The organism is Rhizobium sp. BK661, from assembly GCF_024808825.1.
In the GTDB taxonomy this organism is placed as follows: domain Bacteria; phylum Pseudomonadota; class Alphaproteobacteria; order Rhizobiales; family Rhizobiaceae; genus Rhizobium.
Genome location: NZ_JANTYT010000028.1, coordinates 1 through 57,671 on the forward strand (window position 1 = coordinate 1; position 57,671 = coordinate 57,671).

Genomic DNA, 57,671 nt, shown 5'->3' on the forward strand with positions numbered 1-57,671 from the left:
GCTCCGCACCGCAACCCGCCGCTACCGCCCCAAATACAGCAACCCAAAACCGCCGGAGCGAACTTAAAACTGGATAAAACTTGGGGGCAAGGTCACCGTACCCCTCCGCTGGTCGGCAGCCAGGGCGGCGCTGTCTTTCGGTCGCTCCGTCGCGGAGGGCTACAATGTCGTTGGATACGAGGCTTTTGGGTTCGAGGGTGCTGGCGGTGGCATGGCGGCTTTAGAGTAAGAGTGCGGGCCGTGTTTCCGTGACGGGTTGAGGGCTGGAGAAAGGTCTCCGGCGTCCGTCAGTGAAGCCTGAAGCCGACGCACCTAGCCCGATGATGCTGCTGGGCTGAATACCAGTAGACTAAAAATCTCGAAAAGAACCTGGGCGGCAGCGTGCGCCGTATTCGTCGTGCTGTCGTATTGCGGCGCTACCTCCACGACATCGGCGCCAACGAGATTCAGGCCCTTTAGTCCGCGCAATAGCTCCAAGGCCTCGCGGCTGGTGAGGCCACCGATTTCGGGCGTTCCTGTGCCAGGGGCAAAGGCAGGGTCGAGGCTATCGATATCGAAGGAGAGGTAGGCAGGGCCGTCACCGACGACTTGGCGGGCTTTCTCCACGATCGCCGGAATGCCCATCGCTGAGATTTTCTCGGCATGAATGACAGTCATGCCGGACTCGTAGGAGAACTCCCAGAGGTATTCGGCGGACCCACGGATGCCGATCTGAATAGTTCTAGTAGGATCGAGGACGCCATCTAGCACTGCGTTGCGCATCGGGCCACCATGGTGGAACTTCGTTTGGTCGAACGGACCCCCGGTGTCACAATGGGCGTCGATATGGATGAGGCCGACTGGTTCACTAGCGCCGACGGCCTTGAGGATCGGATGAGTGATCGAATGGTCGCCGCCGACGGAAACCGGAATGACACCTGACGCGATGACCTTGCCGATCATTGCCTCGATATCTTGATGGCATTGTTCCAGCCGGTAGCGGCTCTGGAATGGCACGTCGCCAATATCGGCGATGCGCAAGTCGTAAGCTGGGGCGCATTCCAGGACGTGATTATAAGGGCCGATACGCTCGACGGCGCGAACGGCCCTGGGCCCGAATCGCGAGCCAGGGCGGTTTGTGACCCCGAGGTCCATCGGCATGCCGATCGCGACCACCTGCAGGTCCCCAAAGTCGGGGGCAGCGAAATCTACCTCCCTGTAGGGAAGTGTTGCGAAGGTCGAGATCCCCGAATAAGGAGCCGCCCGTGTGCCGCCCTTGAAGATCTTATCCGCTACCCTTAGAAAGCGCGGATCGAAGAACTCGGTACTATCGGCAAACTTCCGGCGCAGATCTTCGAGATGCTTTTTCAACTCAACCATCGTTTGTCCCCTTCTTGCGCGTCCTGCTTCATAGGTTTGAAGCGCGTCGCGACCGATGACAACTTCTTTTGCTGTCGTCGGGGTTGAATCCACATCCGCTATCTCGACGTGCCGGGATTCCTGATCGCGCATTGGAAGAATTTGGGCTTGCGTGAGAAGCGGCGGGCTCGCAGATTGCGGCATCATCATGAGCAAAGGATTGGACGATGACCGGCAGTTTCTTTCAACCAGTTTCCGCTGCCGAGGTTCCGCGCTTTGCCGGGCATTCAACTTTCATGCGTCTGCCCGCCGTGCAGACGGCGACTGGACTTGATATCGCGCTTGTCGGCATTCCCTGGGACGGCGGAACGACGAATAGGGCGGGCGCTAGGCATGGGCCGCGGGAGGTTCGCAATCAGTCGAGCCTGATGCGGCGTGTACACCATGTTTCGGGCACCGAGCCATTCAGCATCGCGAATATTGCTGACGTCGGCGATCTTTCCGTCAACCCGATCGATCTTGTCGACGGCCTCGATCGTATAAAAAAGGGAATGGATACGATTGTCGCTGCCGGTGCCATTCCGCTGTCGGTCGGAGGCGACCATTTGACAACTCTGCCCGTACTCCGCGCCATTGTCAAAGATAGGCCGATCGGACTGGTTCATTTCGACGCACATTCAGATACCAACGATCGCTATTTTGGTGATAATCCCTACACGCACGGAACGCCATTCCGTCGAGCGATCGAAGAGGGCCTACTCGACCCGAAACGGATCGTCCAAATTGGAATTCGCGGCTCGATTTACGATCCGGGCGAGCACGACTGGGCGAGAGAGCAGGGCATCCGGATCATCTATATGGAAGAGTTTGTTGACCGCGGAGCGAAGGACGTGATGCGGGAGGCGCGAGATATTGCAGGGGGGCTGCCGACCTACGTTAGCTTTGACATCGACAGCATTGATCCATCGATGGCACCCGGAACCGGAACGCCGGAAGCAGGCGGCTTCACGACCCGCGAGGCGCAGCAAATGATCCGTCTGCTTTCAGATGTACAGATCGTGGGCGCCGACGTCGTGGAAGTCTCGCCGCCATTTGACCTTGCCGGCATGACGGCGCTTGCGGGCGCCACGATGATGTTCGAACTTCTCTGTGTAATTGCCAGACAGGTCGCGGATCGGCGCAACGGCGCAAGCGCCTGATCGCATGGCCTTCGTCAAGGGTGGATGAAGGCCTCGCCTGATAGCGGTCGTCTGCTCTTAGCGAGCGGCTCGTGCCTTCGCAAAGCGGTTTTCCGGCATGGAAAGTCCGAGGTTTTCCCGCAGCGTTTTGCCCTCATATTCTTCGCGGAAGAGGCCGCGGCTCCGCAATTTCGGCAGCACAAGCTTGACGAAATCGTCGAGGCTCGACGGCAGTGTCGGGAACATTAAAATGAAGCCATCCGCTGCACGGGTCTCGAACCACTCTTCCATGAAGTCGGCAATCTGTGCCGGTGTGCCAGTAATGCTGTTGCCGGTATGCTTCTCAGCGTAGTGACGCACCAACTCGCCAACCGTCCGGCCACTCTTCACGAATTCGGTAAGCTCTTCGAACAGCGCGCGCGATCCCTTGGGTTCCGTTGGCAATCGATCCAACGGGAACGGCCTGTCAAACGGGACACCGCGCAAGTCGGCCTCCAGGAACTCGGAAAGCATCAAGCGACCGACCTCGGGGTGCATCTTGTCGATGAGGTAGTTGACCTTGGCCTGGGCCTCGGCTTCCGTTTCGCCGACATTCAGGACAACGCCCGGCATAATCTTTAGATCATCAGGATTGCGTCCGTAGGCCGGCATACGTTGCTTGACGTTTGCGTAGAATGCACGGTTTCGCTCAATGTTCGAGGCGAGGCTAAAGACGATCTCGGCTGTACGCGCTGCCATGTCCATGCCAGCTTCCGAGCCGCCGGCCTGCGCAATGACCGGCCGGCCTTGTGGCGATCGGGCGATGTTCAGCGGTCCGCGGACCTGGAAGTGCTTGCCCTTGTGATTGAGCGTGTGGTGCTTTGTCTTGTCGTAGTAGACGCCGCTCTCGCGATCGAGCAGCAACGCTCCTTCCTCGAAGCTGTCCCAGAGACCAAAGACGACGTCCACGAACTCGTTGCCACGCTCATAACGCAGTGCATGTGGGTCAAGCCCCTCGCGGTTGAAATTGTAGCCCGTCTCGTCGTGGTCTGAAGTGACGACATTCCAGCACGCTCGCCCGTGGCTCAGATGGTCGATTGAGGCAAACAGTCGGGCGACGTTGTAGGGCTCGTAATAGCTGGTTGATACCGTGGCGACGAGGCCAAGCTTCTCTGTTGTCACCGACAGGGCGGACAGCAGCGACAAAGGCTCGAAACGGTTCATCTTCGTCGGAATGCGCGAGAGAGCATCGGGGTCGCCGACAGCAGCGGCAGGCGAGTCTGCCATGAACATGAAATCGAGCTTTGCTGCTTCCGACCGTCTGGCGACATCGAGCAGATGACTGAAATCGTTGGCGCCGTGAACATCGCTTGCCGGATGCAGCCATGAGGCCGGATGGAAGCCGAACGTGTAGACGAAGGTGCCCAGTTTCATCCTGTCAGAACGCGCCATGCCATTCTCCCGCGAGCTCATCTGTGATTGCTCAAGGTAACTCTACGCGACCTTTTTCATCAATATCGCAAGGCCTACTTCCGCTTTAGTTTTTTAAAGGGTCGTAGGTGCGGAGATTTGCGCCTGCCGCCGCGATATCGCAATAAGCCAATCGCGAAACTCCGAACCGTAAGGCTTTTGCAGTGCGCAACAGTCCCACGCGAGGAAGTAGCACTCGAGCAACGGCATCCTGAGATATCTCGCGGTGATAGGGACGGCCCCACTGCGTCACCTCCACTGTCTGTCCGCTCCGCTCCACAAGGGTGATGCCAAGAAAGCCCTCTACTTTGCGTATCTGCTGGTGATGGCGCCCGGAGCACGTTCAGTTCCATATGTGGACGGCTCCCACTTGCAAGTGATTTTTTGCAGATTTTTTGATCGGATCGCTTGCTTCCATATGTGCGGCCTTTGTGTGTGGTCGCACATGACCACTGGCCAAGATGGCTTCCGCAACGCATGTTCCTAACACGGCAACGGCCTTGATTGGCCATTGGAACTGACGGATTGTCACGCGTCTTGGATCGATCGATCGCACCATCTGCTCATCTCTTGCAAGTTCACTGCATCAGCTCAACACGGTCGCGATCTTTTCCCACGCACCGTGATGGCCAATCTCCTAAATTGCCTGCGTTTGTCGCTCTGTTCGCCGATACGTCTCGCCGCTTACCATGAGCTTCCAGGCGACACGGGCAATCTTGTTGGCCAGCGCGACCGCAACCAGCTTCGGTTTTTTCCGTTGGAGGAGTTCGATGAGCCATCGGGAAGCATGTTTGCTTCGACCTGCTCTGACGTGCTGAAGAAGAGCGGTCGCGCCGACCACCAATATGCTTCGTAGCATTTCATCGCCAGCACGTGTAATCACCCCCAATCTGACCTTGCCTGCGGTCGAATGGTCTTTGGGCGTGAGTCCTATCCAAGCGGCAAAATCGCGACCCGACTTGAACGTTCGGGGATCTGGGGTCTTCATCATCAAAAGCGATGCGCCGACCGGCCCAACACCCGGAATTTCGGCCAGGCGCCTGCTGCATTCATCGGAGCGATGCAACGCGGTCAGTTTTTCCTCGACGACTTTCGTTTCGGCAAGCAAGTCTCGATACTCAACGCCATGCATGGCAAAAAGCTCGCGGGCCAATTCAGGCAGGGATTGGTCGGCCGCGATCCGCTCCAGCAACGGTTCGATGCGGCACATGCCGGTGGCTGCGACGATGCCGAACTCCATGGCAAACCCGCGTATGGCATTGGCGGGCTGCGTTCGATTACGAATGAGTCTCTCTCGCAAACCGACCAGCATCAAAGCCGCCTGCTGGTCGGCGGTCTTCACCGGCACGAAGCGCATGGTGGGTCGGCTCATCGCCTCACACAAAGCCTCCGCGTCCGCCGCGTCGTTCTTGCCGCGTTTGACATAGGGCTTCGCCAGTTGAGGCGCTATCAATTTTACATCGTGGCCGAAGGAACCTAACAACCTCGCCCAATGATGAGAGCCACCGCAAGCTTCGAGTGCGACGGTGGTCGGTGGTGCCTTCTCGAAGAATTACACCATCTCCCTACGCGAAAGCTTCTTGCGAAGGACTGGTCGCTCGACTGCATTCACCCCATGCAATTGGAAAACGCTCTTTGACGTATCAATGCCAATTCTGATAATCTTTTCCGCGGACGGTCTCCCTCGATTGAGCTTTCAACGAACTCATTCTGGCACATTGCGATGCCGTTGGGAGCCGTCCACCCCAACACGGCACGGCAGCCCCCATCACGCTCCCGCAGCGCCCGACCGCTTCGAATGCTTGCAGACCTTTTAGCGGAATTCCACGGAATATCTGTTTTTCGCTCAATGTACCCTACCCAGTGGGGCTGTCGACATGACGAGGGTTTTTGGCTGGATGAAAGATTCCGGCAAATTGAAAGCGATCGCCGGGATGCGTGATTTCGACGTACGTCACCAGGCGATCATTCTGCCAGGTCTGACGAATGAGGTTCAAGCAGGGTTCGCCGCGATCGATTTCAAGAATGCGCGCCGTCGCAGCATCGGCCGGGACCGCCCGTATCACATGCTTTGCCTTAGACCATGGCACTTGGGAGAGGAGCCATTCTGCCGGAGGCGCAGCAGCAAAACTCTCGATTCTGGCGAGCGGCACCGTATCCAGCAGAATGATGCGACGCTCGACTGCCGTGGGCTTCCCATCAACGATATGCAGACATTGGATTCTGAGAACCTCGGCTCCCGATGTGCTGTCCAACTGTGCAGCCTCGACCGAGTCCAGGGTCTCGATCCTTCGCGCTAGGATCTTGTAGCGGTGCTCATAGCCTGCCAAGCTCGCCTCGGTCCCGATATCTTGGATATCCATGACCGTACGGTCGATCTGCGGCGAGGCGACGAATGATCCTGTTTTTCGCTTGCGGACGACAAGTCCACGGTCGACGAGCGCGGCCAGCGCTTTGCTCACCGTCATCCGCGAACAGCCGTAGTCATCGACAAGATCATGCTCTCTTGGGATCCGATGGCCCGGACGCCAATCCCCAGCCAGGATCTTCGCCTCGATATCGTTGAATATCCTAAGATAAATTGGCTCCAACACGCGACCTCATCACGCCGCCGGCAAACGATGCAAACGCCAAATTCGCGCCCACAAGCCGCCGGTCGGCATAAAAATTGCGTTCGTCGACTTTGACGTTGACACTCTAGGCTAGCGCATATCTATTTGTATAGTCAAAAGTGGATCAAAGAAGTCCGCATACGGAACTGAAATCGGGAACTCGAACGCATCCTGGGGGTGCGGAAACTGGAGAGATAGCAATCATGATCGCACGTTCACTGCTAAAGGGCCTCGTCGGCGCTGCCTTTTTGGTTGGGGCGACCCTGTCGGCGCAAGCCGCCGATACGCTCGCTGCCGTCAAGGCAGCCGGCACGCTGAAGGTCGGCACTGAAACCGCCTTTGCGCCGTTTGATTTTATCGATGCCGGCGAACATGCCGGCCTGAACGTTGATCTTTTTACCGAGATCGGCAAGGAGCTGGGTGTCAAGATTGAGTGGGTCGCGCTTCCTTGGGATGGCGTTTTCCCGGCCCTCGAAGCGGGCAAGTTCGACGTCGTGGCCGGTCCCGCAACGATCACTAAAAAGCGCATGGAGCGTTACCGCTTCACGCCGCCGATTGCCGAAGCGACCATCGCGATTCTGAAGAAGGCAGGCGACACGACCATCAGCAAGCCGGATGATATTGCCGGTAAGACGATTGGCGTCGGAAAGGCCACCTCGCAGCTCGATCAGCTGAAGGAATTCTCGGCAACGCTGTCTTCCAAGGTGGATGTTCGCGAATATCCGGCTTTCACTGAATCCTATGCGGATCTCGCAGCCGGCCGTATTGCCGGTGTCGCCAATTCGCTCCCGAACATCGCCTTCGTCGCCAAGCAGCGCGAGGGAACGTTTGAAGTCGTGTTGCCGCCTTTTGGTAAGAAGTCCTACTTCGGCTTCATTGGCCTCAAGGATGCTGATCATGCGACGCTGATGGACGCTATCGATGGGGCACTGCTGAAGATCAAGGCTGATGGTCGTATGGCAGAGCTGCAGAAGAAGTGGTTTGGTGCGACGTTCGATACGCCCGATGCAGTAAAAGACCCAGCATTCTAATAGCGGGCCGATCGTTGATTGCGTCGCACGAGCGCGCAATCAACGACGCCATCGTGCCTTCATGACAGCCAGGCGGGCAAAAGCCGGACATGTCCATCAAACTCTTTGAACTGCTTCTCTACGCGTCGATCTATACAGTGCTGATAAGCGTCGTCTCCATCTTGATTGGCTTCGCCATAGCGATCGTTCTTTCCGGCATGCTGCTGTCGAAGAAGGCCCTGTTCGTCGTTCCTGCACAAATCTTCATCAGCTTCTTCCGCGGTGTGCCGCTGCTTGTGCAATTGCTGCTGATCTACAACATGTTGCCTGCGATCGGACTGAACGTGCCGAGCATCGTTGCTGCGATCGTAGGTCTGTCGCTTTGCACGGCGGCCTACCAGGCGGAAAACATGCGCGGCGGATTCGCCAGCGTCCCGATCGGTCTCGTGGAATCCGCTGAAATGGTGGGACTGACGCCGGGTCAGATCTTCCGGCGCATCAAGGCACCTATCGCACTGAGGCTGACCTTTCCGGCGCTCGTCAACGAGGCAATCCTCATCCTCAAGGCGTCGTCGCTCGTTTCCGTCGTTGGCGTCATCGAACTGACCCGCATGGCGCAGGATCTCGCCGGCAGCACCTTCCTGCCGCTGCAGATATTTGCGGCCGCGGGCCTTATTTATCTCGTCATCAACTGGATCGTGGCGCTTGCTGGTGATCTTATCGAGCGCTCTCTTCCGGGAGTGCCGCGATGACGTTCGACATTAACGTCATCCTTGACCAGTTGCCGGCGATCACAAGTGGCGCCGGCGTCACGATTCTGATCTGGATCGTCGGGACGATCGCTGCCACAATCGTCGGATTTTTCGTCGCTGTCGGTCGGCAGTTCGGTGGCGCGATGCTCAACAAGGCGCTTGGCCTGATCATTGCCGTACTGCGCGGTACCCCGTTCCTTATCCAGATCTTCCTCGTCTATTATGGCGGTCCGTTCATTGGCCTGTCACTCGATCCTCTGCCAGCGGGTCTGATTGGCATCTCGATTTACGGCGCCGCCTACTACAGCGAGATCTTTCGATCAGGTTTCCTTGCCGTTCCCAAAGGTCATATCGAGGCGGGCCAGTGCGTGGGCTTAACCCAGGGGCAGATCATCCGGCGCATCCTGTTGCCCGAGATGACCATGCTCGTGCTGCCTCCGTCGTTAAACATGGCAGTCCTTCTGATGAAAGAAACGGCCGTTCTTTCGATTATCACCGTTCCAGAGCTGACGGCGACGCTGAGTGCGATTGGCGCACAGCAGTATGCCTTCGTCGAAGCTCTATCGGCGCTCGCACTCTTCTATTGGGTGCTCGTTGAGATCACCGGTCGACTTGGCCGTCTCGTAGAAACGAAACTCACCAGATTCAGGTTTTTCAACGCATGAGCCTCCCCGCGATCGCAGTCAAAAATCTCGTCAAGAAGTTTGGGGATACGACAGTCCTCCAGAATGTCGACCTCCAGATCCCGCACGGCCAGGTCTCCTGCCTGATCGGCCCCTCAGGCTCTGGCAAGAGCACGCTCCTTCGCTGCATGGCCTTTCTTGAAGAAGCAACGTCTGGAACCATCACAATCAATGGCGAGGTTCTCGGTTTCACCGAAAGTGCCACGGGGATACGGGAGCGCGTTCCACCTGCTGCCAACCGTGCAATTCGCGCTCAGATCGGCATGGTCTTTCAGCAGTTCAATCTCTGGCCACACATGACAGCGCTAGGAAACGTGAGCGAGGCGCTGAAGACCGTTCACAAGATGAGCCGTAAGGATGCTGAGGAGCGCGCCATGGCGCAGCTTGTGAAGGTCGGGCTTGAAAGCCGGGCGGGTCACTATCCATCGCAGCTTTCCGGTGGACAGCAACAGCGGGTGGCGATCGCCCGGGCGCTCGCCCTCAAGCCGAAGATCATGCTTTTCGACGAGCCGACGTCATCCCTGGACCCAGAGTTGACCGGCGAAGTGCTGAACGTCATGCGCGATCTCGCCGCCGAAGGCATGACAATGGTCGTCGTGTCGCACGAAATCGGCTTTGCGGCCACCGTCGGGCAACAGATCGCATTCCTCGACCATGGAAGAATCGTCTTTACGGGCCCTCCACAAGAGGTCTTCAGAAAGCCCAGAAATGCACGTCTTGAGCAGTTCCTCGACACCTATCTCGATCGTGGAGCGTCCATGTTGCTGTGAGGAGAGCGGTACCATCCGCCGCCATGGGAGAGGTCCTCATGCCGTGACAGGTTCTAGATCGACGACGGCCAAAAGTGGGCTGGTAAGAAAACGACGAAATCGGGTTTTACAGCTTCTGCGCGAGATCGGCGTCCTGTGCCGAGGCGGTGAATACTGGCTCGGGGCGGCCGCACTCGGCCCTTGATTGACATTGAAATCCATGTCCTTATCCAACCTCAGATCGGACGAGGATTTGCCGTGATGGCTTCGGGACGAGGCCAGCTGCTTCGCGACAGCAAGGCGTTGGTGCCGTCGCGGTCTCGTACCACGCGCTGGGTGCAATTGAAGATACTGGGATGGATATTTTGCGCAAGAATTCCACACGGGTCGGCCCCGGCTATCCGCAAGTTGTCGTGCTCGTCGGTGCGACGGGTGATCTCTCCCGGCGTAAATTGCTGCCGGGGTTGTTCCACCTTATCAAAGCTGGCTTCATCCCGGGCTGCCGGATCGTCGGCGTGTCGCTTGACGATATCGATGTCGATGGATTTCGAACCATTGCCCGCGAGTCGCTGGATAAGTTCTTGACCCGCAAGTTTACACAGGCCGAATGGGAGACTTTCGCAGCATCACTTGATTACGCACCGATCGGCGCTGGTGCCGGTGCGCTGAGGGAAGCGGTAAATAGGGCCGAGGAGGCAATGGGGCCGGAAACGCGGCGCGTGCATTACCTGTCGGTGCCGCCGAAAGCAGCGCTCCCGGCCGTGCAGCTTCTCGCCGAGGCTGGGCTGGTGGAGCGTTCCCGTATCATCATGGAAAAGCCGTTCGGAACGGACCTTGCCAGCGCTGTGGAACTAAACACCAAGCTGCACGAGGTGTTCGACGAGAAGCAGATCTTCCGTATTGACCACTTCCTCGGAAAGGAGCCGGCGCAAAACATCCTGGCGTTCCGCTTTGCCAACGGCCTGTTCGAGCCGATCTGGAACCGCAATTTCATCGACCATGTGCAGATCGATGTGCCGGAGACGTTAGGTCTTTCCACCCGCGCGGCATTCTACGAGACCACTGGCGCCTATCGCGACATGGTGGTGACCCACCTCTTTCAGATTCTAGCCTTCATGGCGATGGAGCCGCCTACAGCCCTCGAACCTGCGCCGATCTCCGAGGAGAAGAACAAGGTATTCCGCTCCATGCTGCCGATCGAGCCGCGCGACGTGGTGCGCGGCCAATATATTGGCTATCGCAACGAGCCGGGGGTCGATCCCGAGAGCGACACCGATACGTTCATCGCTCTCAAATGCGCAATCGACAATTGGCGCTGGGCCGGGGTGCCGTTCTTTTTGCGTACTGGCAAGCGTCTGGCTGAAGGGCAGCGCATCATCTCGATTGCCTTCCGCGAGCCCCCGAAATCGATGTTCCCCGCAGGTTCCGGCGTCGGCGCGCAGGGGCCGGATCACCTCACCTTCGACCTCGCCGACGCCTCTAAGGTCTCTCTTTCCTTCTACGGCAAGCGACCCGGACCTGGTTTCCGGCTCGACAAGCTCTCCCTGCAATTCGCCATGAGTGAAACAGGCCTGATCGGCGAAGTTCTGGAGGCATACGAGCGCCTGATCCTCGACGCTATGCGCGGCGACCACACGTTGTTTAATACCGCCGAGGGTATCGAACGGCTCTGGGAGGTCTCGCAGCCGCTACTGGACAATCCGCCGCCGGTGCGCCTTTACGATCAGGGCGGCTGGGGGCCGAAATCGATCCACCAGCTTATCGCACCGCATGCCTGGCGGCTGCCTTTCGAGCGGGCCTGGCGGGATTCGTCAAAGGTCGACTGATGCGCCTAGCCGCTATCAATAGCAATGCGAAACGCCGAATTGACAAGTCTCAGTCAGCCCTCAACCAATCCGCCCGTAACCTCATCGCAATGTCGCTTGGCGCGAAGACTTCATCTTCGCTCGCGATCGTAGCTCGCCGGGACCACAGCGGAGGCCAAACTTGAGCCTACCCTTCCGGGACCGCTTGAACCCGAGTTCAAGGACAAGCATCCAATACTCTTTCATTCCTGCTGCCCCACAACCGGCCTCGCAAACTTCGACGACACGACCAATGGGAGCCTTACAGACGGCCGGTCTTACCTCGGCTCTCATGTTCGATTCGGCCCAGCTATACCGCCTGGGCCGAGGATGATCGCCGGCGGCGCCCATATCCAGAACGCCACTCGGACCGGCCTGCAACGCCCACCCAGCGCCTATCGATGCACAGGGTGGTGACACAGCATCTTCAGTCCGATTGCTTTTGCATCCCAACCCAGACGCAAAGATCAGCTGCGAGGCTGAACCATCGCCAGGGCCACCGTCGATGCAGCTAGGACAGCGGTAAGGGTCAAGGGCCCAATAGCACCGTAGTGGTCGACAATGTAGCCGCCGAAAACCGCGCCGATGCTGATGGCGACCTGAAACGAGACGACCATCAGGCTCCCGGCCGCCTCCAAAGCGTCGGGTGCCCCGCGGGAAAGGTTGGTCGGTAGAACTACCGGCGCCATGCCGAAGGCGAAGCCCCAAAGCGCAACAAGGGTGTACGCAACACTGATATGAGCGCCCCACAACACCAAAGCGCATGCAGCAAACGCCATCAGCGCTGCCGTGACAGCAAGGGCCAGGCCGATACTGGCGTCTGCCATTCGGCCACCGGCGACATTGCCGATCACGGAGGCGACGCCGAATCCTAGCAGTGCCAGGGCGATCGATCGGGTTTCAAGGAGCGTCACTTGTTCAAGGAAGGGGCGCATGTAAACCGAGCCGGCAAAATGGCCGGTCATCAGCAAGAGGATAGCAAGCATTCCCAGTTGAATGCCACGCCGCCGTGTCAGCCGGAAAACATCGGCGAGACTGTTGCTCGTACTTGCAGGCAATGTTGGCAAAGTAAGTACCTGCAGCAGCATTGCAAGCGCGGCAAGCCCCGCTGTCATGGCCATGGCGCTGCGCCATCCCAGCCAGTCGCTGATCAAAGCACCTAGCGATGGTGCAGCGATTGTGGCGAGCGAGACGCCGAGAGTGACGATAGCCATGCCCCGGCCCGTCGCATTGGGGCCAACCAGCCTCGCCACGACGGCAACTGAAAGCGCCCAGAAACCGCTAAGCGCTACGCCCAACCCGGCACGGCCCAACAACAATAGCCAAAAGTCGGTCGCTAACGCTGCAAGGATATTGGATCCGATCGCCAATGCACTGAGACCGACCAGCACCGTCTTGCGGTTCAATCTGCCGATGAGAACATTGCTTAACAGGGCGGTGACAGCACCGACAGAAGCGGTAGCGGTGACGACCTGTCCGGCTGTCCCCTCGGTAATCCCGAGATCGTGCGCCATCGGCGTCAACAGGCCGGCCGGCAGGAACTCGGCCGATACGAGTGCAAAGCTAGTGGCCGCCATCGAAAGAACGGCAGCCCAGGTCGCCGCGTTCCACGTGGATGGCTCGGGGAAATCGACGCCAATTGCTGCCCCATCAAGCTGCGATGTTGTGTCCGTCATACATGTATCTCCTTAGTTAGGAGATGTCATAGACGACCTTCTCAGGATTATCTGTATCCTAAAATCCGAAATTCATGCTCGTTCGTCCGGAATTTGTGCGGTGCGCAACGCCGGGTGGGACTTTAGTGATACGTTTGAAGGCGGAACGAAGGATGCCTCGGACTCATGGTCTGACCGGGACGCAACCTCGGCAACCGACATCCCGCCTTGCCCAACCACTCGCGGGGAAGCTGCATACGTAACCCGGCGAGATAATGTGCCGCTCCTTCTCCCAAGATAGCGCTGAAGTGCTCGGCAAAGATCGAGCGCGTTTGCCCTGCCACGCCGGTGAGGCTTTCGATAGTGGCCAGTGGGATCAAGGTCTCTGAAGTTGCTGCTGAGAAAACGTGGATTATGGGAGTGGGGATCACGATTCTCGGTGCATTGTGCTACGCGGGTACTGCAGTCCTAAAAGCTATTCACGTTCTCATGTTGTTCGGTTGCAGCAAGGCGGTCAAGTATCGCCTTCCGCTGCGAGGGAACAAGATTTTGCTAGGCCATTGATAGGGGAAGCATTCTGCTGCCTTGTCAGAGATCGACCTTGGTCTGAGGGCCTCCGCGACCGAGTGCGACCTAAGTCCATTCCATCGGGGGACCTTCGAATGATGCAAGGTCACGAAACGTTCCTTATGCTCAAATCATCCTCCTTCCCGTAGGATGGGGTGTAGCCCGGATACTTGCGGACGGACCCCCGCAATATCCGGGCGCCTCGTTGGTGAGTAACCAACAGGTCGCGGCCTGATAGGACTTTGGACCTATGATATTGGGACTTTGGTCCGACTGGTTTTGATAGCTTAATGAGGTAACCTCTTGTTCGTCCCGATCGCTGATCTGCGGCAGGACAAGAAGGGAAGCTTCAGCCTCAATTCCCCAAATCGGCTTCCCTTCTCCCTTTAAGTTGGCGCAGACTTTGCCGGGCATTTGGGGTTCGACTATTCGGCCCACTTTCTTTCTACCTCTCTCTATAGCCGCGAGTCGCGGGCGCCGCGCGTGGGGAAATGCCTCTCTAAGGGCCTAGAGCGCTTCGAAACCAATACCGAGAACATGACGGAAATGCACGACACGGGGCACGAGATCGCGCGCGAAGCGCAAGAGGTCCCGGGTGATCGCCTGTGCATGACCATTAGACAACAAGAAGTGGTCGTAGTCGTCCGTGTGAAATAGCAACTTATCTTCACCAAGGCGAAAGCTCATCAGCGCGGACGCAGCATGTCGCGGTACCGGATGCCCGACCCGGGCCAGCGTGGTTCGCTTCGCGCAAATTCCCACTCCCCCACATTCGGTCTTACGACGCGCTTGAAGCGGTGTTCATCTCGCGGAGGTCAGTGATGAACTGCTGGGGTCTCAGCCAGATGCCGGGTATTTTGTAGCCCATGTGGCGGGCAATTTCTCCAGTCCAGGCGTTGCAGTTATTGAAAGTCGCTTCCCAGGTCTTGGACGAGGCCTGCTGCTTTCGGATGAAGGCCACGGCGTCGTTATATTCCTGCTGGGTCAAGAGCACTCGCCAGCTTGCGGAGCGGTATTGTTCTTCGAGATCGCCGTCTGTCCACCCAGTTGTGGCCGGTACCGGCACGAAATGGCCAAGCACGTAGTCGCTCGGATCATGAGAAGCCGGGGCAAGACCGGCGACCTCCGGATTGATCGGGTCTCCGTTCTCGTCCAGCTTGCCAAAGACCACATAGGTGTGGCCGTAGCTAAGCGCAAAGCGCGATCGAAATTCGATGTAATACTGGTTCGCTGCGATTTCCTTGGCTGGCGTGGTCGTTGCTGGCGAATTCCTGCTGGTCGACGTGAAACGCGGTTGTTGTGGCTTGTCTTTGGTTTGGCAGGACGCCAGTGCGCATGCCATCAGAACCACAAGCGACAGACGGCCTTTTCCAAGGTGCATCAAATACGCTCCATTTGCTGGCCCTGTCCCGCGGGCCTGATACAGCGATGAGCCACTCTTGCACGCCGTGGATGTGTAAACGGGGATTAAGCCTGGCGGTTGAAAGGGGAAAGGCCACATTGGCCTTTCCCGAATTTGAAGGCCAACTTACTTGTAAACAGCCTCTGCTGGCGGCGGGGCCTTACCTTTTCCTTTACCGATATCCGCGCAGGCACTCAGATTGGCAACGGCAAGCACTGCAATGGCAATCACTAGAATTCTGCTCATCAAGACGTCCCTCATTGGGTCAGGTTATTGAAGGCAACGAATCAGAGCTTAGTGACTAACCGGGCTTTGGCTAGGCGCAGAAAGACACAGTTTGTAGCCTTCCTACATTAGCAGTTACCAAAATCGCGTACGCCATCGATGACGAGTGCCCGAGCGCCCAGGTGGGCGACGACGGAGAATGACGATGTCGTGCGCACTTAATCACGCGAAACCGCATGGCCGACCATCACGGTTCGTGGGTACCGCTACGTCTTCGAAAGAGAGCGTCCAAGACAGGCCCGCGGCGTGTTAGGGTCTTGTCTCCAGCCGTCGCAAATACCACCGCGAGTTTGATCGTCACTTACGCTTCAGCCGCGCAGAAGCGGCAGCAACTGATTTCCCTGCCGTCTGATCTCCGTGAGGTAAGGCGTGTCGGAGAGCACGAAATGGCTAATGCCGAGATCCTGGTATTTGCGCAACGACTTGGCGACGTCAGCTGCCGAGCCGACCAGCCAGGTCGTGCCGGCGCCGCCGCCGCCATATTTGCCGGGCGCCGTATAGAGGTTGTCGTCGAGGACGTCGCCTGACCGATGCAGGTCGAACAGCCGCTGCTGGCCGACCGCGACTGCCCTGCGGTGATCGCTCCAGCCGGCGCCATTACTGTTCGCCATCTCCGCAACCTTGGCCTCGGCGTCGGTCCACGCCTGCTCGGTCGTGTCGCGCACCAGTGTCGTGATCCGTAGCCCGAATTCAAGCGGCGGCAGATCCCGGTCGAGTTCGCGGCTCAGCGCCTTCAGGCGGGCGATGCGCTCGCGAACACCGTCGAGCGGCTCGCCCCAGAACAGCTGGACATCCGCCTCGGTGGCAGCGACCCTTTCGGCCGCCTCGGAGGCTCCGCCGAAATAGAGCTTCGGGTGGCGACGATTTCCGCGAGGCTCGATGCGTGGCACGACGGTCGATTCGGCGACGCCGAAGTGCTCGCCGTCATAGCTGACGTTCTCCTCGGTCCAGAGCCTGCGGACCAGCCGCATGAATTCCTTGGTGCGGGCGTAGCGTTCTGACTGATCTCCCTCCTGGTCGCCATAAGCGGCGAGATTGTCGAGACCTGAGACGATATTGACGCGCACGCGGCCGCCGGTGAGATGGTCGAGCGTTGCGGCGGCGGAGGCGAAGTTCGCCGGTCGCCAGTAGCCGGGGCGGATCGCTATCAGCGGCTCGAACGTCGTCGTGCTCGCCGCAAGTGCTGCGGCAACGGTGAAGGTATCTGGTCTGCCCCAGCCGGTTCCGATGAGCGCGCCCTTCCATCCGTGCTGTTCAAGTGCTCGGGCGTGCTCCGTCAGCGTGGAAAGGCTGTTGTGATTGTCAACGACGGTATCGCCACGGTGTCCCGGCCTCGTGTCATTAGGGATGTACCAAAGGAATTCGCTGTCTTTGCTCATGGTTAGCCTGCATTTGTGAATCCGACCCGTGAACTCGTGGCCACGTCCCCGCTATCGTGATGCGAGGCGAGCGAGCGCATTACGGGCGGCGATGGTGCGGATCATGTGGCTCTGCGGGGCATGGGAGCGCGCCGTGATGGCATCGCGATGGTGGCGCTCCAGCTGGAAGTCGCGATTGAGGCCGGGATTGCCGGCAAGCTCAAGCGCGAGGCTGGTGATCGCGACCGCGTTGTCGATGACCACATGGCGGACATGCATGCCATCCATTCCCACAGCCCTGCCGGCATCGACGTCTTCGCCGAGAGAGCGGAGCAAGCGGGCATTGGTGGCGAGCCGGACTTCGATTTCTCCAAGGCCATCCTGAATGCGGGGAACGGTCGAGAGCGGAGCGCCCAGGCTTGCCGGTGAATGGTGGGCGGCGAAGGTTAGCACGCGGTCGCGCGCCGAAAGCGCAACGCCGTGGTAAACTGCTGATATCAGCGAGAAGAAGAAGGCAGTTGCATGTTCCTCGCGGCGCAGCGGCTCGGAAGCCGGCTGGGCTTCGATGATGTCTTCGAGTGGAACGGCGACATTGTCGAGGATGATGTCGTCGCTAGCGGTTGCATGCATGCCGGCGGCGTTCCATGCCTTTTCGATACGCAGGCCGGGGCTGTCCGTGGGAACGAGGAAGGACGCCAGGCGCGGTTCGTCCTCGTCGGTCAGCGCCAGCAGCGCGACCCATTTGAGCACCGGGATGCCGGTCACGTAGCTCTTGTGGCCGCTGATGCGCCAGACGTCGCCATCGCGGCGCGCGATGGTTTCCGGCAGTGCGCCGTGGGCGGGCGAGCCGATACGCGGCTCCGCCTGGGCGGCATTGATCAGGGCGGGACCCGAGCGGTTGGCTGTGAGTACCCGCTCCGAAAGGTGGGCCGGCCACTTTGCGAAGCGGCGCAGGACGTAGTGGCTGTTGTAGTGCATGGCAAGCACGAGCGCGGTCGAGGGTTCGCCGCGCGCGATTTCGCTGATCACGGCTTGCGCCTCCGCAAGCCCGCCGCCGTGCCCGCCATGCTCGGGAGCGGTTACCAGACCAAGCAGGCCGGCTTCGAAGAGACGCGTGAAGTTCTCGAACGGGAATTCCCCCGTTGCGTCATGGTGAGCGGCACGTTCGGCGAAATCGACGGCGAGACGCCGTGCCTTGTCGACCGGGTCGATGTTTTCCTGAAGCATGGTGGCATTGGTCTCCCTGTTCAGGCCACGGCGCGCCTGAAGAAGGCGTCGATGTGGCGGCGATCCACCCAATCGGCAATGTCGAAGTCGGCGGCGAGGAAACCGAAATCGCGCAGGAAATCCTTGTAGTGGCCGATCGCGTCCACCAGTTCGGGCTGCAGCCCAAGGCCCAGGTGCTTATGGATGTCAGGACCATTGGCGGCGAGAACCTGTTCTTCCGTGGCGCCCGCCTCGCGGGCGACGAAGCGCCTCGTTTCCTCGGGATGCGCTTCGGCCCATGCGCTAGCCTTGAAGATCGATTCCAGCAGGCGGCTGACGAGATCCGGCCGCTCGTCGGCTAGCAGTTCGTCCACCGTCAGGACGCGCGGCGAGCCAGAATTGATGCGGATCTTCGGATCGGGATGAAAGCCGAACTCTGCCACCTCAACGGCACCGATGAGGTTGGCGACATTGATACCGGCCGTACCCTTCACATAGATGGCGTCGATGTCACCGCGAATGAGAGCCGCGACCTCCTCGCCATAGGCCTGCCGACGCTTCAGACCGAAGAGGGACGGGCCTTCCTGCGTTGAGAGCACCGAGTCTGACAGCGCGATGTCGATGATCTCGACTTCGTCGAGCGCCAGGCCTTCCAGCGACAGCGCCGAAAGCAGCCCCTTCAATGCGGTGGCGCGCATGAAATCGACGATGCCTTCCGGTCGGCGGGCGATGCCGAAGCGGCGCCCTTTCAGATCCTTCGTGGTCTTTATGCCGGTTTCCGGTAGGGTGATGATCGCCTGGAACTCGTCGGTCCAGGTGATGCCGATGAGGCGCGTCTTGCGCCCCTCCGAGCGTGCCCGGATTGGTGGAACGTTGCCGCCGTGACGGAACGACCAGTCGAGCGTGTGGTTGAAATGGCTCTGGCGGATATTGCGGTCGGGTGAATCGATGATCGATTTCAGGGTCACGCCGTCCTTGCGGAAGTTTTCCTCGAGATAGCCGAGCTGTGCCGCAAGGCCGACGGGCGTCGGCACCGGACAGCGGGTGTACCAGATTTCGGAAATGGCATTACTTGTCATGGTGCTTCTCCTCAGTGGCGCAGGCCGGCTTGCTTCATCAGGGGCAGGACGTCGGTGCCGAAGAATTCTAGATCGTCACGGAAGTCGAAGAAGCTGAGTTGCAGACCATCGACGCCGGCCTCCTTCAGCTTGACGAACTGATCGACCACCTGCTCGGGCGAGCCGATGACGCGGATGTTGCCGCCGATGGCGCGGTAGGGATCCTGCGGGTCGCGACCCTTCCAGGCCTGGGCATCCGAGTTCAGTGACTGGAAGCCTTGTGGCGAACGCTGGTCAGCATGGGCGACGATGCGGTCGGCGAGCTCCCAGGCCTCCTTCTCCGTCGGCCGGCAGATCACCATCGGGTTCAACAATGTACGCACTGTACGCCCGACGCTGATTGCCGAATCCTTCACCCGCTTCGTATGCGCCGGCAGCGATTCCAGTGCGCTGTCGATGTCCGCACCCGTCGGGCTGGTGATGAAGACGATATCCGAATAGCGGCCGGCAAAAGCAATGCCGGCGTCCGAACCGGTGGCGTTGACGAGGATCGGGCGGCCGAAGTTGGGCTTCGGCGTGACGAAGCCGCCGCCGAGCTTCCAGCTGCTTTCGCCCTCGAAGGAGAAGTTCTCGCTGTCGCTCCAAAGGCGCTGGACGACCTCGAGGAATTCGGCCGCCAGTTCGTAGCGCTTGTCGTGCTCGATGCGCGGCCAGCCGAACATCTCGTGCTCGACCGCCCGGTGGCCGGTGACGACGTTGATACCCCAGCGCCCGCCAGTGATGTGGTCGAGCGTCGCGCCGAATTTCGCCAGATGCAGGGGATGCCATGGGCCATAGAGCACATGCATGGTCGAGATCAGCATGATCTTCCTGGTGAGGCCGGCAAGTGCTGCCGTCGAGACGAAGCTGTCCAGCGCCTGGCCGTCGAAGACGCCGCCATAGCCGCCCTTCGGCAGCCATTGTGATAGCGCGAAGACGAGATCGAAGCCGAGTTCCTCGGCCTTCAGTGTCAGCGCCTTGTTGTAGTCGAAGCGCCAGTCGGTCGATCGTTCCAGTGTCGATTGCGTCCAGCCGCCCGCCTGGATCGGCAGGAAGAGACCGAGCAGAACCGGCTGCTTGAGTGCCTGCGAGAGCGGGCTTTCCGGAAAATCGGTCGGGGCGGAAAAATTCGGCAAGCCGACGATCGAGCCGGGACGATGTTGAATGGACATGGTTGTTCTCCCGTTTCTCCGGCTCAGGACGCTGCGACGTAGGCAAAGGCAAGGCTGCCCGCGATGCCTTCGCCGCCGATCGTGTGGTCGGAGATGCGCTTGTTGTAGATCGTCAGTTCCGGCTGGCTGACGACGTCGATCGCCGGAACATCCTCGACGAGGATCTGCTGGATCTGGCGCCACTGCTCGACGCGCTTTGCCGGGTCGACCTCGATGGCGGCGGCCTCGAGCAGTTCATCGACCTTGGGGTTGCTGTAGGCAGCGCCGTTCGAGAAGGGGACGCCCGGCTTGAAGTTCTTGCTCCAGTAGAGGCGCTGGACGCCGACCGTTGGATCGAAGAGATTGCTCATGCCTTCGAATGCGAAGTCGAAATCGCGGTCCGTGTAGATCCGCTTCGTGTAGGTCGCGAAATCCTGGCTGCGGACCTTCGCATCAATGCCGACCTTGGCAAGCGCCTGGCGGATATATTCCGAACCCCGCGGATAGGTTTCGCCACTCGGCACGAAGTCGAGATTGATGCGGGCGCGGATGCCGTCGGTGCCGCGCGGGTAACCGGCTTCGTCGAGAAGATTCTCGGCGGCGGCGAGATCGATCGGGTATGTTTTGAGATCCGGCACAAACCACTTCGCAAGGTTCGGATTGATCGGGCCGGGGATGGCTGCGCCATAGCCATAGTTGATGGTGTTGAGAATGACGTTGCGATCAATGACGTGCGCAAAGGCGCGACGTACCCTCACGTCCTTGAAGAACGGGCGCTCGAGGTTGAATTCGATGCGGCTGACGCCGTTCTGGTATTGGTAGCCCTTGGTCTCGAAGGCCAGCCCTTCGGCGCTCTGTAGCCGTTCGAGATCGCTAAGCGGTACGGGTGTCGAGGGTGCGAGATCGATTTCGCCGGTCTCGATCGCAATCGAGCGAGCGGCGGCATCCGGGATGAAGCGGATGATCAGCTGGTCGAGATAGGGGCGAGGCTGATCCCAGTAATCAGGGTTGCGCTCATAAACGATGTGGCTGCCGCGCACCCATTCCTTGAACTTGAAAGGACCGGTTCCGATCGGCGCGAGATTGGCCGGGTTTTCCGCGACCTTGGTGCCTTCATAGATATGGCGTGGCACGATCGGTGTTTCGGAAGCGGCAAGCGCGGTGATCAGATAGGGCGCGGGCTTGGAAAGCTTCAGGACGGCCGTCTGCGCGTCGGGCGTTTCAATATCGACCAGATTGAGGAAGGTGTTGCGGCCACGCGGATGCACTTCCTTCAGGGTCTTGATCGAGAAGGCGACGTCGGCGGAAGTGAAGGGCTGCCCGTCATGCCATTTCACGCCTTCGCGCAGCTTGAAGGTATAGGTCAGTCCGTCAGGGCTGACAGTCCACTCCCTGGCCAGCAGCGGCTTCGGATTGAGATCGAAGTCGTAGGTGAGAAGGCCTTCCGTGGTCTTCGGTGAGACATAGACCGCGTTATAAGCCGTATGGGCGATCGTCGTCAGGACGGGCGGCTCGGCGGCCAGCAGAAGCGTTGCCGTGCCGCCGCGCGTTGCCGTCGCCGCAAAGGCGGGAAGCCGCGCTGTGGCGGTGACGCCGAGTGCGACCGAGGCCAGAAGAAAGCTGCGGCGCGTGGGTGCGGGAAATAGTGACATCTTGTTCAACCCTCATGATCCAGGGGCCGTCACGGCCCGCTTCTGTGTCATTCCGCGGATCGAGCCTGCCTTAGAGATTTTTGCCCCGTGACTGCTTTGAAGTGGGACAAAAACCTACTCAGTGTCGATATGCGGTATCATATTTCTAAAAGAACGCTAAAGCACGTATTCGTTGGAATTATTTACCAATATGGATTTGACAAAACCCACAGAATTAGTCAACTACTAAGCGACGAGACGAGGTGAATTCTTTTCAGATCGCGAGGTGGGGCACATGTCGGCTTACAGGCGGATAGGTCGAACGATCAGCAGGACGATCATTCAGGCCGTGCCCACAATGCTCGGGATTGTCATCCTCAATTTCTTCCTGCTGAAGCTGGCACCCGGCGATGCGGCCGATGTGATGGCGGCGGAATCCGGCTCGGCCACGGTCGAGACGATGGCAGCACTGCGCGAGCGCTTCGGGCTCGATAACCCGATCCTCGTTCAGCTTGCCAACTATCTGAACAACCTCGCGCATTTCAGCCTTGGCTTTTCGCCGCGCTATGGCATGCCGGTCGCTGATCTGATCGGCCAGCGGCTACCAGGCACGCTCGTGCTCATGGTGGCGGCATTGGCGATTGCAATTGCCGTTGGACTGCTGCTCGGTTCGCTGATGGCCGCCTTTTCCGGGCGCCTTCCTGATCGTATCATTTCCGTCGTCTCGTTGCTCTTCTATTCTATCCCCGGCTTCTGGATTGGCCTGATGCTGATCCTGCTCTTCTCGGTCAAGCTTGGATGGCTGCCGAGCGGCGGAGACAGCACGATTGGCTCGCGGCTGACAGGGCTCCCGGCACTGCTCGACAGGGCGCGCTACATGGTGCTGCCAGCAACATCTCTCGCGCTTTTCTATCTGGCGATCTATGCCCGCCTGACGCGCGCCTCGATGCTGGAAGTCAAATCGCAGGATTTTGTGCGCACCGCGCGCGCCAAGGGTGTCTCACCCTTCGTGCTGACGACGCGACACATCCTTCGCAACGCCCTGATCCCGATCACCACCATGGCAGGCATGCACTTTGGCGGCATGCTGGGCGGCGCGGTCGTGGTCGAAACCGTCTATAGCTGGCCCGGCCTCGGGCGCCTTGCCTTCGAAGCCGTCATGGCCCGCGATTTCAGCGTGCTGCTCGGCATTCTCCTCCTGTCTTCCTTCCTCGTGATCGTCGCCAATGCCGCCGTCGACTTGTTGCAGGCGTGGATCGATCCCCGAATTGGAGCTAGCCGATGAACAGTCAAAAACTTGGAACACTGGCCGGCCAGGCGATCGACTTCGCGCCGCAGACAAAGGTCGAGCGCGATCAAGCAGCACCGGAAGCGCCCAAGCAGCCGCGCTGGACACACATCCACGCCCCAGACGTCCGCGCTTCGGTTTCGGGTACGGCGTGGCGCGGCATGCGCCGGGAGTTGAAAGTCTTCCTCGGCAACTACAATGCACTGTTTGGTACAGGCATTCTGCTGCTGGTTGCCCTGTCGGCCTTGTTGGCGCCGCTTGTCTTTCCCGGTGACCCGCTCGAGATGGTGGCGCGACCCTTCCTGTGGCCCGGGCAGAACCCTGCCTATCCGCTTGGTACGGATTCCATGGGCCGCAATGTGCTTGCCGGTATCGTTCACGGCGCCCGGATATCGCTGACCGTCGGGCTCGCGGCCACCGCGCTCGGCTTGACGGTGGGGATCGCCATCGGCGCCGTCGCCGGCTATTTCGGTGGTCTGATCGACGACGTGCTGGTCAAGTTCATCGAGATCTTCCAGACCATTCCTAGCTTCGTGCTGCTCGTCGTTCTCGTGGCGATCGCCCAGCCGACGACAGGGACCGTGACCATCGCCATTGCGATCGTCTCCTGGCCAACGGTGGCGCGGCTGACGCGCGCGGAATTCCGAGCCATTCGCGAGAAGGATTATGTTCAGGCTGCCCGTAGCCTCGGCTTTGGTCATGCTCGCATCATCTTCCGCGAGATCCTTCCCAATGCGCTGCCGCCGCTGATCGTCACGTCGTCGGTGATGGTGGCAAGCGCCATCCTGATGGAATCGGCGCTCTCCTTCATGGGGCTCGGCGATCCCAACCGCGTTTCCTGGGGTTCGATGATCGGCGCCGGGCGCGATGTCATCCGCACCGCCTGGTACCTGACGGCGCTGCCCGGTCTTGCGATCGTCTTCACCGTGCTCTCGCTCAACCTGATTGGCGATGGTCTGAACGATGCGCTGAACCCGCGCTTTTCGGAGGATCGCTGATGGCAAAGCTTCTCGAAGTTAACGACTTCTCGGTGCGCTTTGGGGCGGCCGAACCTGTGAAGGGAGTCAGCTTTTCCGCCAATCCTGGCGAGATGCTCGCCATCGTCGGGGAATCCGGCTCGGGCAAGTCGCTGACGGCGCTCGGCCTGATGGGCCTTTTGCCGCGGCACGCGAAGGCTGGCGGGCAGATCCGCTTCGACGGCCGTGATCTTGTCGGCCTCCCGGAACGGGACCTGCGCCGCATCCGTGGCCGCGACATTGCCATGATCTTTCAGGAGCCGATGACATCGCTCAATCCGGTGCTGACAATCGGCGATCAGATCATCGAAGTGTTGCGCATTCATGAGGATCTCAGCCGGCGTCAGGCTCGCGAGCGCGCCGTTGCACTGTTGGATCTCGTCAGCATCCCCGACGCCCGCCGCCGCATAGACGAATACCCGCACCAGCTTTCCGGCGGCATGCGCCAGCGCGTGATGATCGCCATTGCGGTCGCCTGCAATCCGAAACTGCTGATCGCCGATGAAGCGACGACCGCACTTGACGTGACGATCCAGGCGCAGGTGCTGCAGCTGCTCGATAGCCTTCGCGTGCGGCTGAACATGGCGGTCATCCTGATCACCCACGATCTCGGCATCGTTGCGCAATGGGCCGACCGCGTCGTCGTCATGTATGCCGGGCGCAAGATCGAGGAGGGGCTTCCGGGCGAGGTGTTCGACGAGCCGTATCACCCCTATACAAACGGCCTCCTGTCGGCATCGCCGCGCCTGAAGGCCGATTACCACTATCGCGACGGGCCGCTCTCGGAAATCCCGGGTTCGATCGTTTCGGCGGCGGGCGAGAAAGGCTGTTCGTTCCGCCCACGCTGTCCGGTGGCGCGGCCCTCCTGCGCGTCCGTCGTACCGCAACTCATCGCACTGCCCGCTGGCCGACAGGTGGCGTGCCCGTATGTTCCAGCCATTGCGGAGAAGGCTCATGTCGCTTCTGTCGGTTGATCGGCTTTCGACCCATTATCCCGGAGCCGCTGGCACCGTGCGCGCCGTCGATGGTGTTTCCCTGGAGATTGCAGAGGGCGAGACGGTGGCGCTGGTCGGCGAATCCGGCTGTGGCAAGTCCACGCTCGGCAAATCGCTGGTGCGGCTTGTCGATCCCTTGTCTGGCAGCGTTACTTTCAAGGGTAGGGACGTCACCGCCATGGCGGGGCGCGAACTGCAGTCCGTCCGGCGCAGCATCCAGATGATCTTCCAGGATCCGTTCGCGTCCCTCAACCCGAGACAGACGATCCGCACAATCCTGACCGCACCGCTTGCGGTTCATGGCATCGGCGAGCGCAAGCAGCGCGAGACGATCGCCTCACAGATGGTTGCTCATGTCGGCCTGCCGGCGGATTCGCTCGATCGCTATCCGCATGAGTTCTCCGGCGGCCAGCGCCAGCGTATCGGCATCGCCCGTGCGCTCATCCTGCAGCCGGAACTCGTCATTTGCGACGAACCGGTTTCGGCGCTAGACCTCTCGATCCAGGCGCAGATCCTCAATCTGCTGGTCGAGATGAAGACGGAGCTCTCGCTTTCCTATCTCTTCATCTCTCACGATCTCTCCGTCGTTCGCTATTTCGCCGATCGCGTGCTCGTCATGTATCTCGGCCGCATCGTCGAGAGCGCTGCGACGAGCGAGCTGTGGAAGGGCGCCAAACATCCCTACACGCAAGCGCTGCTCGCCGCCGTGCCCGATCCGTCGCGGCGCAAGCAGGCCGCGCCCATCACCGGCGATCTGCCAAGCCCGCACAATCCACCGGCCGGCTGCCGCTTCCATACGCGCTGTCCGCTCGCCACCGATATTTGTCGATCCGAAGATCCAGCATTCCGCCAGTTCGGCAGCGGCCACGCCGCCGCCTGCCACCATGCTCAGTAAGAAGGAGAATACAATGGTCGATTATCGCTATCTCGGGCGCAGTGCGCTCAAGGTGTCACCGCTCAGCCTGGGAACCATGATGTTCGGTGGCCCGACGCCTGACGATGTCGCGTTCCGCATCATCGACAAGGCGCGCGAGCAGGGGATCAACTTCATCGATACCGCCGATGTTTATCACGACGGCAAGTCGGAAGAGGTTGTCGGCAAGGGTATCAAGGCGCATCGCGATCACTGGGTTCTGGCGACGAAGTTCGTCAATTCGCACAAGAAGGGCCCGAACCTCGGCGGTCATTCCCGCAAGTGGGTGATCGAGACTGTCGAGAATTCGCTGCGCCGTCTCAACACCGACTATATCGACATCCTCTATTTCCACCGCGCCGTCTTCGATGCGCCGCTGGAAGAGCCGGTGCGCGCGATCGCCGACCTGATCCGCGCCGGCAAGCTGCGCTATTTCGGCGTCTCCAACTTCCGCGGCTGGCGCATCGCCGAAGTCGCGCAGCTCGCCGATGAACTCGGTATCGATCGTCCGGTGGCAAGCCAGCCGCTTTACAACATCGTCAACCGCACCGCCGAAGCCGAGCAGCTGCCGGCCGCCCATCACTATGGTCTCGGCGTCGTTTCCTACTCGCCGCTCGCCCGTGGCGTTCTGACCGGCAAGTACGAGCCGGGCAAGGAGCCGGCTGCCGACACGCGCGCCGGTCGCGGCGACAAGCGCATCCTCGAGACGGAATGGCGTCCTGAATCGATTGCCATCGCCACCGAGATCGCTGCGCACGCGACCCGCAAGGGGATATCGCCGACCGAGTTCGCGCTCGCCTGGGTGCTGAACAACAAGCTGATCTCGGCGGCCATCGCCGGTCCGCGCACGGAAGAGCATTGGGACAGCTATATCCGCGCGCTGGACGTCAAGCTCGACGCCGAGGACGAGGCGCTGGTCGACCGGCTGGTCACGACGGGTCATCCCTCGACGCCAGGCTTCAACGATCCGAGCCATCCGGTCGAAGGTCGTGTGCCGCGTAGCGCTGCAGCCGGTTCCGACAATGTCGTGCCGCTGACACGCGCTGTCGCCTGATCATGACTTTGGGAATCCGCCGATATGGCGGGTCCCTTCTTTTCTTTTTCCGGCCGAGAAGGTTCCCGCATGCCGAATACCGCTCCTTCAGCACTGTCCGCCACTCCGACACCTCAGGAGGCGGTGAACGATCTCTCGACGCTCTTGGCAAGAATTCCTGATCTGACGGCCGAAATCGCGAAGGAGGCGGCAAGACGCGATCTGGAAAGGGAGCTTCCATTCGAGGCCTTCCGCCTATTCAAGGAGACCGGTCTGGGGGCGCTGCGCATTCCCGTGGCGCTCGGTGGTCCGGGGGGATCCGTTGCCGATTACATCGAAACGATCATGGCGATCGGAGCGGCAGATTCGAATGTCGCTCACGCGCTGCGCAGCCATTTCAATTTTACCGAAAGCCTGATCCTCAGCCCGAATACTGCCATCGACCGCACACAGCTCAGCCGCGTTCTCTCGGGCAAGCTTTTCGGTGGGGCTCATACGGAGCAGGGCACCAAGCGGCCGGGCGAGGTGACGACACGTTTGACGAGATCGGGGGATAGCTACCGTCTCAACGGGCGCAAATGGTATGCAACCGGCACTGCATTTTCGGACTTCGCATCATTCAGTGCGAAGAACGATGACGGTGAGTTCGTGAGCGTTTTGCTTCCGGTCAATCGTCCGGGCATCACCATTCTCGACGACTGGGATGGCATGGGCCAGCGGCTGACCGCGAGCGGTGGCGTTTTGCTCGAAGACGTCGAGGTGTTGCCGCATGAAATCTCCACGCGCGGCCTTAACACGCTGGCCGGCCGCCACACCTCCACCTTGCGGCAGCTTCACCTTGCGGCATCAATGGCGGGCGCTGTGCGTGGCGCGCTTGCCGAAGGGACGGAATATGTGCGCCGGCAGGCACGGTCGGCGGCCCATAGCGCGGCCGAGACAGCCAGTGCGGATCCCTTCGTGCAGAAGATTCTCGGTGAGGTCGCTGCCGGCTCCTTTGCCGTCGACACGCTGATCCGCGAAAGCGCGCGTGCGCTCGACAAGACGGCCGCCGCGTTCGCCGCAGGCGATCAGCAGACGCTTGAAGCCGCGCTGATCGAGAGCGCGTTGACGACGGCGCGCACACAGATCGTCGCCTCGCAAATTGCGCTCACGGCGGCCACCAACGTCTTCGAACTCGGCGGCGGCTCCGCGACGTCGCGCCATCTCAATCTCGACCGGCACTGGCGCAACATCCGCACGGTGCTCAATCACAATCCGCTGCTGCACAAGGCGAGGGTGGTCGGTGACTTCTACATCAACGGAACCACGACACACCTGGAGGAAGGCAAGGTCTTCTAACCCTGCCGCGCAGCGATCGTCACGGAGCCACCATGAGCAAGCTCGACATCGTCGATTTCCATACACATTTCCTGCCCGAAGGCTGGGAGGTTTACCGCGTGCCCGGTCGCCCGCTCGACTCGCTGTGGGCGCGGATCGGCACGAAAATCGCGGACATCGATGCGCTCATCGCGGATAGCGATGCGGCCGGTATCTCGCGCCGCGTGATTGGGGTCGCGCTGTCGATGGTCGCCGCACCTGATGCCGATCTTGGTGCGATCAGCCGCAAGCTGAACGACGATCTCGCCGCGACCGTTGCGCGCCATCCTGATCGGCTTTTCGCGCTGGCGACCGTGGACACCTTCGGCGGAGAAGCGGCGGCGATCGAGGCGCGGCGCGCCATCGTCGAACTCAATTTGTCCGGCCTGTTTCTCGACAGCGCGAGAGGTGACAGATTAATCGACGCGCCAGAAGCCCGGCCGGTCCTGAGGGTTGCTGCGGAGCTTGGCGCTCCCGTCTTCCTGCATCCGATCAACCCCGAGCCGCTTTCAACGCAGCTGTCAGGCCTCGGCAGGCTCGGGACCCGCTTGAGCCGCGGCACGATCAACGCCGCCGCTGCGATTTCGTTGGTGACATCGGGTGTTTTCGAGGAATTGCCGGAGCTTCGGGTCGTCATCACCGCGCTCGGCATTTCGGCACTTGCGCTGACCGGTCCCTTCGGGGAACTGCCATCCATTTTCGCGGAGGCGCCAGCGGGCAAGCGGCGTCACCTCTATATCGACATCATGCCGTCGGAAGCACGCTTCATCCGCTTCGTGGCCAGTCTCGTCGGCGCCGACCATGTTCTGACCGGCAGCGACTGGCCGATCCTCGAACATGATCCGACGCAGGACGGGCTCGCCACGGCCTTTGCGGCGGCAGGGTTGAGCGCGCATGAAGCCGAGCTGATTGCCAGCCGAAATGCCCTAGAACTGCTGAATGGGCGCCATCGCAGTCGCGACAGGCTGATCGCATAAGGGCGTCCGCTCTCACATCCCGACATATCACGCCCCACCGACGCCGGTGGGAGAGGAGGTCTATTGCGCATTGATCGTATTCCGCATCACTCCGTTGCCATTGTCGGTGGGGGCTTCGCTGGGGCGCTGATGGCGCTCAAGCTGCTCGACCAGACCGAAGTTCCGCTGGCGATCACCATCATAGAGCGGCGCGAGGAGCTTGGGCGGGGTGTTGCTTACAGCACACCCGATCCGGCACATCTGGTGAACGGTCCCGCTGAAATCTTCTCGCTCTATCCCGAGGATCCCGGCCATCTCGCGCGCTGGCTCGTCGAGAATGGCCCCGCCTACGGCTGGACGCCTCCCGCCGAGGTGCGCACAAGCAGCCCGCCGCGTTACCTCTATGGGACCTATGTCCGTGACGAGCTCGCGCGTGCGGTCGCGAACGCGCGGCTCGGTTCGACGTTGCGGCATATCCGGTCGTCGGCATCCACGCTGTTGGCAACGCCGAGCCGGATCCGCATTACCACGGCTGACGGTACCTCTGTGGAGGCGGATGAAGCCGTGCTGGCCCTTGGCGTTTTTCAACCGCGCCTGTCGGCCGCCGAGGCTGAACTCGCCGGTCACCCACGTTTTGCAGCCAATCCGTGGGACGTACTGGCGCTCGACCGTCTGAAAGGCTGCGAGGAAATTCTCCTGATTGGTTCGAGCCTGTCGATGGTCGATGCCGTGGCCAGCATGGAGGCACGAGGTTACCGCGGTCGCTACCGCGTGATATCGCGCCGTGGCCAGTTCGTGGAGGGTCGCAGGACTGTCGACGCAGCGCGCGACTTTCTTGCCGATGGCCCGTTGCCATCAACGGCGCGCGAACTGCTGTCACGCGTCAAGGCGGAACGACGGGCGATCTCGGCTGAGGGTGCCGACTGGCAAGGGCTGCCCTTGGCGATCCGCCCTCATATTCTCTCGCTGTGGCAAGCGGCCAGCGATCGCGAGCGGCTGCGGTTCACCCGGCATCTCAGGGCCTTCTGGGACGTCACCGCGCATCGCTCGGCACCGGAAAGCCACGCGATTATCGAGCGGGTGATTTCGGAAGGCCGGCTGGAGCATGGCCGCGCTCGTATCCTCGGATTTGCGGTCGAGGGTAGCGAGATCATCGCCAGCCTGAAGACAGCGACAGGCGTCGAGACCGTGCCGTTCGATGGCGTGATCGATTGTCGTGGCCATCAGTTGCATGAGTGGCGTCGGGTATCCGACCCCTTCGTGAGGAGCCTGCTGGCAAGCGGCGAGGTTCGCCCTCATAGCACCGGCTATGGCATCGATGCGACGACGGCGGGCGATCTCATCAACGAGGAGGGGCTCGTGCACCGCAATCTCAGCGCCATCGGACATCCGTTGCGGGGCGTTGCATGGGAGTCGAGTTCGATCACCGAGCAGCGCGCCCAGGCGATTGCGCTTGCCGATCGCATCCTCACGAAATTCACGCCCATCCGAGTGGCGTGATCTCATCTCCAAAAGCAAAAGGGGCGCATCGTCGATGCGCCCCTTTCTCGTGCTAGTCCTGCCGCCGCACCTCAGCCTTCGCCGTCCTTGATGTAGACATCAGCAAAGTTGGACTGCACACCCTCGGCCCCGATGGTGTGGTTTTTGACCCGCTTGTTGAACACCGTGACGTTCTCCAGTGAAATCAGGTTCACTACTGGCACTTCGTCGGCAACGATCTTCTGGAAGGCGAAGAATTGCTGCTTGCGTTTTGCATCGTCGACCTCGACGGATGCGGCTTCGAGCAGCTTGTCCACCTCCGGGTTATTGTAGTGGCTGGCGTTCGAGAAGGGCAGGCCGAGCTTGAAGTTCTTCGACCAGTAGATGCGCTGCACGCCGAGCGTCGGATCGAACTGGTTGCCCAGATATTCGGCGGTCACGTCGAAGGCGCGGTCGGTGTAGACCTTCTTGATGTAGGTGGAGAAGTCGTAGGAATCGATCGTTGCGTTGATGCCGATACGCGTCAGGTTCTGCTTCAGATATTCGGCGACCCGCTTGAAGCCTTCATTGTAGGAGTTGTGGGTCAGTCGCAGGTTGAAGCGGACGCCGTCCGCGCCGCGCTTGTAGCCGGCCTCGTCGAGCAGCTGTTCAGCGGCTTTCAGATCGAAAGCATAAGGCTTGATCGAGGTGTCGAGATAGCGCGGCAGGAAGGTGCTGATCGGGGTCGGCGAAACATGGCCGTAGCCGTACCAGACGGTGTTCAGGATAACGTCGAGGTCGATGGCGTGGGCGATGGCGCGGCGAACGCTGACATTCTTCAGATACTCGTTGTCGAGATTGAAGATCAGCTGCGTCTGGTCGCCCTTGGTCTCGTAGCCGCGTGAATCGACGGCAATGTTCGGCAATGCCTTCACACGTTCGAGATCGCTCAGCGGGATGGGATTGTCGCCGCCGATATCGAATTCGCCGGTTTCGAAGCCGGCGGCGCGGGCGGCCCCATCGGGTACGAAGCGTACGATAACCTGGTCGAGATAGGGTTTGCCGGCGTCCCAGTAATCGGGATTGCGCTCGAGGATGATATGCGATCCGCGCACCCACTCCTTGAAGACGAATGGTCCCGTGCCGATCGGGGCACTGCCATTCGGATTGGTGGGCACGTCGGCAATCTTTACGCCGTCATAGACGTGCTTGGGCACGATCGGGGACTCGGCCCCGTAGAGAGCGCTCAGCAGGTAGGGGGCGGGTTTGGAAAGCCGGATCACGGCGGTCAGCGGATCGGGCGTTTCGACCTTGGTGACATTGGCGAAGGTGCCGCGGCCACGCGGGTGGACTTGCTTTAGAAGCTCGATGGAATAGGCAACGTCGTCCGATGTGAAGGGCTTGCCGTCATGCCACTTGACGTTTGGACGGAGTTTGAAAGTGTAGTTCAACCCGTCGTCGCTGACTGACCACTCGGTGGCAAGCTGCGGCTTTGGTGTCAGATCGAAGTCGTAGGTCAAGAGACCTTCGGTGATCTTGGGGCTCACCTTCTGCGTGCCGCCAGCCGTATGGGCGAGGGTGAGGATCGTCGGCGGTTCCGGCTCCACGATGAAGTTCAAGGTGCCACCCTTTGTCGGTGCGGAAGTCTCGGCGAACGCCTTGAGCGGCAGGAATGCGGTAAGGCCGGTCGCGGCGAGAAGTTTGTTGAGCTGGCGTCTGCTGATGTCCATGGATACCCCCTGAATTGCGATGGACGCCTCTATCGAAGCGTCGTTGCAGGCATCATCGGGCAGGGCCGTGCAAAACAGGAAGAATGTTTTTCTGCCTGTCCGGAAAAGGAAAACTTCGCGGCAGAGCGTCAAGGAGAAGGTTGAATTACGGTAGTCCACTAAAAATATAGAGAATAGTTTTTGCATCTCCGATTGAGGCTCGCCGCGCAAGAAAATGTCCCGTCGGCAGGGCGGGAAGGAATGCCGGTTCTCGTCTTGAAGGGCAGGTTTGTGGTGCAATCCTCTCATGAGCACGTTTGCCGACTCCCGCAGAAAAGCAATTCAGCCGACGCTTGCGCGGCTGCCGCCGCTGACATCGTTGCGGGCCTTCGTCGCGACGGCCCGACACCTGAATTTCGTTCGCGCCGCCGAAGAGCTGCATGTGACCTCGGCAGCGGTGGGCCAACAGATACGCCTGCTGGAGGATTACCTTGGTCAGCCGCTTTTCAACCGTGTGCGTGGCCAGTTGCATCTGACGCCGGCCGGGTTGGCATTGGTGCCCGGACTGACCGGGGCCTTCGATGCTGTTCTGGCCGCTATGGCTCAGTTCGTGCAGAGCGATCATGAACAGCCGATCCGCGTTTCGGTCGCCCCGTCGTTTGCCAGCAAGTGGCTCATCCCGCGCCTCGATGCGCTGCGGCGGGCTGCTCCCGGGCTGCAGGTTCTGGTCGATGCGTCGACCCAGTTGACGAACCTGGATGCCGGCGACGCCGATTGCGTGATCCGCTACGGTCGCGGTCCATATCCGGGGCTCGTTGTCGATCATCTCTTTTCCGAGGCCATACTGCCGGTCTGCAGCCCGGAGTTTGCGGATACGCATGGGCTGTGGGGCAAGCCGGAGGCCATCGAAGACGTGCCGCTGCTGCACGAGGATGGGGCAGAGCATGATCAATCCTGCCCGGATTGGGGTGGGTGGTTGCGCGCAGCCGGGCTCTCCTACCTGCCGTCGCAGGGTGGGTTCCGCCTGAACCAGTCCTCTCTTGTCCTCGATGCAGCGCTGGCAGGGCAGGGGCTGGGGCTCGGCAAGATCAGGCTGGCGGAAGCAGAGATCCGCTCCGGGCGGCTGGTCTGCCCCTTTGGCGTGCCGCAGCCCGTCAGTTCGTCCTATTTCTTCGCCACCACGGCGCATACGGCGCGATTGATGCGCGTCGATCTGTTTCGCGAGTGGCTGCTCGCGGAAGCGCGCGCCCTGCAGACGATGGATGAGATCATCGCGCGCCGTATCCGACCTGCGGCAGACATGATGGCCGCAGAATAAGTTGTTCTTCCAGGCCCTGCCGCTCTACTTGAGCCGGAAGCCCAGCCTGCGCGCCGCCGCCGCAAGTACGTGCCGCCCCTTCAAGGCCTCGACCGTGCCGATGCGGTTCCGGACCTGATTGGTCCAGTCGATCGCCGGCATCGCCTGCTCCGTCTGGAAGCTCCTCAGTGCCTTTTTGTAGCCCGCAAGATCCCGCGTCCGGGCGCGATCCGAATATTGCTCGCGATGCAGGACCGTCGACTGAGGTAGGCGCGGCTTCACGCCGGCGGGTTGTGCCGGATCGGGAAACCCCACAGTAAGGCCGAAGACCGGGAAGACACCATCCGGCAAGGCGAGTTCCCGGGCGACCCTTTCCGGATCGTTGCGGATCGCGCCGATGTAGCAGGTCCCGAGCCCCAGCGATTCAAAGGCAACGACCGCATTCTGCGCCGCAAGTGCCGCATCGATCACGCCAAGCAAAAAGCTCTCGATGTAGTCGAGACCTTCTCCCGCCGAGCCGCCGTCCGCAGCGATCGCGCGGGGCCGGGCAAGATCGGCGAGCCAGACGAGCAGGAGAGGTGCCTGGGCGATCTGGCGCTGGTTGCCTGCAACGGCGTTCAGGCGGCTACGGCGCTCGGGGTCCTCGACGGCGACGACGCTCCATGCCTGCAGGTTGGAGGAGCTGGGAGCCGACTGCGCGGCAGCAACGGCAATTTCGACCGTGGTGTGTGGAATCGGATCCGGCAGATAGCTGCGCACGCTGCGGTGGGAGAGCAGGGCGTCGACCGTTCATTCCAGTCGCTGCCGAGGTGCTGCACCTGGCGATAGCGTTCGGCTGATAGCGCTGCCAGCCGGTCGGAGCCGGTTGGCTTTGCTGCAAGGGAAGGTGTCATGGGACTGTCCTTTTCCGGGTCGCTATTCTGCCGCGCTGGCGTAGGGGTTGTGTGGCCGCGTGAGACCAAGGTGATCACGCAATGTGCGGCCGGCGTATTCGTGCCTGAACAGACCGCGGCGACGCAGGATCGGAACCACCTCATCAACGAAGACTTCAAGCCCGTGCGGCAGCACATCGGGCATGAGGTTGAAACCATCGGCCGCACCGGCGGTGAACCATGTCTCTATATCGTCGGCGATCGCGGCAGGCGTGCCGACAATCGTGCGATGCCCGGTGCCGCCGTTGAGCGCGCGGATCAGGCCCCGAACGGTCAATCCCTGCCGCCGCGCGAGCGCCAGCGTGGCGTGGAAGAACGTGTGCCCGCCGTCAGCCGGCAGCGGAATGTCCTCAGGCAAGGGCTTGTCGAGTTCGAGCTTCTTCTGATTGACCTGCAGGACACCGGCCAGTCGGGCAAGGCTGTATTCAAGCGGAATGAGGTCGCGCAGTTCCTCCTGTCTGCGCCTTGCTTCCGCTTCCGTGCTGCCGATGATGGTGGCGAGGCCCGCGAGCACGAGGATGCTGTTTTCCGAGCGACCGAAACGAACGGCGCGACGGCGCAGATCCCTGGCGTAATCCAGCGACTCTTCGAAGGATTGCGAGGCGGAGAATACCGCTTCGGCATGTGCGGCGGCGAGTTCACGCCCGTCGTCTGATCCGCCCGCCTGCACGAGAACCGGGTGCCCCTGTGGTGGGCGCGGAATATTGTGCGGCCCATGCACGGAGAAGTGCTTGCCGCTGTGAGCGATGGGGTGGACACGACCGGGATCGACGAAACGTCCGGTCGCGACGTCACCGACAAAGGCCTCTTCCTCCCAGCTGTCCCATAGCGCCTTGACCACGGAGGCAAACTCGCTGGCCCGCTCATAGCGGCTGGCATGGGCTACTGGCTTTTCAAGGCCGAAGTTCCTGCTTTGCGCCAGATCCGCGCTGGTGACGATGTTCCAGCCGGCGCGTCCGCCGCTGGCATGATCGAGCGTCGCGAAGCGCCGGGCGATGTTGTAGGGTTCGTTGTAAGTGGTGGAGGCCGTGCCGATCAGCCCGATCCGTTCCGTGCTGGCCGCGACAATTGCAAGCACGATGGTCGGTTCCAGCGAGGTGAGCGGGCGAAAGTCGATGCGGTCCGATATGGCCGCCTGGTCGGCCAGGAAGACGGCATCGAATGTGCCCCGTTCCGCGATGTCAGCGACCTTGATGTAGTGGTTGATGTCGAAGGAGGCGCGCGGGTCGCTGCCTTCCATGCGCCAGGCCGCTGGGGAGAACCCCGAGTGCAGGATATTGATGTTGAGATGAAGCTGCCGTCGGCTCATTGGAATATCCCCGGCTCGGGATAGTCGCCGGTCAGGAACCAGGAGCCGACATTGCGGGTCTTATATTCTGCCGGATTGTGAAGAGTGTGGATACGGACGTTGCGCCAGAAGCGATCGAAGCCGTACGGCCGGACGGCGGAACGAGCACCCATCACCTCAAATATTTCGCTGGTGACCTCGAGCGCGACCTTGCCCGCGAGCACATTGGCGGAAGCAACCGCAATCGCGGTGGCGCCGCGCTCCTCGGCCGTCAGCGCCGGGCCTTTGGCATAGGCCGTATCGATGGCGACCGCGGCTCTGTCAGCCAGTGCGGTAGTGGCCTGCACCTTGGTCCAGAGTTCACCGTACTGTCGCTTGATCCACGGGTCGTCCGAATGGCGTTCGACACCGGAGTAGATCCACGGCCGAGATTTCGTGATCGTATAATCCCGTGCTGCGATCAGGGCGCCTTGCGCGCTGCCGATGAAGACGTTGAGGAGAACGCTCTGCTGTTGCTGCGGAATGAGAAGGGCAGCCGGATCCCTGGGGCGTTCCGACAAGATCTCCTCATCCTTCACGGTGACATCCTTGTAGAAGACACGGCCGCTGCCGGTCTGCCGTTGTCCGATGCCATCCCAATCGTCGGCGATCGTTATGCCGTCGCGATTGGCGGGAATATAGGCGAAGCTGCGCGCGTTCGTTTCCTCGTCTTCCCATGCGACCATCAGATAATCGGCGACGTGCGAGCCGGAGGCGAACGGCCGATAGCCGTTCAGGAGGACGCCACCTTCTATCCTCTTGCCGAAGAGGCTTTTGGAGAAGCTGTTCGTGGTGTTGCCCCAGAACCACCGACCCTTGGCCGATTGCCGCAGGATCGCGGCCGATCGTTCGTCACTACCCCCCGTCAGGGCATTCTGGATGGGGCTGAAGTGGTAGCCGAAAAGGTGGCCAAGCGACCCGTCGACCTTGGCGAACTCACGCACGATGCGCAGAGCGGTCGAATAGGGCTGTCCCTCACCACCGAATTCCGTGGGAATGAGCAGATTGACGAGACCGCTGTCCTTGAGAAGCCGGACCTGCTCTGTCGGCCGCCCGCCCTGTTGATCCCGCTCGACGGCATCGACAGCGAAGATGTTCCTGAGCTCGACCGCCTTGGCGAGATAGGGATCGGTCTGGTCCGGCTCGAAGAGGACGGGAGGCAGCAGGGCTGGTTCGAAGCCTGAGGGCTTTACGGTCATCGTCTTATCTCCGTCAGTCGTGAAGTCGCGGAAAGCCATGCCGCTCTGAAAGCAGTTCGAGAATGCGGCTGGTCTTGGAAACGAAGCGCTTGCCTTTCCAGTCCGCAGCATCGGGCGGCGGGTTGGATGCGAGGACCAGCACCGGCAAGGACTGGTTTTCCTCACCAACCGCCTCGATCACCTGTGTGCGCGGGCGAGGGAAGGGAACTCTGTGCACCTCGATGCGGGAAGCAAGCTCGGGAAAGCTCGAAAGTACCCCCTCGATCGCATTGCAATGGGGGCAGACGAACGTCTGCCCAGGGTGCTTCGGGTCCGAGAAACCGGGGGCGATGAGAAAAAGCGTATCGCGGCTCATGTCTTTTCCCCCTACTCGGCCGCGACTGCGCCGTGATTGACGGTATGGCGGTTTTCGGGGCGCTTCAGGCCAAGGTTTTCGCGCAGTGTCGTACCCTCATACTCGTGGCGGAAGAGACCGCGCCGTCGCAGTTCCGGCACCACAAGCTCGATGAAATCAGAGAGCCCGCCCGGCATGATCGGCGCCATGATGTTGAAGCCGTCAGCTCCATAGTTTTCGAAGCGCTCTTCCAGCGTATCGGCAATCTCCGTCGGCGTGCCCACGACCTGCCAGTGGCCGCGCGCACCGGCGATGCGAAGGTAGAGCTGGCGGATCGTCAGGCTCTCACGCCGGGCAAGATCCAGAACCAGTGCCTGCCGGCTCTTGCCGGCATTTGTCGCAGGCGGATTTTCGGGCACCGGTCCATCGAGCGGATAATCCCGGAGGTCGACGCCCGAGAGCTGGGAAATCAGATTCAATCCGACCTCCGGCTGGATGAGTTCCTGAAGGGATTCGAACTTCTCCTGCGCCTCCGATTGTGTGCGGCCGACGACCGGGAAAATGCCGGGCAGGATCTTCAGGTCGTCGTGCGAGCGACCGTATTTCGCTAACCGTCCCTTGACGTCGGCGTAGAAGCTCGTTGCTTCCTCCAGGGTGATCTGGGCGGCAAAGACGGCTTCCGCCGTGCGGGCGGCAAGCTCCTTGCCGGGCTCGGAGGCGCCGGCCTGGACGACAACCGGTCGCCCCTGTGGCGAGCGCGGAATGTTGAGCGGGCCGCGGACCTTGAAATGCTTTCCACTGTGATCGAGACGATGCAGCTTGGCCGGGTCGAAATAGCGGCCGCTTTCGCGATCCCGCAGGAAAGCATCGTCTTCCCAGCTGTCCCATAGGCCTAGCACGACGTCGGCGAATTCCTCCGCCCGTTCGTAGCGGTCAGAATGGAGGATCTGCGTCTCATGGCCGAAATTGAAGGCGGCGTCGGGGTCGGCGGAGGTCACCAGGTTCCAGCCGGCTCGACCGCCGCTCAGCCGGTCGAGCGAGCCGAACTGCCGGGCGAGATTATAGGGGTCGGAGTAGCTGGTGGAGGCGGTGGCGATCAGCCCGATATTGCGGGTGACGGAAGACAGCGCGGAGAGCAGGGTGATGGGCTCGAAGGGATAAACACCGCTATGAGCCTTGCGGCTTGCGGCCTCGACATCCTTGATGCGCGCGGCGACGCCATCCGCGAAAAAGATCGTGTCGAACTTCGCTGCTTCGGCGAGCTTGGCCAATTCCAGGTAGTTCTCGAACTCGGTGCCGACGGAAGCCTTTGGATGACGCCATGCGGCGACGTGATGCCCGGTGAAGAGCAGAAATGCGCCGAGCTTGATCTTGTCCTTGCGTTTCGCCATTGCGGTTCCTTTCAGCGATAGATAGCCGGCACGGGAAATTCGCCTGTCAGCAGCCAGGTGCCGACGGTGCGTTTCTTGTACTCGGCGGGATTGTGGAGTGTGTGGGTCCTGACATTGCGCCAGAAGCGGTCGAAGCCATTGGCATTGGTCGCCGAGCGGGCGCCCATGACCTCGAAGACCTCGCTGGAGACGGCAAGCCCGACCTCGCCGGCATAGACGTTCGCCGTCGCGATATCGATCGCGGCCGCGCCACGGCCCGCGGCGGTCAGCGAAGGCCCTGCGGCGTACGCAGCATCGAGGCTGCGCGCGGCCTTGTCGGCCAGCTCCGTTGCCGCAAGAGTGCGGATATAGAGGTCGCCGTATTGGCGCTTGATCCAGGGGTCGTCGGTGTGCCGCTCGACGCCGGAATAGACCCATGGCCGCGAACTCGTCGTCGTATAGCTGCGGCCCTCCTCCAGTATGCCCTGTGCGCTGCCGACGAAGACGTTGAGCAGGACGCTTTGCTGAAGGAGCGATGTGAGCGAGGAATAGGGTGTCAACGGCACCTCGGGCGAGCTGATCAGCTCGTCGTCTTGAACCTCAATATCCACGAAGCGGACCGTGCCGCTGCCGGTCTGCCGCTGGCCGATGCCGTCCCAGTCGTTCACAATGACAATGCCGTCGCGGTCGGCGGGAACGGCGGCGGTCAGTCGGGCGCCATCGCCATTCTCCCAGGAAACCTGGATGTAATCGGCGACATGCGTGCCCGAGGAGAACGGGCGACTGCCGTTGATGATCCAGCCGGTCGCCGTCCGTTCGCCGCTCGATGTTTTCGATAACGCGTTTCCGGAATTGCTCCAGATCCAGTTGCCGGCCGCCGAGCCAGTCAGCCATTTCTCTTTCTGCGCGGCCGAGCCGCGAAACAGGATGAGGTTGAGCGGCAGGTGGTGATAGCCGAAGAGATGGGCGAGCGATCCGTCGGTTTTCGCAAACTCCCTGACGATGCGCAGGATCGTTGGCCATGAGGCGCCCTGGCCGCCGTACTTCCTGGCGATCTGCGCCGAAGGCAGGCCGCTTTCTTTCAGGAGCCTGATCTGGTCGACTGGCCTGCCGCCCTGTTTGTCTCTCTCGACGGCATCGAGATGAAACGCCTGGCGCAGTTCGCTCGCCTTTGCCAGAAGCGTGTCGTCAGCATCTGTTTCGAACGGCATTTTGCCTCCCGGAAATGACGGTAGGACGGGCGTGTGCCCGCCTATTTCCCGTCAACGGTTGGCTGGCCGGCCGTTCAAGTCCAGAAATATCTGTTTGATTTCACGGAAAGAAATTCTTTTACCGGTGCGCTCGATTTCTGCGTTTCGTCGCGGTGCTCATCGGCGAAAACACCATCCTGTCAAATCGCGGAAATTGAGCAGCTTTTCCTCTGTGTTACGCCGACGTCGAACAATCGTCCGGAGGCAATTATTCTTTCCCGGACGAGAAGAAACTTTCACTTCGGCTTTCGAGGCGCAGCACTAAAGCTTCCCCTCAGCGGACCACAATCCAACCCGAGAGGAGCTCTTCGCGTGTCCATCAACCGTCGCAGTTTCAACCAGCTGATGTTGCTTGCAAGCGCTAGCACCTTGCTCCCGTCGATCTCATTTGGACAAGGCGCTGCACCGGCGACGGGCGGCACCTTGAACTGGCTCTACCGGGTGGATCCCGGCAATGCTCTCTTTGCCATCAACACATCGTCGGGCACCGGCCAGGCGATCGGCCCGAAGATCGTTGAGGGCCTGCTCACCTTCGACCTCGACGTCAAGCCGCAGCCGCTGCTGGCGACGGAGTGGTCTGTTTCCGACGACAATCTTCGCTACACGTTCAAGCTGCGTAAGGGCGTGAAGTGGCACGACGGCAAGGACTTCACCTCCGATGACGTCGCCTTCTCGATCTTCCGGCTGAAGGAGGCGCATCCGCGCGGTCGCATCACCTATCAGAACGTGGTGGCGGTGGAGACGCCGGATCCGCTGACCGCGGTTATCGTGTTGTCGAAGCCGGCTCCGTTCCTGCTCTCGGCGCAGTCGAGCTCGGAGTCGCCGATCGTGCCGAAGCACATCTTCGAGAAGCTGGCGCCTGGTGACGGGCAGACGCTGCAAACAGCGATAGGGACAGGTCCCTTCAAGCTGACGGAATGGGTTGCGGGCAGCCACCTGATCTTCGAACGCAATCCGGACTATTGGGACGCGGGCAAGCCCTATCTCGACCGCATCATCCTACGCGTCGTCACCGATCCGGCCGCCCGGTCCGCGGCCCTGGAGACCGGTGAAGCCGACATCGGCGACAATCCGGTGCCGCTTGCCGATCTCGAGCGGCTGAAGCAGGTCCCCAATCTCATCGTCGACACGACCACCTACGCCTATTCCGGCCCGCAGCAGCAATTGTTCTTCAACTACGACAATCGGCTGTTTGCCAAGCGCGAGGTCCGGCTTGCCATCGCCCAGGCGATCAACCTGCAGGAGATCGTCGACGTCGCGCTCTATGGTTATGCGCAGGTGTCGCCCAGCCCTGTCAGCACGGCCTTGCCGCAGTGGTACGATAAGAGCGTCGTGGCCCATCCCTACGATACGGCCGCAGCCGAAAAGCTGCTCGATGAAGCGGGCTATCCGCGCAAGGCGGATGGCAAGCGCTTTGATCTCAGGTTGACCTATAATTCCTACCTGCCGCAAGGCTACGCCGATGTGCTGAAAAACCAGCTGGAAAAGATCGGCGTTGGAATCGAGATCAAGAAATACGACCTGCCGACCTTCCTGAAGACCGTCTACACCGACCGGGCTTTCGACTTGGTAGTGGAGTCGCTCTCCAACACCTTCGATCCGTCGCTCGGCATTCAGCGCGCCTACTGGAGCAAGAATTTCAAGATCGGCCTGCCGTTCTCGAATGCAAGCCACTACGCGAACGCCAAGGCGGATGCGCTGCTCGAGGCGGCCGCCATCGAGCCTGATGAGAAGAAGCGCTGGGAGGTCTGGAGCAAGTTCCAGCATCTGATCCATGACGAGGTGGCGTCCGTCGACCTCGTCGCCGCCGGCGCCCAGATCGTCGCCAACAGGAGGGTGAAGAACTACGTGACGGGATCGCAGGGGCTGAACTGGAGCTTCGGCGACCTGTGGCTCGATCCGAACGCTTGATATCAGGAGCAGAAAACATGACGGGATATTCGATAGACAAGGCCAGATTGACTGATTGGCTGGGCGATGGGCTGGAACTGGCGGTGCTTGATATCCGGCCAACCGAAGAGGTCGGCTACGCATCGCCGCTGTTTGCGACAAACCTGCCTGCCGAACGCCTGGACGCCGAACTCGACCGCTTCGTGCCGCGTCGTGTGGTCCGCACGGTTCTGGTCGATGGTGGCGATGGCACGGCCGAAGCGGCTGTCGCCCGATTGCGGCAAACCGGCTGGACGAACATCCATGTTCTGGAAGGCGGCATTCCCGCCTGGGTGGAGGAAGGCGAGGACAAGCTTCCGACCTTCGATATTCCGGGCGTTGCCTTCGTCACGAAGGTTCGCGACGAGAGAGGGACGCCCGTGGTCTCTGCCGTCGAGCTGAAGGCATTGCGCGATCAGGGTCAGGACGTCATCGTCCTCGATACACGCACGCTCGGCGAATATGAAAAGGCGCATGTGCCGGGCGCCGTCGGCGTGCCCGGGGCCGAACTACTGCTGCATTTCAAGGACCTCGTCCCCTCGACGGAGACGAAGGTCGTGGTTTCCTGCGCCGGCCTGCCGCGCGCTATTCTCGGGGCCCAGACCCTTATTGATGCCGGCGTCGAAAATGCCGTTGCCTATCTCGATGACGGGACGCGCGGCTGGACCGACGCGGGCCTCGATCTGGAGACAGGGCGTACCGCAACCTACCACGAGGCGACAGAAACAGCGCGCCGGTTTGCAAGCGAGTATGGAAAGAGCCTTTCAGCGAAGGACGGTCTGACGTTCGTCGATCGGAAGACGGTCGAGACGTGGAAGGCCGATCCGGTGCGCACAACCTACCTCCTGGACGTTCGCACGCCGGACGAGTTTGCGCGCTCGAATCTTCCGGGCTCGATCTCCTCGGAGGGCGGGCAGCTGCTCGGCGTATCCTATCGGACGATTGCCGTTCGTGGCGCCCGCGTCGTCCTGGTCGACGATCTCCTGGGTTCGCGCGCCCGCATCGTCGCCCACTGGCTCGCCCGCCGCGGTTTCGAGATCGCAATCCTGCTTCACGATTTCGGGGCAGAGGAGCGGGCAGCCGCTTAAGGCAGGCCGAGCCTTGGCTGAAATGAGAACCGGGCCTAATCGCCGCCGTTAGCCGGCGGTATTGGGCCTGTAACAGGAAAAAACGCCATGACAGATATCAACGGGGCCTGGGGCGCACCGCCGAGCGAGCGCTTCGAGCGCCTGGCGGCGAGTCTCAGGCCCGTTTTCGCCCGTATCGGCGAGCGTGCGATCGACCGCGACCTCGCTCATGAATTACCCTTTGATGCCTATGAGTGGCTGAAAACCGCGGGCTTTTCGCGATTGCGTTTGCCGGCCGTCCATGGGGGCTTTGGCCTAACCTTGCCCGAACTCTTCGGCCTCATCATCGAGCTTGCGGCGGCCGACCCAAACCTCACCAACGCCTACCGCAGTCACTTTGGTTTCACCGAGGATCTTCTGAATGCAGCTGACAGTGCCTGGCGCGACAGTTGGCTGAAAAGGCTCGGGCAGGGCGAGACGGTTGGAAGCGGGTTCTCGGAGCTTGGCGATACGCCGCTCGGCAGTTATTCGACCCGTCTGGTCCGCAATGGCGCAAGCTGGCGGCTCGATGGCGAAAAGTTCTATACCACTGGCTCGCTTTATGCGGACTGAATCACGCTCGGCGCGATCGATGGGGACGGGCAGCCGATCGGTGCGCTGGTGCCGACCTCGGCACCAGGCGTGGAGATTATCGACGACTGGGATGGCTTCGGCCAGTCGCTGACAGCCAGCGGCACGGCGCGCTTTAGGGATGTCGAGATCGCCGACGAGCTGATCAAGCCAAGCGCGGTCCGGTTCAGCTATTCCGGCGGGTTCTTCCAACTGGTCCATCTGGCGTCGCTTGCGGGCATCGGCCGCGCCGCTGCGAACGACCTGGCGCGGCATGTAGCGGCAAGAAGACGGGTCTATAGCCGGGGCAATGCGTCCCGATCGGCCGAGGACCCGCAGATCCAGCAGGTGGTGGGGAAGGTCAGGGGTGCGGCCTACAGCGCCGGGGCAATCGTGCTTCAGGCGGCAGGCGCCCTGCAGCGCGCCTACGAGGCCAATCAGAATGGCGATCAGGACCAGATCGCGGTGGCTGGTCGCAACGCAGAACTTGAGGTCAGCCAGTCCGTCACCGTCGTCACCTCGCTGATTCTCGACGCCAGCACGGTGCTGTTCGACGCCTTGGGAGCGTCCGCTGCCAAGCGCTGCCATGGTCTTGACCGCCATTGGCGCAATGCGCGCACGATCGCGTCCCACAATCCGCGCATCTACCACGATCGCATCGTCGGCGATTTCGCCGTCAACGGCACCATCCCGGGTCCGCAGGCAGGCGTGGGTGTCGCAAGGCAAGACCAGACGGAGCGGGCAGGCGCATGAGCATTCAACAACGTCGCATGAACCTCAACGTCGGACTGAATTCCACCGGCTATCTCGCCAATGCATGGAAATACCGCAGCGGTGCCTGGCACGATATCAATGATCCGGCCTACTATCGGCGCCTGGCAGAGATTGCCCACAAGGGGCGCTTCGATGCCGTGTTCTTTTCCGACCACCCGGCGCTGATGACAGAACCGCTGGGGCGACCCTTTCATACGATCGACCCGCTGATCCTGTGCACGGCGCTGGCAGCGCAGGTGCCCGATATCGGGTTTGTCGTGACGGTCTCGTCCACCTATAATTCACCCTATAATTTCGCACGGCGCGCCCAGTCACTTGATATCGTTTCGGGAGGGCGGCTGATCGTCAATATTGTCTCGTCGTTCAATCCCAATGTCGCCGCCAACTTCGGCAGTGCAGCGCTTCCACCGCGCAACGAGCGCTATGCACGCGCTGTCGAATTTCTCGATGTGGCAAAGAAGCTGTGGGCGAGCTGGGATCCAAGGCGTGAGAGCGAGGTTGGATCCGATCGCTTCTGGGACAGCACGAGTGCCGTTCCGATCGATCATGAGGACGCCTTTTTCCAGGTGCGTGGTCCGCTCAACGTCCCGCGTGGTCCCCAAGGCCATCCGGTCATCGCCCAGGCAGGTGCGTCCGATGGCGGCATCGATCTTGCGGCACGGCACGGCGAGATCATCTACTGCAACATCCTGTCGAAACCCGCGGGCAGGGCGTTCGGCGACAAGGTGCGCAACAGGGCCGTTTCGCTCGGCAGGGATCCAGCCGGCATTCGCATCGTCCCCGGCCTCGTGGTTATCTTGGGGGAAAGCCTTAAGGAAGCCTTGCGCAAGCATGAACTCTACAGTGGGACGGGATCGGAAGATGGGCTGCTCGAACGTTTCGTGCGCGAGCATGGATTGGACCGCGACCGTTTCGACCCGGACGCCGTCCTTGACTATGAACGCTTCTTGCCTGATCAAAACAGGCAACAGGCCGTTGGGATGGGACTTGGGCTTGCCGACCTGCTACAGCATGAAAGACTGACTGCGCGTCAGGCCGTGCGCCGTTCCGAGGGACATCACCGGCTCCTCATCGGCACGGCGGAACAGGTGGCCGAGGAAATGATCGACCTGTGGGAGGACGGCACGGTGGACGGCTACACGCTGCAACCGCCGAGGGCGCCCGATGATATCATCGAGTTTGTGGACACGGTCATCCCGATCCTTCAGGACCGAAACGTCTATCCCCGTCAGTACGAGGGACGAACGATACGCGACCGGTATGGGCTCTCCTATCCGACATGACGTTTGCATGGCGTGCTTTCGCCAGGGGGAAGCCGTCGACGGATCATAAACCCGCCGCTTACCCGAACGCTTTTCCTGCTGCGCACTTGCGCTCAATTGCAGACCGATGCCATGGGCGAGGCGCAGGCGACAATCGAGCGGTCGATTTCGCGCCTTGCCGAAAGCTTCGCTTTCGAGTCTCTCGGATAAAATTCTCAGGATGGCTGGCGCGCCATCGATGTCGGTCCCGTCGACGCTTCCCAAGTTTCAAACACAATTCCATCAGCCGAGCAGCAATGCAGACAGCGATGATGGAGAGATCGCTAGGTCCGGGAAGCCGAGTGGATATCCGCTCGGAACCGGTGACTACATCAGCTGAATGTTGATAGCCTTTGGTCCCTTGCCACGGCGATCCGGCTCTGTGTCGAACGAGACCTTCTGGCCTTCCTGCAGCGACTGGATGCCGGAGGCTTGGAGAGCCGAAATGTGAATAAAGATATCGCTGCCTCCCGTACTGGGTGAGATGAAGCCGAAACCCTTGTCTGCGTTGAAAAACTTTACGGTACCAGTGGCCATTTTGTTCTCCCAGGAGCACTGTTCGGCCACTAACATGCCGTCCAGATTCGATGTCTGCAACTGGAAATATCCTCGCCTCTATTCAATGTGGTGAATGGACGAGCAATTCGGCCGTTCTGGTGACGACGGTGCTGTGTAACGCTCACAACGAAAGCCGACCAACGCGTCACGCTAGGAACCACAGATCAAAACCAACGGCTCCTGAATTTGGTGCGGGCTGCGGGTGTCCTTTCTGGCGAGATGACCCTCGCTGGTGCAAAGATATAGAGGTGACTTGAACCTTGAGCCGAACAGCATTGTACGGCTTCGCACGGACTGTGCGTAGAAGGTGAGGGAATTCATCGGGCTGTCGTCCCGGCAGGCCATTTCACAGGATGGCCATACGCTTGATCAGCAATACATTGAACCGCATGGTCGGAAAGGGCGCCTGATGAGCCTTTCGCCGGGTTGAATGTCAATACTCATTGCGCGGGAGCCATCTGCCGGCTGCTGCGCACGACGAGTGCAAATACGCCAAGACCCAGCAAGGTGAGGCAAAATCCTGCCCACACCGCAGACAGCAAGCCCAGGCCAGTGCCGATGGCCAGCCCTCCCGCCCAAGCGCCAATGGCGTTTGCGACATTGAGAGCGGCCAGGTTCATTGCACCCATCAAGCTCGGGGCTTCCGGCGCAAGTCGCGTGAGGCGGACCTGGATCGTGGGTATTGCTGTCATCATGGTCGCCCCAACGCAGAAAAGCCCGACGAAAAGCATGGGGGCGTTGGAGCCGAAGCTGGCAACGATCGCGAGTACGATTACGGCACTCCCAAAGCCGACCACGATGCCGCGCGCCGGGTGCAGATCAGCAATTCTGCCGCCAAGGAGGTTCCCCGCCGTCATGCCGATGCCAAACAAGGCGAGGGCGACCGGGATCCATCCCGGAGCCATGGAGACGACATCGGTGACGAAAGGGCCTATGAAGGTGTAAACGGCAAAGATGCTCGATACGCCAAGCGCGGCCACCAGCATCATCAGCCAGACGGACGGTTTGCCGAGAGACCCCAGTTCCTGGATGATCGAACCGCCATTCAACGCACTCGACCTGGGCAGCCATAGCCACAACGCCGCGGCCGACGACACACCGAGAGCAGCGACGGCAAAGTAGGTGTTCCGCCATCCGAGGTTCTGGCCGAGGTATGTGGCGAGTGGTGACCCGACGATCGTCGCTATAGTCAGCCCGGTCATCACGAGGGCGAATGCCTTCCCTCCATGTCCAGGCCCGACGATATAGGATGCAACGACCGCACCTGCCCCAAAGTAGGCTCCTTGAGGCACGCCGCTGACAAAGCGGGCCACCGCAAGTGTGCCGAGGCCTGTCGCCAAGGCTGAAAGGATGTTTCCGACAACAAAGAGGGTCATGAGCAACAGGAGCAGTGTTCTACGGTTCAGACGAGCAGCGGCCAGCGTGACGAGTGGCGCACCGATGACAACCCCAAATGCGTATGCCGTTATCGCGTTCGTTGCGGCTGGCAGATCGACCTGCAGGCTCGCTGAAAACAGCTGCAGGATTCCCATACTCGCGAATTCGGATGTGCCGATACAGAAACTTCCGAGCGCAAGCGCGAAGAGAGTGAGACCGGCTTTCTGCCGTTGCTGCGCATCGGTGCAGTGGACATTGACAGCGCCACATTGGGCTTCAAAGGCTTTGTTCAGCATTTTTATGCCTCCATGTTTGAAGGTGAGCACCTTGATACGGCTAGGCACCCGGGATGCACTTCGCATTGGGTTCGGAACTGAATTTCCTCGATTCTAGAAAGCTGGATGCAGGCCGACAGTTAAGTTTTGAAAAACGTCGAGAAATCACACTTGCCCATTTGAACAGATTCTTGCTGATGCACTGCCAAAAAGGAGAGGGTTCAGCGAGCCAAGTAGGGCGCTCTGAAACCGTGCGTTTTCTGCTCTACTGGGCGAGATAACCACCGTCGATATTCAATTCGACGCCGGTGACGTAGCTTGCCTCCTCGGAAGCCAGGTACAGGCAGCCATAGGCGATCTCGATCGGTTTGCCGCCGCGTTTCATTGGGGTCATGGCGATGACAGCATCGTTGAGTTCTGGCGCTTGCCTGTCCGTCAGGGGGGTATGTATGAAGCCCGGATGCACGGAGTTGACCCTGATGCCGTCGGACACGTACGTCATTGCAGCGTTTTTGGACATGGTGCGGACAGCGCCTTTGGCTGCATGGTAGGAATGCGCACCGGCAATTGCGGAACTGCCCCATATCGAAGAGATGTTGACGATCGAACCCGTCTGCTGCTTGCGCATGACATGAACGGCTTCACGCATGCCGAGGAAGACCCCAGTCTGATCCACGGCGATCATCGTCAGCCATTGCTTCATCTCCAACTTGTCGAGGGGTTCGTAGGCGATAATGCCGGCGTTATTTACCAGCACGTCCAGGCGACCATGCTGCCGGACGATCGCCCCAACGACTGTTGCCCACTGCTCCTCGCTGGTCACATCTAGCGTCATTGCTTCGATGCGTTCCGGGTATGGTTGCTCGGGTGGCTTGATGTCGGCGGCGACGACGATGGCACCCTCGTTGTTGAACAGTTCCGCCACGGCGAAGCCGATACCTCCGGCGGCTCCCGTGACCAATGCAACCTTGCCTTTGAGCCTCATGCTGCAGCTCCTTCGTGGTTTGTCGGTGTCGCGGGCAAAGGCGCCAGCGGTGCGGGCGTGTCAATTCGCGATGGCTTTCGTTCGCCAAGGCATGTTTTGTCGAAGGCGTTAGTCGCTAGCCGGTGCCAGGATCTGCATTCGCATCACCTTTACGCCACCGTCGGCGAGTTCGGGCAGCTTGGTAAACCACTCCTTCACATAGGGCATTGCGTTATGGGCCTCGAAGTCGGCTTGGTTGGCGAATATCTCGTAGAAGATGAAGTGTCCGGGGGTCTCGCGACTCTCCTGCAAGAAATAGACGAGGTTGGCAGGATCGCTGCGGACTAGGTCGATGAGAGGGAGCGTGATGGCTCGCAGTTCGGCCTCCTTGCCTGGCTTGGCGCGGACCTCGGCAACAACCGAATAGGCCCCGTTTGCTATTTTGGCATAGCCTTGTCCCGGACCTTCCTCGGCGAGCGCGTTGGTTGGGAGAACGGCCCCCGCAAGCAGGCCTGCGAGGAGAATGGCCGCAGTCTGTAACTGCAATGCTGTAATCATGTCATTTCTCCTTATCCCTGCCGACCGCAGATGCCCGGTGACCAGATCCGGGGCCGGCTTGCAAAATAATTCTGACGTCTGTTGCGATTACTTCGCGGCAAGTTGCAGATGCGCCGCCAACGCATCGGCGAACCGCTGTTTCACAGGGCCGAGCGCCTTCACAAACTCCAGCTGCTCCCCCTCGGGTCCTTTGCAATAGATCAGTTCCCAACCGTCTGATGGCGCAACGGTGACCTTGTTGGTATTCGCGCTCAAGGGAGCTGCCTTTCGTTCCTCTTCAGTCGAAACGCGAATGATGCGGTTGGCTCGCACCTGCGTCATGCCACGTCGTGCGGACTCCGCCTCGAGATCGGCGATGAACCGGTTGAAGTCGACATCGTCTCCGACATGGAAGCAGATGTGCATCATCCGCGGGAAGGCCGGGCTCATGTGCTCCACCGGCTCGGCAAAAGCCTTGGGACCGCCCATCGGTCGGTCGGCATCGCGATATTGCAACAGCTCGATCACAACGTTGTCGAACTGAATGAACCGCACGTCCAGGCGTTGGCTGCCGCCTCTGAGGTCGGGTACGCCAATCGTCCGCGGATTGACGCCGAGTTGATTGGCGAGGATTTCCTGGTCGGCCAGCAGTGTGTTCTGAACGGCGTCACCTTGAAAATCGCCGTGGCGGAAAACTTCGGTTCCTCCAAGCACTTCCGTGTAGAACTCGTAGGCGCGCTCCATGTCCTGTACTGTGAGGCCGAAGTGTTGCACACCCTGGAGGCGTGCACCCAACGAACCTGCAGCACGGGTGGCTGCCGGCGTTTCCTGTGCGAAAGCAGTGGCGTTGCCGACGAGGGCGGCGGCAATTCCGCCGAGAGCAACACCTCCCGCGGCGCAAAGAACGGCCCGGCGATCCGGGTCGTCTGGTTGGAAAGAAGCCTTTTGTTTGTGCGACATTATTGCCTCCTCTGGTTCGCTTGGTGAACAAAAAAATTCTAACGCGGATGCGCTTGCGAGGCTGGTCAAGATCGGGGAAATTTGGTGAATCGAGCAGCAATCCGGTCAGTGTGATATCGACAGTCGGGTATCTTCCTGAGAGCGGACTGCGGCCTGCGAGAGCGGCGCTAACAAGGGCTCACATGGTTATGGACAGGACAGCGGGGCGAACCAGACGGATTGCAATCGTGTTGGGTTCAGGCCTGGGGATGTATTTCAGCATTGGGATTGTGCTGATCTATGGCTTTAGCGTCTTCATTGTACCAATCACCGCGGATACCCGGTGGGACCGGACAGTGGTGGCCGCGGTGGTCGCACCGATAGCCATCGTAAACGGCCTCATGTCGCCGGTGGTGGGGGCTCTGACAGATCGGTTCGGACCGCGCCGGGTGCTTGTCGTGTCATCGGTGTCGATGGCGACCGGCCTTGTTGGTGTGGGGATTGCGTCACACGACCTGACGACGTTCATCATGGCCGTCGTCGTGGCGAGCCTCATGGGCGCCGCGCAGACCGGCGTACCATATACCTATGTGATCGTCGGATGGTTTTCCTCCCGACGCGGTCTCGCATTGGGTACCATGCTTGCCTTCGTCGGACTTGGAATTGCGACGGTTCCTCCCTTCCTCGCATTCCTGATTTCCGCGTGGGGCTGGCGTTTTGCCTTCATGGCTGCCGGTCTGGCGTCAATGGCGGCTACATTGCCCGTTGCGCTTTTCGTCATTCGCGATCCACCTGCAAGTCATGGTGCCGTGGGTAGGGGCGACGAGGGCTACACCGTTCGCCAGGCGGTGGAGACAGCCAGCTTCTGGCTGATGCTCGGCGCCTTCTTTCTCAATTACTTCGCCGCAGCGGCCGGATCCATTTCGCTCCCTGTCGTATTGTCGGACCGCGGCGCGGATCCGGCGCGTGCGGCTTTTGTCATGAGCCTTGTTGGCCTCGCCTTTATCGGGATGCGCCTCGGCTTCGGGGCATTGCTCGACAGGATGCCCCCGGTGCCATTGACCAGCCTGGCCTTTCTGGCGCCCGTTGTCGGTCACATCATTTTGTTGAGCTCAGACGGCTTGGTTCCAGTCTATGTCAGCGCCGTCTTTTTCGGCCTTGCCACCGGCGCGGAGGGTGACGCGATCGGTTACCTTCTGGCAAAGCGTTTCGGAATGCGCAGCTTCGGCAAGCTATTCGGCATCAATTACATGGCTTTGACGTTTGGCGCCGGCCTCGGTCCAGCCTCGCTACACATCGTGGCGGCCGAAGGCGCCCACTACCTGGAGGCTTTCACCGTCTTTGCCTGCATTGCGACGATCGCTCCTGTGTTGCTGATCCTGGATGGTCGTACACAATCGCTTACGGCTCGAGACCGGGGTGCGTACGCTTAGCACGCCTGGCAACGGAGGCTGCGGCAACGCGTCTCTTGCCGGCCGCGCCCATGTCATTGAGAAGCTTGCGTGCTCTGACAAGATCACGGGTATAGAACCCGTTGTTGAAACGCCCGTAAACCGGCGGCAGAATTGCGGCAGCCTTGACGCCTTGATCCGTCCGCAGCCAATGCTCGGCCAGAGAAGTTGCCGCGCGTAGCTCCCATGAGAGTGCGCCCTGCCGGCGCGCCAGATCGAGTGCCTGCGTATAAAGCGCCTCGGGTTCCGCCGTTCGGCGGGCGCTTTCCTTGCTCAACAGATCCGCTTTTACGCGCAACAACTCAGGCATGCACCAGATTTCGCCGGCCGATGCGGATAGGGCGATTGCTTCCTCGATTGCCACTCTCCCCGCATCAACGTCTCCATGGTTCCCCAGATCGGCTGCATAAACGCCGATGTAGAATGGGCATCGCATGCGGAAATCCACAGCAAGAAGCTCATCAATCGCCCCTCTCAACATAACAAGTCCGGACGCATCACCGCTCTGGAGGAGCCAATCCGCGCGCAGGCAGCGGCTCATGGCGCACCAAACCGTCATCGCGTGTTCCGCGACATGAGCTTCGATTCCGACAAGCAGGCGCTCGGCGGAAGCAAGGTCTCCCGTCAGCAGCGCGATTGGGCAGGTCGTGTGGACGACAGCATTGCAGAGCGCGAGGGCGTGTTGCGCGGCCCGCGCCTCTTCCAATTGACGCTGTGCCATGGCAACCGCCTTGTCGGGATGCCCTTGTAGCCAGGTGACGTTTGCGAGGGTGCCCCGCGCCGCAGACCGTGGGTCCAACTGAAACCGCGCAATGTCCGAGCGGGCCACGGGAGGAATGTATCTCACTATCATGCGTTCGAGGTGATGTTGCGCCTCGGCAAGTTCGCCGAGGTAGCGCAGCGCAGTTCCCGTCTGCCGGTCGACATTGTTGCGCGCATCCAGGTCGTCGTGATCGATTGCCAGCTTTCTGATCTTTTCCGCGATAACCAAGGCCGAGTGATGGTCGCCCGTCCAGGTGAAATAGTCGCACAGGCCCCAAAGACATCTGAGCGTGTAGTCGGTGTCGTGCAGTGCCTCGGCGCAGGCGAGTGCTGCGGTCCAGGCTGCCTTGACCTCCGGAAGGGGACCACGTGTATGTAGTAATGCCGTGGCATAAGCAAATTGCAGCTTCATTTCGTCGCCAGCACTGCGGAAATTGGCAAAGCGATCGCCGAGAACGATTTCCACCCCCGCGCGGCACTCCTCCACGAGTGATAGATGCTCCCAGAAAGGAAGAGCCGCTACGGTGAGCGCTACACCGATGCCAATGTTGCAGTCCTCGGAGAACGCCCAGCCCAAAGCACCGCGGATATCGTCCATCTTTCGCCCGTATTCGGCAAGCCACTGGGCTGTCGGCCGAATTTTCCATTCGGCCTCGGCGCGTTGGGCGAGGTCGAGAAGATGCTCGGCGTGGCGTTGGCGCAGGCTGCCACTTTCGCCGCTTTCGCCAAGTTTCTGCAGCGCATATCTGCGTGTTGTATCGAGCAATCTGTACTGCGTCCCGAACGCTCCTCTCTCTGTCGATACAAGCGACTTCGCAACGAGGTTCGCAACAGCGTGAATGCATTCGGAACGAGCACGACCCTTGTCGACCGCAACAGCGCATGCGGATTCGAGACTGAAGGCGCCGGCAAAGACGGAGAGGCGTTGCAGCAAGACGCGCTCAGGCTCGACGAGCAAGCTGTAACTCCACTCCAGTGTAGCAGCCAGGGTGTGGTGGCGGGGATCACGGCCGCGTCTGTCGCTCAACACATGCGATTGATCGGAAAGAATTTCGAGAAGCTCGCGTGTGCTGAACGCCTCCAGTCGAGGTGCGGCGAGTTCGATCGCGAGTGCCAGTCCGTCGAGCCTGCGGCAGATCTCGGCCACGACTGGCGCGTTCTCGTCACTAAGCTCGAACTCGCTGGTACTGCCTGCTGCACGTTCGACGAAGAGCTCTACCGCTGGGAACGTTAACGCCCTGGCCGCGGAAAGCTTGGACCCGTCCGGCGGGGTTTCGAGCGGCGGCAGGCGATAGATCTGTTCCCCGAGAACCCGTATCGGTTCGCGGCTTGTCGCAAGAATTCGCACTCTTGCTGAAGAGGCCAGCAACGGGTCAACGCAAGCGGCCACCGCTTCGACAACATGCTCGCAATTGTCGAGGACAAGCACGAATTCCCGGTCGGCCGTAAACGCGGTGATCGCAGCTTTGATATTCGCAGAGTGGATCCTCAATCCCAGCGCCGTGGCGATCGACGTCGGTACAAGAGCTGCATCGTTCACAGTCGCCAGATCAACGAACCAGACGCCATGCTCATAGGCTCCGGTCAGTCGATCAGCGATTGCGAGCGCCAACCTCGTCTTCCCGACGCCACCCGGGCCCACGATCGTCAGGAGGCGCGATGCTTCAACGGCACATAGGATCGCATCAACAGCATTGTCTCTTCCCACCAAACGGGTCACTGAAACGGGCAGGTTATGTGCGCCGCTACCCTGAGACTTCGCCGTGGCGGAAGCGTCGGTCTCCCCGGAGATGCGCACTGGAAACACAAAGCGATAGCCCCGGCCGCTTACTGTCGCTATGTACTGTGAGCCGTCGGGAGCACTGCCAAGCACCCGGCGGAGTGCTGCAACATTCACCTTGAGATTGCTTTCCTCGACGAAGGTATCAGGCCAGGCACGCGACACAAGCTCAGCCTTGCCCACCAGTTCGCCGGGGCGCTCGAGCAAGGCCACCAAAATTTCCAGTGCACGGCTACCGATACGAACGGTCGTCTGATCCCGCGTCAGCGACTGCCGCTCCGGTATGAGCACATATGGACCAAAGGCACAGGAACGCACGCCGAAGCTCCGAACGATCGTTTCGCGAAACCGCTCGCGCGTCCGGACAATAGCCGCTATCGCAAGGTAAATACACTCGCAGATAGGAGATTGGCTTTTCCGCCTCGATATTCGGGGGCGAAGCCCGCGTCGGCCGTTAGCAGTGCGGAGCCGGTCAGTCTGATTACCTGAACCCGCAACCAATCAGAACTTCGACAGGCAGCCGATCGCATAGTCGTAAACGAAAAGGCTCGCCGGAAATCGTTTCGCGGCGAGCTTCGGATCGAACTCCGGAGCGGTCGAGCGCGCGCGTAGGATAGAGGTAAAGTGACAGCTCATGGAATGCGCGGCGGCGGAGCCTCGGATACATACGATGCGGGACGACCAGCCTCTGCCCATCATTGTCCCCGCAAGGTCGCATTGAGCAGGCCCAGGCACATCGAGCAATGTAACTTGCCCGATGAAAGGTCAGACTACCATTGTGGAGATCGCCGGCTGCTGAGCTAGGAGGTCTGCCAGAACCCGGAGGGCGCGTGTAAGTTCCTCCAGGTTCACCGGAGCGCCAAGCGCAAGTCGTATGGCTTCGGGCGCAGACGCGATTGCAAAAGCGTCGCTGGTGACGATACCGATACCTATCGAACGCAATCTGGAAACCAGTTCACCTCGCGTCCACGGTTCAGGAACCTTCAGCCACACGTGGAAGCCCCCTGGAGAGGTTTCAACATCGAACGGAAGGATCGCCTTGACGGCGTCCAGGCGCTTTCCCGTCTCCTTGACTATTTCGCCTCTGACAACATCCGCTACTCCCGTCTCTATCCACTGAGACGCTAGAGCACTCGTGAGGGGCGACACAATTGACGCTGACGCCCGGATCGCGTTGGCCACGCGATGTGTACAACCCTCCGGTACGGCGACATATGCGACCCGAAGGGCGGGCGACAGGCATTTGGATAAGCTGGCCACATGATAGACCGCTTCGGGCAGCAGCGCCGCAAGTGGCGGTGGCGGGGCCGGAACAAGGCCGCTATACGCGTCGTCCTCGATAATTGGCACGCCATATGTCCGCGCAACATTGACGAGATCGCGCCTCCGCTGAACGGACAATGTCCGTGTCGTCGGATTGTGAAGCGTTGGCATACAATAGAACGCTTTCGGCTTCGCCTCCCTGCATGCCTGCGCAAAAGCGTCCGGAACAAGCCCCTGATCGTCCATTGCAACCGGAGCCAATTTGAGCCGGAGATGGGATGCGATCGAGCGGAACCCGGGGTAGGTGAGTTCTTCCGCGCAGACGACATCGCCGGGCTCCGTTAGCACGCTGAGGATCGCGTGAAGCGCGCCTTGCGCGCCTGACGCAACTACCACTCGATCAGCCGATATCCCCGGAAGCCGTCTTGAAAGCCAAGACGCGGCGACGATACGATCCTCCATGATGCCGCCGGGTTCCTGGTACCGTAGCAGGAGGTCCAAGCCCTGTTCCTGAAGCTCTTTTGCGCCATCCCACATTCTCTGTTCCAGGACGGGATCGAGAAACCTCGGCGGCAGGTTCATGCTCATGTCGACGACGCCAGAGGGCTGCTGTGGTGGTCGCGCGCCACGTTTCGATCGCACGTATGTCCCTTGACCCACCTTGCCTTCAATCAGGCCACGGCTGCGGGCCTCCGAGTAGGCTCGGCTAACTGTGGTGAAGTCGATGCCAAGGTCGTCAGCGAGTTTGCGCTGCGTTGGAAGTCGCACCCCTTCGGCCAATCGTCCGCTTGCGATGTCCTCGGCCAAAGCATCCGCAATCGACAAATAGATTGGCCCCTCACGGGTGCCGAGCTGAGGTGTCCAGAATGTCGCAGTCATCGACTTTCCACAGATCTGCATTCAATTCAAGCATTATATGTACAATATATGGATATCAAACCAAGCCGGTTGTCAAGGAAATTGGAGCCTGGAATGAGCAGCAACCATAAATTCGAAGCCATCAGAGCAGACATGAAGCTGGATGGCCGCTATCGCACGTTCATTGAGCGACACTGAGAATTCCCCGAGGCACCTTGGCATAGTCCTCAAGGCGCACGTCGCATTACGGTGTGGTGCAGCAACGACTACCTGGGCCTGGCCGGAGCAGACTCTGCGACAATTTGTAAAATGGAGAACTTGATTGGATAATTGTATGTATCAATGTATTCAATCAATCTTGGAAAGATAACGCAATGACTACTGAATGGCCTCCATTGCCGCCCATGCAAACGGGGCTGCGTGGGTTATGCCCGCAATGTGGACAAGGGCACCTTTTCGACGGCTTTCTGACTGTTAAGCCCAAATGCGAAGTTTGTGGCCTCGACTACTCCTTCGCCGATCCGGCAGATGGCCCGGCGTTTTTCGTAATCTGCTTCACATGCGTACCGGCAGTGGCGGTGGCGTGCTGGATAGAGGTCGCCTATTCCCCTTCGATGTGGGTGCATCTCTTCACGTCCCTCCCACTGGTGCTTCTGGCTTGTCTTTTGCCTCTCCGGCCGCTGAAGGGCTGGCTCATCAACAGTCAGTTCTTCTTCAAGGCGGAAGAGGGAAAGATCGACCGCGACTACGTCCGACCAAAGTCGTGAGGTAGTGGTCCTCACGAGTAGATAGTGTCAACTAATACCCTCGGAATGTTCAAAATGGAT

The 57,671-nt window shown here is 60.5% G+C and carries 45 protein-coding genes and 7 pseudogenes (1 of these 52 running past the window's edge); 22 read left to right on the top strand and 30 right to left on the bottom strand.

Features of this window, described 5'->3' with window-relative positions; genetic code table 11:
* Nucleotides 1–312: 312 nt before the first annotated feature.
* Nucleotides 313–1,359 carry an agmatinase gene (speB, locus tag FHX16_RS28810; RefSeq protein WP_183758401.1) on the bottom strand — a complete coding sequence of 349 codons (1,047 nt, stop codon included), beginning with the start codon at nt 1,357–1,359 and terminating at the stop codon, nt 313–315.
* A 206-nt stretch (nt 1,360–1,565) separates the two neighbouring features.
* Between speB (FHX16_RS28810) and speB (FHX16_RS28815) the strand changes: the two genes are divergently transcribed.
* Nucleotides 1,566–2,537: an agmatinase gene (speB, locus tag FHX16_RS28815; RefSeq protein WP_183758403.1), complete on the top strand. Its 972-nt coding sequence runs from the start codon at nt 1,566–1,568 to the stop codon at nt 2,535–2,537.
* A 57-nt stretch (nt 2,538–2,594) separates the two neighbouring features.
* Here the strand turns inward: speB (FHX16_RS28815) and FHX16_RS28820 are convergent, their stop codons facing one another.
* The 5 genes and pseudogenes from FHX16_RS28820 to FHX16_RS28840 form a co-directional block, all read right to left on the bottom strand.
* Nucleotides 2,595–3,947, bottom strand: a complete 1,353-nt coding sequence (locus FHX16_RS28820) for an LLM class flavin-dependent oxidoreductase (protein ID WP_259131711.1) — start codon at nt 3,945–3,947, stop codon at nt 2,595–2,597.
* Nucleotides 3,948–4,040: 93 nt separating this feature from the next.
* Nucleotides 4,041–4,181: pseudogene (locus FHX16_RS28825) on the bottom strand (LysR family transcriptional regulator); the annotation flags it as partial.
* A gap of 421 nt (nt 4,182–4,602) precedes the next feature.
* A pseudogene (locus FHX16_RS28830) lies at nt 4,603–5,628 on the bottom strand (IS110 family transposase).
* 91 nt (nt 5,629–5,719) lie between these two features.
* Nucleotides 5,720–5,815, bottom strand: a pseudogene (locus tag FHX16_RS28835) (LysR family transcriptional regulator); the annotation flags it as partial.
* Nucleotides 5,816–5,821: 6 nt separating this feature from the next.
* Complete coding sequence (locus FHX16_RS28840) at nt 5,822–6,556, bottom strand: UTRA domain-containing protein (RefSeq protein WP_183864728.1); 735 nt, start codon at nt 6,554–6,556, stop codon at nt 5,822–5,824.
* A 224-nt stretch (nt 6,557–6,780) separates the two neighbouring features.
* Between FHX16_RS28840 and FHX16_RS28845 the strand changes: the two genes are divergently transcribed.
* From FHX16_RS28845 to zwf, 5 genes are all read left to right on the top strand, one after another.
* On the top strand, nt 6,781–7,608 hold the full coding sequence (locus FHX16_RS28845) for a transporter substrate-binding domain-containing protein (protein WP_183864705.1): 828 nt from the start codon (nt 6,781–6,783) through the stop codon (nt 7,606–7,608).
* Between the two features lie 89 nt (nt 7,609–7,697).
* Nucleotides 7,698–8,339 (top strand): amino acid ABC transporter permease, encoded by a 642-nt coding sequence (locus FHX16_RS28850; protein ID WP_183758409.1) that lies wholly within the window; start codon nt 7,698–7,700, stop codon nt 8,337–8,339.
* Entirely contained in the window at nt 8,336–9,004 is a 669-nt protein-coding gene (locus FHX16_RS28855; RefSeq protein ID WP_183758411.1) for an amino acid ABC transporter permease, read from the top strand. The genes FHX16_RS28850 and FHX16_RS28855 overlap by 4 nt, the downstream gene beginning before the upstream one ends.
* Nucleotides 9,001–9,792 (top strand): amino acid ABC transporter ATP-binding protein, encoded by a 792-nt coding sequence (locus FHX16_RS28860; RefSeq protein WP_183758413.1) that lies wholly within the window; start codon nt 9,001–9,003, stop codon nt 9,790–9,792. The genes FHX16_RS28855 and FHX16_RS28860 overlap by 4 nt, the downstream gene beginning before the upstream one ends.
* A 335-nt stretch (nt 9,793–10,127) precedes the next feature.
* Nucleotides 10,128–11,597, top strand: coding sequence for a glucose-6-phosphate dehydrogenase (gene zwf, locus FHX16_RS28865; RefSeq protein WP_183758415.1), 1,470 nt, complete (start codon nt 10,128–10,130; stop codon nt 11,595–11,597).
* Between the two features lie 485 nt (nt 11,598–12,082).
* On the opposite strand, the gene FHX16_RS28870 is transcribed toward zwf, so the two are convergent.
* The 10 genes and pseudogenes from FHX16_RS28870 to FHX16_RS28915 all read right to left on the bottom strand — a co-directional run bounded on the left by FHX16_RS28870 (nt 12,083) and on the right by FHX16_RS28915 (nt 21,988).
* Entirely contained in the window at nt 12,083–13,291 is a 1,209-nt protein-coding gene (locus FHX16_RS28870) for an MFS transporter (protein ID WP_183864706.1), read from the bottom strand.
* A 58-nt stretch (nt 13,292–13,349) separates the two neighbouring features.
* Nucleotides 13,350–13,635 (bottom strand): annotated as a pseudogene (locus FHX16_RS28875) (helix-turn-helix domain-containing protein); the annotation flags it as partial.
* Between the two features lie 712 nt (nt 13,636–14,347).
* A pseudogene (locus FHX16_RS28880) lies at nt 14,348–14,572 on the bottom strand (glycosyl transferase); the annotation flags it as partial.
* A gap of 43 nt (nt 14,573–14,615) precedes the next feature.
* Nucleotides 14,616–15,218, bottom strand: coding sequence for a hypothetical protein (locus FHX16_RS28885; RefSeq protein WP_183758419.1), 603 nt, complete (start codon nt 15,216–15,218; stop codon nt 14,616–14,618).
* Nucleotides 15,219–15,365: 147 nt separating this feature from the next.
* Nucleotides 15,366–15,485, bottom strand: a complete 120-nt coding sequence (locus FHX16_RS28890; RefSeq protein ID WP_183758420.1) for an ABC transporter — start codon at nt 15,483–15,485, stop codon at nt 15,366–15,368.
* Nucleotides 15,486–15,832: 347 nt separating this feature from the next.
* Nucleotides 15,833–16,903: an LLM class flavin-dependent oxidoreductase gene (locus FHX16_RS28895; protein ID WP_183758422.1), complete on the bottom strand. Its 1,071-nt coding sequence runs from the start codon at nt 16,901–16,903 to the stop codon at nt 15,833–15,835.
* A gap of 51 nt (nt 16,904–16,954) precedes the next feature.
* Nucleotides 16,955–18,109, bottom strand: coding sequence for an acyl-CoA dehydrogenase family protein (locus tag FHX16_RS28900; RefSeq protein WP_259131718.1), 1,155 nt, complete (start codon nt 18,107–18,109; stop codon nt 16,955–16,957).
* A 20-nt stretch (nt 18,110–18,129) separates the two neighbouring features.
* Complete coding sequence (locus FHX16_RS28905; RefSeq protein WP_259131720.1) at nt 18,130–19,167, bottom strand: ABC transporter substrate-binding protein; 1,038 nt, start codon at nt 19,165–19,167, stop codon at nt 18,130–18,132.
* A gap of 11 nt (nt 19,168–19,178) precedes the next feature.
* Nucleotides 19,179–20,357 (bottom strand): LLM class flavin-dependent oxidoreductase, encoded by a 1,179-nt coding sequence (locus tag FHX16_RS28910; RefSeq protein ID WP_259131722.1) that lies wholly within the window; start codon nt 20,355–20,357, stop codon nt 19,179–19,181.
* Nucleotides 20,358–20,380: 23 nt separating this feature from the next.
* Nucleotides 20,381–21,988, bottom strand: a complete 1,608-nt coding sequence (locus FHX16_RS28915; RefSeq protein WP_259131723.1) for an ABC transporter substrate-binding protein — start codon at nt 21,986–21,988, stop codon at nt 20,381–20,383.
* Between the two features lie 274 nt (nt 21,989–22,262).
* Between FHX16_RS28915 and FHX16_RS28920 the strand changes: the two genes are divergently transcribed.
* The 8 genes from FHX16_RS28920 (at nt 22,263) to FHX16_RS28955 (ending at nt 31,024) form a co-directional block, all read left to right on the top strand.
* Entirely contained in the window at nt 22,263–23,252 is a 990-nt protein-coding gene (locus tag FHX16_RS28920; RefSeq protein ID WP_183758432.1) for an ABC transporter permease, read from the top strand.
* On the top strand, nt 23,249–24,253 hold the full coding sequence (locus FHX16_RS28925) for an ABC transporter permease (protein WP_183758434.1): 1,005 nt from the start codon (nt 23,249–23,251) through the stop codon (nt 24,251–24,253). The genes FHX16_RS28920 and FHX16_RS28925 overlap by 4 nt, the downstream gene beginning before the upstream one ends.
* Nucleotides 24,253–25,245, top strand: coding sequence for an ABC transporter ATP-binding protein (locus FHX16_RS28930; RefSeq protein WP_183758436.1), 993 nt, complete (start codon nt 24,253–24,255; stop codon nt 25,243–25,245). The genes FHX16_RS28925 and FHX16_RS28930 overlap by 1 nt, the downstream gene beginning before the upstream one ends.
* Nucleotides 25,226–26,161 (top strand): ABC transporter ATP-binding protein, encoded by a 936-nt coding sequence (locus FHX16_RS28935; RefSeq protein ID WP_183758438.1) that lies wholly within the window; start codon nt 25,226–25,228, stop codon nt 26,159–26,161. Before FHX16_RS28930 ends, FHX16_RS28935 begins: the two co-directional genes overlap by 20 nt.
* Before the next feature lie 13 nt (nt 26,162–26,174).
* Nucleotides 26,175–27,233, top strand: coding sequence for an aldo/keto reductase (locus tag FHX16_RS28940; protein ID WP_183758440.1), 1,059 nt, complete (start codon nt 26,175–26,177; stop codon nt 27,231–27,233).
* A gap of 69 nt (nt 27,234–27,302) precedes the next feature.
* Entirely contained in the window at nt 27,303–28,550 is a 1,248-nt protein-coding gene (locus tag FHX16_RS28945) for an acyl-CoA dehydrogenase family protein (RefSeq protein WP_183758442.1), read from the top strand.
* Nucleotides 28,551–28,582: 32 nt separating this feature from the next.
* Nucleotides 28,583–29,545, top strand: a complete 963-nt coding sequence (locus tag FHX16_RS28950; protein WP_183758444.1) for an amidohydrolase family protein — start codon at nt 28,583–28,585, stop codon at nt 29,543–29,545.
* A 63-nt stretch (nt 29,546–29,608) separates the two neighbouring features.
* Nucleotides 29,609–31,024, top strand: a complete 1,416-nt coding sequence (locus FHX16_RS28955) for an FAD/NAD(P)-binding protein (protein WP_183758446.1) — start codon at nt 29,609–29,611, stop codon at nt 31,022–31,024.
* Between the two features lie 71 nt (nt 31,025–31,095).
* Here the strand turns inward: FHX16_RS28955 and FHX16_RS28960 are convergent, their stop codons facing one another.
* The gene (locus FHX16_RS28960; RefSeq protein ID WP_183758447.1) at nt 31,096–32,712 is read right to left on the bottom strand and encodes an ABC transporter substrate-binding protein; all 1,617 of its coding nucleotides are present in this window, start codon (nt 32,710–32,712) and stop codon (nt 31,096–31,098) included.
* A gap of 286 nt (nt 32,713–32,998) precedes the next feature.
* On the opposite strand from FHX16_RS28960, the gene FHX16_RS28965 reads away from it, so the two are divergent.
* Nucleotides 32,999–34,009: a LysR substrate-binding domain-containing protein gene (locus FHX16_RS28965; RefSeq protein ID WP_183758449.1), complete on the top strand. Its 1,011-nt coding sequence runs from the start codon at nt 32,999–33,001 to the stop codon at nt 34,007–34,009.
* Between the two features lie 24 nt (nt 34,010–34,033).
* Here FHX16_RS28965 and FHX16_RS28970 read toward each other — a convergent pair.
* The 6 genes and pseudogenes from FHX16_RS28970 to FHX16_RS28995 form a co-directional block, all read right to left on the bottom strand.
* Nucleotides 34,034–34,881, bottom strand: a pseudogene (locus tag FHX16_RS28970) (NADPH-dependent oxidoreductase).
* Nucleotides 34,882–34,903: 22 nt separating this feature from the next.
* Complete coding sequence (locus FHX16_RS28975; protein WP_183758451.1) at nt 34,904–36,229, bottom strand: LLM class flavin-dependent oxidoreductase; 1,326 nt, start codon at nt 36,227–36,229, stop codon at nt 34,904–34,906.
* The gene (locus FHX16_RS28980) at nt 36,226–37,446 is read right to left on the bottom strand and encodes an acyl-CoA dehydrogenase family protein (protein ID WP_183758452.1); all 1,221 of its coding nucleotides are present in this window, start codon (nt 37,444–37,446) and stop codon (nt 36,226–36,228) included. The genes FHX16_RS28975 and FHX16_RS28980 overlap by 4 nt, the downstream gene beginning before the upstream one ends.
* Nucleotides 37,447–37,459: 13 nt before the next feature.
* Nucleotides 37,460–37,801, bottom strand: a complete 342-nt coding sequence (locus FHX16_RS28985; protein ID WP_183758454.1) for a DUF3088 domain-containing protein — start codon at nt 37,799–37,801, stop codon at nt 37,460–37,462.
* An 11-nt stretch (nt 37,802–37,812) separates the two neighbouring features.
* Nucleotides 37,813–39,171 (bottom strand): LLM class flavin-dependent oxidoreductase, encoded by a 1,359-nt coding sequence (locus tag FHX16_RS28990; RefSeq protein WP_183758456.1) that lies wholly within the window; start codon nt 39,169–39,171, stop codon nt 37,813–37,815.
* 11 nt (nt 39,172–39,182) lie between these two features.
* Complete coding sequence (locus tag FHX16_RS28995) at nt 39,183–40,361, bottom strand: acyl-CoA dehydrogenase family protein (RefSeq protein ID WP_259131731.1); 1,179 nt, start codon at nt 40,359–40,361, stop codon at nt 39,183–39,185.
* A 351-nt stretch (nt 40,362–40,712) separates the two neighbouring features.
* Between FHX16_RS28995 and FHX16_RS29000 the strand changes: the two genes are divergently transcribed.
* The 4 genes and pseudogenes from FHX16_RS29000 to FHX16_RS29015 all read left to right on the top strand — a co-directional run bounded on the left by FHX16_RS29000 (nt 40,713) and on the right by FHX16_RS29015 (nt 46,062).
* On the top strand, nt 40,713–42,311 hold the full coding sequence (locus FHX16_RS29000) for an ABC transporter substrate-binding protein (RefSeq protein ID WP_183758460.1): 1,599 nt from the start codon (nt 40,713–40,715) through the stop codon (nt 42,309–42,311).
* 17 nt (nt 42,312–42,328) lie between these two features.
* On the top strand, nt 42,329–43,417 hold the full coding sequence (locus tag FHX16_RS29005; RefSeq protein WP_259131734.1) for a rhodanese-like domain-containing protein: 1,089 nt from the start codon (nt 42,329–42,331) through the stop codon (nt 43,415–43,417).
* A gap of 87 nt (nt 43,418–43,504) precedes the next feature.
* Nucleotides 43,505–44,758 (top strand): annotated as a pseudogene (locus FHX16_RS29010) (acyl-CoA dehydrogenase family protein).
* Nucleotides 44,755–46,062: an NtaA/DmoA family FMN-dependent monooxygenase gene (locus FHX16_RS29015; protein WP_259131736.1), complete on the top strand. Its 1,308-nt coding sequence runs from the start codon at nt 44,755–44,757 to the stop codon at nt 46,060–46,062. The pseudogene FHX16_RS29010 and the gene FHX16_RS29015 overlap by 4 nt, the downstream one beginning before the upstream one ends.
* A gap of 345 nt (nt 46,063–46,407) precedes the next feature.
* Here the strand turns inward: FHX16_RS29015 and FHX16_RS29020 are convergent, their stop codons facing one another.
* From FHX16_RS29020 to FHX16_RS29040, 5 genes are all read right to left on the bottom strand, one after another.
* Nucleotides 46,408–46,617, bottom strand: coding sequence for a cold-shock protein (locus FHX16_RS29020; protein ID WP_028827775.1), 210 nt, complete (start codon nt 46,615–46,617; stop codon nt 46,408–46,410).
* Nucleotides 46,618–47,078: 461 nt separating this feature from the next.
* Nucleotides 47,079–48,311 carry an MFS transporter gene (locus FHX16_RS29025; RefSeq protein WP_259131738.1) on the bottom strand — a complete coding sequence of 411 codons (1,233 nt, stop codon included), beginning with the start codon at nt 48,309–48,311 and terminating at the stop codon, nt 47,079–47,081.
* A 244-nt stretch (nt 48,312–48,555) separates the two neighbouring features.
* The gene (locus FHX16_RS29030; RefSeq protein WP_259131739.1) at nt 48,556–49,275 is read right to left on the bottom strand and encodes an SDR family NAD(P)-dependent oxidoreductase; all 720 of its coding nucleotides are present in this window, start codon (nt 49,273–49,275) and stop codon (nt 48,556–48,558) included.
* A 108-nt stretch (nt 49,276–49,383) separates the two neighbouring features.
* On the bottom strand, nt 49,384–49,812 hold the full coding sequence (locus FHX16_RS29035) for a putative quinol monooxygenase (protein WP_259131741.1): 429 nt from the start codon (nt 49,810–49,812) through the stop codon (nt 49,384–49,386).
* 87 nt (nt 49,813–49,899) lie between these two features.
* Nucleotides 49,900–50,751 carry a VOC family protein gene (locus tag FHX16_RS29040; protein WP_259131743.1) on the bottom strand — a complete coding sequence of 284 codons (852 nt, stop codon included), beginning with the start codon at nt 50,749–50,751 and terminating at the stop codon, nt 49,900–49,902.
* Between the two features lie 227 nt (nt 50,752–50,978).
* Between FHX16_RS29040 and FHX16_RS29045 the strand changes: the two genes are divergently transcribed.
* Complete coding sequence (locus FHX16_RS29045; RefSeq protein ID WP_259131745.1) at nt 50,979–52,163, top strand: MFS transporter; 1,185 nt, start codon at nt 50,979–50,981, stop codon at nt 52,161–52,163.
* Here the strand turns inward: FHX16_RS29045 and FHX16_RS29050 are convergent.
* Both FHX16_RS29050 and FHX16_RS29055 read right to left on the bottom strand, forming a co-directional pair.
* Entirely contained in the window at nt 52,132–55,041 is a 2,910-nt protein-coding gene (locus FHX16_RS29050) for a helix-turn-helix transcriptional regulator (RefSeq protein ID WP_259131748.1), read from the bottom strand. The genes FHX16_RS29045 and FHX16_RS29050 overlap by 32 nt on opposite strands.
* Nucleotides 55,042–55,488: 447 nt before the next feature.
* Entirely contained in the window at nt 55,489–56,865 is a 1,377-nt protein-coding gene (locus FHX16_RS29055) for a PLP-dependent aminotransferase family protein (RefSeq protein WP_259131750.1), read from the bottom strand.
* A 353-nt stretch (nt 56,866–57,218) separates the two neighbouring features.
* On the opposite strand from FHX16_RS29055, the gene FHX16_RS29065 reads away from it, so the two are divergent.
* Entirely contained in the window at nt 57,219–57,611 is a 393-nt protein-coding gene (locus FHX16_RS29065) for a DUF983 domain-containing protein (RefSeq protein WP_259131752.1), read from the top strand.
* A 54-nt stretch (nt 57,612–57,665) separates the two neighbouring features.
* A protein-coding gene (locus FHX16_RS29070) for a hypothetical protein (RefSeq protein WP_028827783.1) crosses the window boundary here: on the top strand, nt 57,666–57,671 show its 5' end (the start). 222 nt of this gene lie beyond the right edge of the window; the window shows 6 of its 228 coding nt (coding positions 1–6); it begins with the start codon at nt 57,666–57,668; the stop codon falls past the right edge of the window.

Coding starts and splice junctions, on each gene's coding strand:
- speB (WP_183758401.1), bottom strand. CDS start 1,359: ATGGTTGAGTTGAAAAAGCATCTCGAAGATCTGCGCCGGAAGTTTGCC.
- speB (WP_183758403.1), top strand. CDS start 1,566: ATGACCGGCAGTTTCTTTCAACCAGTTTCCGCTGCCGAGGTTCCGCGC.
- FHX16_RS28820 (WP_259131711.1), bottom strand. CDS start 3,947: ATGGCGCGTTCTGACAGGATGAAACTGGGCACCTTCGTCTACACGTTC.
- FHX16_RS28845 (WP_183864705.1), top strand. CDS start 6,781: ATGATCGCACGTTCACTGCTAAAGGGCCTCGTCGGCGCTGCCTTTTTG.
- FHX16_RS28850 (WP_183758409.1), top strand. CDS start 7,698: ATGTCCATCAAACTCTTTGAACTGCTTCTCTACGCGTCGATCTATACA.
- FHX16_RS28855 (WP_183758411.1), top strand. CDS start 8,336: ATGACGTTCGACATTAACGTCATCCTTGACCAGTTGCCGGCGATCACA.
- FHX16_RS28860 (WP_183758413.1), top strand. CDS start 9,001: ATGAGCCTCCCCGCGATCGCAGTCAAAAATCTCGTCAAGAAGTTTGGG.
- zwf (WP_183758415.1), top strand. CDS start 10,128: ATGGATATTTTGCGCAAGAATTCCACACGGGTCGGCCCCGGCTATCCG.
- FHX16_RS28870 (WP_183864706.1), bottom strand. CDS start 13,291: ATGACGGACACAACATCGCAGCTTGATGGGGCAGCAATTGGCGTCGAT.
- FHX16_RS28885 (WP_183758419.1), bottom strand. CDS start 15,218: ATGCACCTTGGAAAAGGCCGTCTGTCGCTTGTGGTTCTGATGGCATGC.
- FHX16_RS28890 (WP_183758420.1), bottom strand. CDS start 15,485: ATGAGCAGAATTCTAGTGATTGCCATTGCAGTGCTTGCCGTTGCCAAT.
- FHX16_RS28895 (WP_183758422.1), bottom strand. CDS start 16,903: ATGAGCAAAGACAGCGAATTCCTTTGGTACATCCCTAATGACACGAGG.
- FHX16_RS28900 (WP_259131718.1), bottom strand. CDS start 18,109: ATGCTTCAGGAAAACATCGACCCGGTCGACAAGGCACGGCGTCTCGCC.
- FHX16_RS28905 (WP_259131720.1), bottom strand. CDS start 19,167: ATGACAAGTAATGCCATTTCCGAAATCTGGTACACCCGCTGTCCGGTG.
- FHX16_RS28910 (WP_259131722.1), bottom strand. CDS start 20,357: ATGTCCATTCAACATCGTCCCGGCTCGATCGTCGGCTTGCCGAATTTT.
- FHX16_RS28915 (WP_259131723.1), bottom strand. CDS start 21,988: ATGTCACTATTTCCCGCACCCACGCGCCGCAGCTTTCTTCTGGCCTCG.
- FHX16_RS28920 (WP_183758432.1), top strand. CDS start 22,263: ATGTCGGCTTACAGGCGGATAGGTCGAACGATCAGCAGGACGATCATT.
- FHX16_RS28925 (WP_183758434.1), top strand. CDS start 23,249: ATGAACAGTCAAAAACTTGGAACACTGGCCGGCCAGGCGATCGACTTC.
- FHX16_RS28930 (WP_183758436.1), top strand. CDS start 24,253: ATGGCAAAGCTTCTCGAAGTTAACGACTTCTCGGTGCGCTTTGGGGCG.
- FHX16_RS28935 (WP_183758438.1), top strand. CDS start 25,226: ATGTCGCTTCTGTCGGTTGATCGGCTTTCGACCCATTATCCCGGAGCC.
- FHX16_RS28940 (WP_183758440.1), top strand. CDS start 26,175: ATGGTCGATTATCGCTATCTCGGGCGCAGTGCGCTCAAGGTGTCACCG.
- FHX16_RS28945 (WP_183758442.1), top strand. CDS start 27,303: ATGCCGAATACCGCTCCTTCAGCACTGTCCGCCACTCCGACACCTCAG.
- FHX16_RS28950 (WP_183758444.1), top strand. CDS start 28,583: ATGAGCAAGCTCGACATCGTCGATTTCCATACACATTTCCTGCCCGAA.
- FHX16_RS28960 (WP_183758447.1), bottom strand. CDS start 32,712: ATGGACATCAGCAGACGCCAGCTCAACAAACTTCTCGCCGCGACCGGC.
- FHX16_RS28965 (WP_183758449.1), top strand. CDS start 32,999: ATGAGCACGTTTGCCGACTCCCGCAGAAAAGCAATTCAGCCGACGCTT.
- FHX16_RS28975 (WP_183758451.1), bottom strand. CDS start 36,229: ATGAGCCGACGGCAGCTTCATCTCAACATCAATATCCTGCACTCGGGG.
- FHX16_RS28980 (WP_183758452.1), bottom strand. CDS start 37,446: ATGACCGTAAAGCCCTCAGGCTTCGAACCAGCCCTGCTGCCTCCCGTC.
- FHX16_RS28985 (WP_183758454.1), bottom strand. CDS start 37,801: ATGAGCCGCGATACGCTTTTTCTCATCGCCCCCGGTTTCTCGGACCCG.
- FHX16_RS28990 (WP_183758456.1), bottom strand. CDS start 39,171: ATGGCGAAACGCAAGGACAAGATCAAGCTCGGCGCATTTCTGCTCTTC.
- FHX16_RS28995 (WP_259131731.1), bottom strand. CDS start 40,361: ATGCCGTTCGAAACAGATGCTGACGACACGCTTCTGGCAAAGGCGAGC.
- FHX16_RS29005 (WP_259131734.1), top strand. CDS start 42,329: ATGACGGGATATTCGATAGACAAGGCCAGATTGACTGATTGGCTGGGC.
- FHX16_RS29015 (WP_259131736.1), top strand. CDS start 44,755: ATGAGCATTCAACAACGTCGCATGAACCTCAACGTCGGACTGAATTCC.
- FHX16_RS29020 (WP_028827775.1), bottom strand. CDS start 46,617: ATGGCCACTGGTACCGTAAAGTTTTTCAACGCAGACAAGGGTTTCGGC.
- FHX16_RS29025 (WP_259131738.1), bottom strand. CDS start 48,311: ATGCTGAACAAAGCCTTTGAAGCCCAATGTGGCGCTGTCAATGTCCAC.
- FHX16_RS29030 (WP_259131739.1), bottom strand. CDS start 49,275: ATGAGGCTCAAAGGCAAGGTTGCATTGGTCACGGGAGCCGCCGGAGGT.
- FHX16_RS29035 (WP_259131741.1), bottom strand. CDS start 49,812: ATGATTACAGCATTGCAGTTACAGACTGCGGCCATTCTCCTCGCAGGC.
- FHX16_RS29040 (WP_259131743.1), bottom strand. CDS start 50,751: ATGTCGCACAAACAAAAGGCTTCTTTCCAACCAGACGACCCGGATCGC.
- FHX16_RS29055 (WP_259131750.1), bottom strand. CDS start 56,865: ATGACTGCGACATTCTGGACACCTCAGCTCGGCACCCGTGAGGGGCCA.
- FHX16_RS29065 (WP_259131752.1), top strand. CDS start 57,219: ATGACTACTGAATGGCCTCCATTGCCGCCCATGCAAACGGGGCTGCGT.